Source organism: Caloramator sp. CAR-1 (assembly GCF_030546345.1).
In the GTDB taxonomy this organism is placed as follows: domain Bacteria; phylum Bacillota; class Clostridia; order Clostridiales; family Caloramatoraceae; genus Caloramator; species Caloramator australicus.
Genome location: NZ_JAUONW010000008.1, coordinates 1 through 57,671 on the forward strand (window position 1 = coordinate 1; position 57,671 = coordinate 57,671).

53 protein-coding genes, 1 tRNA gene, 1 other RNA gene, 1 pseudogene, 2 riboswitches and 1 other annotated feature (1 of these 59 running past the window's edge) are annotated in these 57,671 nt (G+C 33.2%); of the genes and pseudogenes, 53 read left to right on the forward strand and 3 right to left on the reverse strand.

Translation table 11 applies throughout. The annotated features are described in order from the left end of the window. The first annotated feature begins 327 nt into the window (after window positions 1–327). Complete coding sequence (locus Q3V94_RS01835; protein ID WP_303524808.1) at window positions 328–1,203, forward strand: YegS/Rv2252/BmrU family lipid kinase; 876 nt, start codon at window positions 328–330, stop codon at window positions 1,201–1,203. Here the strand turns inward: Q3V94_RS01835 and Q3V94_RS01840 are convergent. Together Q3V94_RS01840 and Q3V94_RS01845 are read right to left on the reverse strand one after the other, a co-directional pair. Further along, window positions 1,190–1,801: a DedA family protein gene (locus Q3V94_RS01840; protein WP_303524810.1), complete on the reverse strand. Its 612-nt coding sequence runs from the start codon at window positions 1,799–1,801 to the stop codon at window positions 1,190–1,192. The genes Q3V94_RS01835 and Q3V94_RS01840 overlap by 14 nt on opposite strands. Window position 1,802: 1 nt before the next feature. Further along, on the reverse strand, window positions 1,803–3,614 hold the full coding sequence (locus tag Q3V94_RS01845; protein WP_303524812.1) for a YgiQ family radical SAM protein: 1,812 nt from the start codon (window positions 3,612–3,614) through the stop codon (window positions 1,803–1,805). A gap of 108 nt (window positions 3,615–3,722) precedes the next feature. Between Q3V94_RS01845 and sleB the strand changes: the two genes are divergently transcribed. From sleB to epsC, 3 genes are all read left to right on the forward strand, one after another. Continuing rightward, window positions 3,723–4,385 (forward strand): spore cortex-lytic enzyme, encoded by a 663-nt coding sequence (gene sleB / locus Q3V94_RS01850; RefSeq protein ID WP_303524814.1) that lies wholly within the window; start codon window positions 3,723–3,725, stop codon window positions 4,383–4,385. A gap of 81 nt (window positions 4,386–4,466) precedes the next feature. Continuing rightward, window positions 4,467–4,701: a binding site (T-box leader), on the forward strand. A gap of 81 nt (window positions 4,702–4,782) precedes the next feature. Continuing rightward, window positions 4,783–5,697, forward strand: coding sequence for a cysteine synthase A (cysK, locus tag Q3V94_RS01855; protein ID WP_303524816.1), 915 nt, complete (start codon window positions 4,783–4,785; stop codon window positions 5,695–5,697). 5 nt (window positions 5,698–5,702) lie between these two features. Then, window positions 5,703–6,278, forward strand: a complete 576-nt coding sequence (epsC, locus tag Q3V94_RS01860; RefSeq protein ID WP_008909718.1) for a serine O-acetyltransferase EpsC — start codon at window positions 5,703–5,705, stop codon at window positions 6,276–6,278. Between the two features lie 21 nt (window positions 6,279–6,299). Here the strand turns inward: epsC and Q3V94_RS01865 are convergent, their stop codons facing one another. Beyond that, a complete protein-coding gene (locus Q3V94_RS01865) occupies window positions 6,300–6,560 on the reverse strand; it encodes a YkuS family protein (protein WP_303524819.1) in 261 nt (86 codons plus the stop codon). A 101-nt stretch (window positions 6,561–6,661) separates the two neighbouring features. Here Q3V94_RS01865 and queG point away from each other — a divergent pair, with 101 nt between their 5' ends. From queG to Q3V94_RS02110, 49 genes and pseudogenes are all read left to right on the forward strand, one after another. Continuing rightward, the gene (gene queG / locus Q3V94_RS01870) at window positions 6,662–7,657 is read left to right on the forward strand and encodes a tRNA epoxyqueuosine(34) reductase QueG (RefSeq protein WP_303524821.1); all 996 of its coding nucleotides are present in this window, start codon (window positions 6,662–6,664) and stop codon (window positions 7,655–7,657) included. Beyond that, entirely contained in the window at window positions 7,657–8,007 is a 351-nt protein-coding gene (locus Q3V94_RS01875; RefSeq protein ID WP_274767492.1) for a phage holin family protein, read from the forward strand. Before queG ends, Q3V94_RS01875 begins: the two co-directional genes overlap by 1 nt. A gap of 40 nt (window positions 8,008–8,047) precedes the next feature. Beyond that, window positions 8,048–8,746: a 1-acyl-sn-glycerol-3-phosphate acyltransferase gene (locus tag Q3V94_RS01880; RefSeq protein WP_303524824.1), complete on the forward strand. Its 699-nt coding sequence runs from the start codon at window positions 8,048–8,050 to the stop codon at window positions 8,744–8,746. Continuing rightward, window positions 8,743–9,021 (forward strand): DUF503 domain-containing protein, encoded by a 279-nt coding sequence (locus Q3V94_RS01885; RefSeq protein WP_008909713.1) that lies wholly within the window; start codon window positions 8,743–8,745, stop codon window positions 9,019–9,021. Before Q3V94_RS01880 ends, Q3V94_RS01885 begins: the two co-directional genes overlap by 4 nt. A gap of 39 nt (window positions 9,022–9,060) precedes the next feature. After that, complete coding sequence (locus Q3V94_RS01890) at window positions 9,061–10,254, forward strand: glycine C-acetyltransferase (protein WP_303524827.1); 1,194 nt, start codon at window positions 9,061–9,063, stop codon at window positions 10,252–10,254. 44 nt (window positions 10,255–10,298) lie between these two features. Further along, the gene (nth, locus tag Q3V94_RS01895) at window positions 10,299–10,925 is read left to right on the forward strand and encodes an endonuclease III (RefSeq protein ID WP_303524828.1); all 627 of its coding nucleotides are present in this window, start codon (window positions 10,299–10,301) and stop codon (window positions 10,923–10,925) included. An 85-nt stretch (window positions 10,926–11,010) separates the two neighbouring features. After that, window positions 11,011–12,402 carry a VanW family protein gene (locus Q3V94_RS01900; protein ID WP_303524830.1) on the forward strand — a complete coding sequence of 464 codons (1,392 nt, stop codon included), beginning with the start codon at window positions 11,011–11,013 and terminating at the stop codon, window positions 12,400–12,402. Window positions 12,403–12,425: 23 nt separating this feature from the next. After that, a pseudogene (locus tag Q3V94_RS01905) lies at window positions 12,426–12,557 on the forward strand (zinc ribbon domain-containing protein); the annotation flags it as partial. 166 nt (window positions 12,558–12,723) lie between these two features. Further along, window positions 12,724–12,808: transfer RNA gene (locus tag Q3V94_RS01910), tRNA-Leu, on the forward strand. 57 nt (window positions 12,809–12,865) lie between these two features. After that, window positions 12,866–13,798: a TRM11 family methyltransferase gene (locus tag Q3V94_RS01915; RefSeq protein WP_303524832.1), complete on the forward strand. Its 933-nt coding sequence runs from the start codon at window positions 12,866–12,868 to the stop codon at window positions 13,796–13,798. A gap of 29 nt (window positions 13,799–13,827) precedes the next feature. Further along, window positions 13,828–14,001: riboswitch (cobalamin riboswitch) on the forward strand. Between the two features lie 85 nt (window positions 14,002–14,086). After that, complete coding sequence (locus Q3V94_RS01920) at window positions 14,087–14,677, forward strand: DUF4430 domain-containing protein (RefSeq protein ID WP_303524835.1); 591 nt, start codon at window positions 14,087–14,089, stop codon at window positions 14,675–14,677. 15 nt (window positions 14,678–14,692) lie between these two features. Next, window positions 14,693–16,537 carry a DUF4430 domain-containing protein gene (locus Q3V94_RS01925; RefSeq protein WP_303524836.1) on the forward strand — a complete coding sequence of 615 codons (1,845 nt, stop codon included), beginning with the start codon at window positions 14,693–14,695 and terminating at the stop codon, window positions 16,535–16,537. Window positions 16,538–16,578: 41 nt separating this feature from the next. Then, the gene (locus tag Q3V94_RS01930) at window positions 16,579–17,460 is read left to right on the forward strand and encodes an energy-coupling factor transporter transmembrane component T (RefSeq protein ID WP_303524838.1); all 882 of its coding nucleotides are present in this window, start codon (window positions 16,579–16,581) and stop codon (window positions 17,458–17,460) included. Then, window positions 17,441–19,069 carry an ABC transporter ATP-binding protein gene (locus Q3V94_RS01935; protein ID WP_303524839.1) on the forward strand — a complete coding sequence of 543 codons (1,629 nt, stop codon included), beginning with the start codon at window positions 17,441–17,443 and terminating at the stop codon, window positions 19,067–19,069. The genes Q3V94_RS01930 and Q3V94_RS01935 overlap by 20 nt, the downstream gene beginning before the upstream one ends. 10 nt (window positions 19,070–19,079) lie before the next feature. Continuing rightward, a complete protein-coding gene (locus tag Q3V94_RS01940) occupies window positions 19,080–19,760 on the forward strand; it encodes an ECF transporter S component (RefSeq protein ID WP_303524840.1) in 681 nt (226 codons plus the stop codon). Window positions 19,761–19,772: 12 nt separating this feature from the next. Next, window positions 19,773–20,588 (forward strand): Cof-type HAD-IIB family hydrolase, encoded by an 816-nt coding sequence (locus Q3V94_RS01945; RefSeq protein ID WP_008909703.1) that lies wholly within the window; start codon window positions 19,773–19,775, stop codon window positions 20,586–20,588. 10 nt (window positions 20,589–20,598) lie between these two features. Then, window positions 20,599–21,741, forward strand: coding sequence for a DUF362 domain-containing protein (locus Q3V94_RS01950; RefSeq protein ID WP_303524841.1), 1,143 nt, complete (start codon window positions 20,599–20,601; stop codon window positions 21,739–21,741). A gap of 141 nt (window positions 21,742–21,882) precedes the next feature. After that, the gene (locus Q3V94_RS01955) at window positions 21,883–23,229 is read left to right on the forward strand and encodes a radical SAM protein (protein WP_008909700.1); all 1,347 of its coding nucleotides are present in this window, start codon (window positions 21,883–21,885) and stop codon (window positions 23,227–23,229) included. 104 nt (window positions 23,230–23,333) lie between these two features. Then, window positions 23,334–23,801 (forward strand): tRNA (uridine(34)/cytosine(34)/5-carboxymethylaminomethyluridine(34)-2'-O)-methyltransferase TrmL, encoded by a 468-nt coding sequence (gene trmL / locus Q3V94_RS01960; protein ID WP_008909699.1) that lies wholly within the window; start codon window positions 23,334–23,336, stop codon window positions 23,799–23,801. A gap of 14 nt (window positions 23,802–23,815) precedes the next feature. Continuing rightward, window positions 23,816–24,658, forward strand: coding sequence for a DegV family protein (locus tag Q3V94_RS01965; protein WP_008909698.1), 843 nt, complete (start codon window positions 23,816–23,818; stop codon window positions 24,656–24,658). A gap of 128 nt (window positions 24,659–24,786) precedes the next feature. Next, window positions 24,787–24,883, forward strand: a riboswitch (glycine riboswitch). 93 nt (window positions 24,884–24,976) lie between these two features. Continuing rightward, window positions 24,977–25,354, forward strand: a complete 378-nt coding sequence (locus Q3V94_RS01970) for a GrdX family protein (protein WP_008909697.1) — start codon at window positions 24,977–24,979, stop codon at window positions 25,352–25,354. Window positions 25,355–25,365: 11 nt separating this feature from the next. Then, window positions 25,366–26,298: a thioredoxin-disulfide reductase gene (gene trxB / locus Q3V94_RS01975; RefSeq protein WP_008909696.1), complete on the forward strand. Its 933-nt coding sequence runs from the start codon at window positions 25,366–25,368 to the stop codon at window positions 26,296–26,298. An 11-nt stretch (window positions 26,299–26,309) separates the two neighbouring features. Beyond that, window positions 26,310–26,636 carry a co-chaperone YbbN gene (locus tag Q3V94_RS01980; protein ID WP_008909695.1) on the forward strand — a complete coding sequence of 109 codons (327 nt, stop codon included), beginning with the start codon at window positions 26,310–26,312 and terminating at the stop codon, window positions 26,634–26,636. An 81-nt stretch (window positions 26,637–26,717) separates the two neighbouring features. Continuing rightward, window positions 26,718–28,004, forward strand: a complete 1,287-nt coding sequence (locus tag Q3V94_RS01985) for a glycine/sarcosine/betaine reductase component B subunit (protein WP_303524846.1) — start codon at window positions 26,718–26,720, stop codon at window positions 28,002–28,004. A 31-nt stretch (window positions 28,005–28,035) separates the two neighbouring features. Beyond that, the gene (gene grdA, locus Q3V94_RS01990; protein ID WP_303524848.1) at window positions 28,036–28,509 is read left to right on the forward strand and encodes a glycine/sarcosine/betaine reductase complex selenoprotein A; all 474 of its coding nucleotides are present in this window, start codon (window positions 28,036–28,038) and stop codon (window positions 28,507–28,509) included. Window positions 28,510–28,539: 30 nt separating this feature from the next. Further along, window positions 28,540–29,844: a glycine reductase complex selenoprotein B gene (gene grdB, locus Q3V94_RS01995; protein WP_303524849.1), complete on the forward strand. Its 1,305-nt coding sequence runs from the start codon at window positions 28,540–28,542 to the stop codon at window positions 29,842–29,844. Window positions 29,845–29,909: 65 nt separating this feature from the next. Next, on the forward strand, window positions 29,910–31,442 hold the full coding sequence (gene grdC / locus Q3V94_RS02000) for a glycine/sarcosine/betaine reductase complex component C subunit beta (protein ID WP_303524980.1): 1,533 nt from the start codon (window positions 29,910–29,912) through the stop codon (window positions 31,440–31,442). A gap of 11 nt (window positions 31,443–31,453) precedes the next feature. Further along, window positions 31,454–32,614 carry a glycine/sarcosine/betaine reductase complex component C subunit alpha gene (grdD, locus tag Q3V94_RS02005; protein WP_303524851.1) on the forward strand — a complete coding sequence of 387 codons (1,161 nt, stop codon included), beginning with the start codon at window positions 31,454–31,456 and terminating at the stop codon, window positions 32,612–32,614. A gap of 280 nt (window positions 32,615–32,894) precedes the next feature. Next, on the forward strand, window positions 32,895–33,923 hold the full coding sequence (locus Q3V94_RS02010; RefSeq protein ID WP_008909613.1) for a BMP family protein: 1,029 nt from the start codon (window positions 32,895–32,897) through the stop codon (window positions 33,921–33,923). A 59-nt stretch (window positions 33,924–33,982) separates the two neighbouring features. Further along, window positions 33,983–35,527, forward strand: coding sequence for an ABC transporter ATP-binding protein (locus tag Q3V94_RS02015; RefSeq protein ID WP_303524852.1), 1,545 nt, complete (start codon window positions 33,983–33,985; stop codon window positions 35,525–35,527). A 52-nt stretch (window positions 35,528–35,579) separates the two neighbouring features. After that, the gene (locus Q3V94_RS02020; protein WP_242822588.1) at window positions 35,580–36,611 is read left to right on the forward strand and encodes an ABC transporter permease; all 1,032 of its coding nucleotides are present in this window, start codon (window positions 35,580–35,582) and stop codon (window positions 36,609–36,611) included. Continuing rightward, a complete protein-coding gene (locus Q3V94_RS02025) occupies window positions 36,604–37,539 on the forward strand; it encodes an ABC transporter permease (protein WP_303524853.1) in 936 nt (311 codons plus the stop codon). Before Q3V94_RS02020 ends, Q3V94_RS02025 begins: the two co-directional genes overlap by 8 nt. A 70-nt stretch (window positions 37,540–37,609) precedes the next feature. Next, on the forward strand, window positions 37,610–38,941 hold the full coding sequence (gene rpoN, locus Q3V94_RS02030) for an RNA polymerase factor sigma-54 (protein ID WP_303524855.1): 1,332 nt from the start codon (window positions 37,610–37,612) through the stop codon (window positions 38,939–38,941). Window positions 38,942–39,055: 114 nt separating this feature from the next. Beyond that, on the forward strand, window positions 39,056–40,084 hold the full coding sequence (locus tag Q3V94_RS02035; protein ID WP_008908243.1) for a sugar-binding transcriptional regulator: 1,029 nt from the start codon (window positions 39,056–39,058) through the stop codon (window positions 40,082–40,084). 53 nt (window positions 40,085–40,137) lie between these two features. Beyond that, window positions 40,138–41,145: a type I glyceraldehyde-3-phosphate dehydrogenase gene (gap, locus tag Q3V94_RS02040; protein WP_303524857.1), complete on the forward strand. Its 1,008-nt coding sequence runs from the start codon at window positions 40,138–40,140 to the stop codon at window positions 41,143–41,145. A 51-nt stretch (window positions 41,146–41,196) separates the two neighbouring features. Next, entirely contained in the window at window positions 41,197–42,384 is a 1,188-nt protein-coding gene (gene pgk / locus Q3V94_RS02045) for a phosphoglycerate kinase (RefSeq protein ID WP_008908245.1), read from the forward strand. Between the two features lie 63 nt (window positions 42,385–42,447). Next, the gene (gene tpiA / locus Q3V94_RS02050; RefSeq protein ID WP_008908246.1) at window positions 42,448–43,203 is read left to right on the forward strand and encodes a triose-phosphate isomerase; all 756 of its coding nucleotides are present in this window, start codon (window positions 42,448–42,450) and stop codon (window positions 43,201–43,203) included. 1 nt (window position 43,204) lies between these two features. Then, the gene (gene gpmI, locus Q3V94_RS02055; protein ID WP_008908247.1) at window positions 43,205–44,737 is read left to right on the forward strand and encodes a 2,3-bisphosphoglycerate-independent phosphoglycerate mutase; all 1,533 of its coding nucleotides are present in this window, start codon (window positions 43,205–43,207) and stop codon (window positions 44,735–44,737) included. Between the two features lie 18 nt (window positions 44,738–44,755). Beyond that, entirely contained in the window at window positions 44,756–46,054 is a 1,299-nt protein-coding gene (eno, locus tag Q3V94_RS02060) for a phosphopyruvate hydratase (RefSeq protein ID WP_008908248.1), read from the forward strand. 165 nt (window positions 46,055–46,219) lie between these two features. Continuing rightward, the gene (secG, locus tag Q3V94_RS02065) at window positions 46,220–46,456 is read left to right on the forward strand and encodes a preprotein translocase subunit SecG (RefSeq protein ID WP_008908249.1); all 237 of its coding nucleotides are present in this window, start codon (window positions 46,220–46,222) and stop codon (window positions 46,454–46,456) included. Between the two features lie 22 nt (window positions 46,457–46,478). Next, window positions 46,479–48,500, forward strand: a complete 2,022-nt coding sequence (locus tag Q3V94_RS02070; RefSeq protein ID WP_008908250.1) for a sodium-translocating pyrophosphatase — start codon at window positions 46,479–46,481, stop codon at window positions 48,498–48,500. Window positions 48,501–48,588: 88 nt separating this feature from the next. Further along, window positions 48,589–49,140 (forward strand): HDIG domain-containing metalloprotein, encoded by a 552-nt coding sequence (locus Q3V94_RS02075; RefSeq protein WP_303524861.1) that lies wholly within the window; start codon window positions 48,589–48,591, stop codon window positions 49,138–49,140. Window positions 49,141–49,151: 11 nt separating this feature from the next. Then, on the forward strand, window positions 49,152–51,272 hold the full coding sequence (gene rnr, locus Q3V94_RS02080; protein ID WP_303524862.1) for a ribonuclease R: 2,121 nt from the start codon (window positions 49,152–49,154) through the stop codon (window positions 51,270–51,272). A gap of 105 nt (window positions 51,273–51,377) precedes the next feature. Further along, entirely contained in the window at window positions 51,378–51,845 is a 468-nt protein-coding gene (gene smpB / locus Q3V94_RS02085) for an SsrA-binding protein SmpB (RefSeq protein ID WP_008908253.1), read from the forward strand. 51 nt (window positions 51,846–51,896) lie between these two features. After that, window positions 51,897–52,248, forward strand: a transfer-messenger RNA (tmRNA) gene (gene ssrA / locus Q3V94_RS02090). 69 nt (window positions 52,249–52,317) lie between these two features. Further along, window positions 52,318–52,506, forward strand: coding sequence for a hypothetical protein (locus Q3V94_RS02095; RefSeq protein WP_303524865.1), 189 nt, complete (start codon window positions 52,318–52,320; stop codon window positions 52,504–52,506). Continuing rightward, window positions 52,469–52,813 carry a recombinase zinc beta ribbon domain-containing protein gene (locus Q3V94_RS02100; protein ID WP_303524866.1) on the forward strand — a complete coding sequence of 115 codons (345 nt, stop codon included), beginning with the start codon at window positions 52,469–52,471 and terminating at the stop codon, window positions 52,811–52,813. Before Q3V94_RS02095 ends, Q3V94_RS02100 begins: the two co-directional genes overlap by 38 nt. 54 nt (window positions 52,814–52,867) lie before the next feature. Next, window positions 52,868–53,029 (forward strand): hypothetical protein, encoded by a 162-nt coding sequence (locus Q3V94_RS02105; RefSeq protein ID WP_303524867.1) that lies wholly within the window; start codon window positions 52,868–52,870, stop codon window positions 53,027–53,029. Between the two features lie 221 nt (window positions 53,030–53,250). Then, on the forward strand, window positions 53,251–57,671 hold the 5' portion of the coding sequence (locus Q3V94_RS02110) for a DNRLRE domain-containing protein (RefSeq protein ID WP_303524868.1). 1,279 nt of this gene lie beyond the right edge of the window; the window shows 4,421 of its 5,700 coding nt (coding positions 1–4,421); its start codon is at window positions 53,251–53,253; the stop codon falls past the right edge of the window.

The following is a 57,671-nucleotide window of genomic DNA, read 5'->3' on the forward strand; positions in this document are numbered from 1 at the left end:
GTTTAAGGAAGATGAAAAAGCCTTCAAGGTAAGTAAGAAGAAAATAAAAGAAGCGATAAGAAAGATAAATAAATCTTCACGTGAAGTTATGAATAATATAACGATATTGAACATAGGGAAAGTAACGCCAATTTACAGGATATTAAAATCAATAAAATATGAAAATATAATTTAAGTTTTTTAAATTTAACAAACGCCTTGAAACTAGCTAATTTAAGGGGTTGTCTATAAAAATTAACCTACAATATCTTGACACTATCTAAAAAGGTTCCTGCTGTTGCAGGAACTCTTATTTTATAGTAAAATAAAAAAATTGGGGGGATTACAATGCAAAGAGCCTTCTTAATATACAATCCGTATTCAGGAAATAGATCCTTTAGATTAAAAATTGATCAGGTAGTTCACAAATTGCAATTAGGCGGATATATTGTTACACCATATAGAACCTTATCTATAGAAAATATTTATGAAGGAATAAAATTTACTAATGAACATGATATTATAATAGTTTCTGGAGGAGATGGCACTATAAATCATGTGATAAATGCAATGATACAACATAATATTAATAAGCCATTAGGTATAATTCCATCAGGAACGGCAAATGATTTTGCAAGTCATCTTGGAATAGGAAGAAAAATTACAGATGCCTGCGAAGCTATTGTAAGAGGCAATTTAACTAAGTTTGACCTTGGCAAAATTAATGACAGGTATTTTATAAATGTTGCAGCAGCAGGACTATTAACGGATGTTTCACAAAAAATAGATATTAACTTAAAAAATACATTAGGAAAGGTTGCATATTATTTAAAAGGAATTGAACAGCTTCCTAATTTCAGAGCTATTCCAATAAAGATAACTACAGAAGATAAAATTATTGAAGAAAAAATATTTTTGTTCGTAATATTAAACGGGTCATCTGCAGGAGGTTTTAAATTAGCTCCTGACGCAACTGCAAATGATGGGTATTTAAATTTGATTGCTGTAAAGCAATGTAATTTAGTTGAACTTTTAAATTTATTTATTAAGATGCTCAAAGGAGAACATCTAGATAGCAATAATATTATTTATTTAAGAGGCAAAAATTTTAAAATTGAGTGTTCAGATGATATAGAAACGGATATTGATGGAGAAAGAGGCCCTAATTTTCCTTTAGATGTTAGGGTTTCTGATAAAACAATAAGTATTTTTACTCCTTATTGATATACCGTTTTAAAAGGAAGTATAAAAGAGTAATTAAAATTATACCTAATAAAACATAACTGGTATATTCTTTTATAAGCGATTTTAAAAGGTCAATATTTTCACCTGCAATTCGACCAGCAATAAAAAGCATTGAGTTATGAATAATTGTTGCAATTCCAATAGATATAACAGAATATTTAATGTCTATTTTAAATAGGCCTGAAGCAATTATTACTATAGAATTTATCCCAGGGATAAATTTACTTATAACTATAAAAAAAGGTCCTATTTTTTTATACCATTTTTCAAAATTTTCAAGTTGCCTTAGATTAAAAAATCTTTGAAAGTAAAGGGAATTTTCAATTAAGGCTGAAAAATTATAGCTAAGATATAATAATAAAGAACTACTTAAAAAGGTTGAAAGAATTATTAAAGATAGAACCACGCCTCCTTTGGTTATTTTTAAATAAGATAAATAGCCCAAAAGGGCTATTATAGTGTCTCCAGGATAAGGAGGGAAAAAAACTTGAAAAAAGCTATTAATAATGGCGTAAATATATGCTATTTGAGGATTATTCTTTAAAATTAAAAGAATATCCCATATGTTTATTTTCATGTCATTTTCTCTCCTTTTTCTTTGGCGGAATCAAACACTTTTTGTCATATCCTATAAGATCAGTTCGTTTTGCCTTAATAAGGGCTTTATAAACCAAATCATAATTTTTAGGGTCCCTAAATTGTAAAAGGGCTCTTTGCATTTTCTTTTCTTCAGGATCTTTAGGAACATAAACCTTTTCACCGGTTAAGGGATTAACCCCAGTATAGTAAATTGTTGTTGATAAACTACCGGGTGTAGGGTAAAAATCCTGAACTTGTTCTGGATTATATCCCATGTCCCTAATATATTCTGCAAGCTCTATTGCAGCCTTTAAATCGCTTCCAGGATGGCTTGACATTAAGTAAGGAACCAAGTATTGCTTTAGGCCGAATTTTTTATTATATTCAAAGTATTTCTTTACAAATTTATCATAGACTTTTTTTGAAGGTTTTCCCATAACCTTTAAAACTTTATCGCACACATGTTCAGGAGCAACTTTAAGTTGCCCACTAATATGATTTTTTATCAATTCAGTTAAAAACTTATCACTTTTATCAAGAAGAACATAATCATACCTGATGCCTGATCTAATAAAAACTTTTTTAACCTTGGGTAAGTTTCTTACTTGGCGAAGAATATCAAGATATTCTTCATGGCTAACTTCAAGATTAGGGCAAGGGGTAGGATGCAAGCATTGCCTAGTTTTACATATTCCTCGTTCCAATTGAGCTTTGCAGGAAGGATTCCTAAAGTTAGCCGTTGGCCCTCCTATATCATGAATATAACCTTTGAAGTTTGGCATGTTTGTCAGCTTTTTAGCCTCATCTATGATCGATTCCCTGCTTCTTTTTTGAATTATTCTTCCCTGGTGAAAATGCAGTGCACAAAAAGAACAACCGCCATAGCATCCCCTATGGGATACTACACTAAATTCTACTTCCTTTAAAGCAGGAACACCACCATATTTTTTGTATATAGGATGATATGTTCTTTTATATGGTAAAGAATAAATAAAATCCATTTCTTCTACTGTTAATGGTTTAGCAGGAGGATTTTGAACAAGGTAGACATTACCATGTTTTTGAACTAATGTTTTTCCCTTTATAGGATCCTGTTCTAAGTATTGAATCTTAAAAGCCGCTGCGTATTTTAACTTATCCTTTGCCACTTCTTCATAACTTGGAATTTCAATATAATTTATAAGCTTTGAAATGTCCTTTGTTATATAGCATGTTCCATTAATATCATTAAGGTCAGTAATTTTTTTACCATAGGATATTAGATTAGCTATCTCTATAATTTGCTTTTCCCCCATACCATAAACTAAAAGATCTGCACTGCTATCTAATAAAATTGATCGTCTAACTTTATCATCCCAATAATCATAATGAGCAAAACGTCTAAGACTTGCCTCAATACCCCCGATTATTATAGGAACATCTTTAAAAATTTCTCTTATTTTATTGCAATAAACTATAACTGCTCTATCTGGTCTAAGATTGCCTTTACCACCTGGTGAATATGCATCTTCACTGCGTCTTTTTTTATTTACTGTATAGTGGTTTACCATAGAATCTATATTACCTGATGAAACTAAAAAAGCAATTTTAGGCTTACCGAGTTTAATAAAATCTTCAGCTGTTTTCCAGTTTGGCTGTGATATTATTCCAACTTTAAATCCTAAACTTTCTAAAAGTCTAGTTACTATTGCATGGCCAAAGGAAGGATGATCAACATAAGCATCACCTGTTACGAATATAAAATCAAGCTCATCCCAACCTCTTTTTTTCATATCTTCTTTAGTAATGGGTAAAAAGTCCAAGAGCATCACCTCAATAAATTCTTTACTGAATAATAATATATTATTTTAATTTGAAATAGTCAAATAAAAAGGTATTAAATCTTTAATTTAACAAAAAATATAATGGGAGGTGTTGCTGTGAAAAAAATTGTATTTGTGACATGGTTTATTATTACTGTTATTTTATTTTCTATAATTTATATTAATATAATTAATGCAGCTACATATAGTTGGGGATCAAGAGGTGAAACCGTTATTGAAATACAAAGAAGACTTAAAAATTGGGGTTATTATAAGGGTAACGTTGATGGAATTTATGGATATCTTACTTATACTGCAGTAAAGGAGTTTCAAAGGAAAAACGGTCTTTATCCTGATGGGATTGTGGGACCTAAAACCTTGGCAGCATTAGGAATTAATGTAGGCAGTGCCCAAAGGGGATACAACGGTTCACAAAATCAAGAGTTATTATCAAGACTTATTTCAGGTGAAGCAAGGGGAGAGCCTTATGTAGGCCAGGTTGCTGTTGGGGGAGTTGTAATGAATAGAGTTAGAGATCCAAGATTTCCATCAACAATACCAGGAGTTATTTATCAGCCAGGTGCATTTACTGCAGTAGATGATGGACAGATTAATCTTCCTGCGGTTGATAGCGCCAAAAAAGCTGCAGTAGATGCTCTCAATGGTTGGGATCCATCAGGGGGAGCGCTATTTTATTACAATCCTGAGAAAACAACTAATAAATGGATATGGTCAAGACCTGTAATAAAGGTAATAGGTAAGCATGTTTTTTGTAAGTGATAGTTAACAAATATTTAACATTAGATTGTTGACAAGGTTAATTAAAAATCATATAATAAAATCAGAGTAAATTAATCGGAATTAAACGCTGTGATCAGGGAAAGTAGGCTATATGGAGTGGCCAGAGAGGGGCTCCTTGGCTGGAAGAGTCCTACACAAAAGTATAGCTGAAGTGCACCTGTGAGCGTTAGGCTGAAATTCAGTAGGCTGAGACGGGTCCACCCGTTATAGTGGGACGGCATGATGGTGCCGGATAGAGATGGGATTATTGTCCCAATCAGAGTGGAACCGCGGAGATTAAGCCTTCGCCTCTGAACAAGAGGTGAAGGCTTTTTTATATAGTTTTTTAATTTTCCTGTGCACAGGGAAAAAATAAATATAATTGGAGGGAGAATATATGATTTTTAACAACATTTATGAATTGATTGGAAACACACCAATGATTAAATTAAATAGATTGACTGATGAAGGAATGGCTGAGGTGCTAGTGAAATTAGAGTCCTTTAATCCGGGATCAAGTGTTAAGGACAGAATAGCTTTATCTATGATTGAAAAAGCAGAGGAGATGGAATTAATAAAACCTGGAGACACAATTATTGAACCGACAAGCGGAAACACAGGTATAGGACTTGCAATGGTTGGTGCTGCAAAAGGGTATAAAGTTATTTTAGTTATGCCAGAAACTATGAGTATTGAAAGAAGAAAACTCATGAAGGCCTATGGTGCTGAGCTTGTTTTAACTGATGGTAAAAAGGGTATGAGGGGTGCTGTTGAGGAAGCTGATAGATTAGCAAAGGAAAATGGATATTTTATGCCGCAGCAATTTAAGAATATAGCCAATCCTCAAATTCACATGAAAACAACAGCACAAGAAATACTAAAGCAAACGGAAGGTAAAATAGATATGTTTATTGCCGGTGTTGGAACAGGAGGAACCATAACTGGGGTAGGTAGAATTTTAAAAAGAGAAATTCCTAATATAAAGATTGTTGCTGTAGAACCTAAAGATTCTCCAGTTCTATCTGGAGGTCAACCAGGCCCTCATAAAATTCAAGGTATAGGCGCAGGGTTTATCCCTGACATTCTTGATAAAGATGTAATCGATGAAGTTATAACTGTTACAGCAGAACAAGCTTTTCAAACATCAAGAAAATTAGCAAAAAAAGAAGGGATATTAGTTGGAATATCATCTGGCGCAGCAATTTTTGTTGCATTAAGTAAGGCAATGGACTTAGGAAAGGGAAAAAGGATAGTTACAGTAGCACCTGATACAGGTGAAAGGTATTTATCAACAGACCTTTTTGAGGAGTGATTAGTATGTTTAAAATGATTATTGAAGAGGCAAAAAATATATTAAAGAAGGATCCGGCTGCGAAAAGTCTTTTGGAAGTTATTCTTTTATATCCGGGGTTACACGCATTAATTTATCATAGAATTGCCCATTGGTTTTATGTCAGAAAACACTTTGTGATAGCAAGATGGATATCTCAATTTGCAAGGCATAGAACGGGTATAGAAATACATCCAGGTGCTAAAATAGGCAAAGGTCTTTTTATAGATCACGGGATGGGAGTTGTTATAGGAGAAACGGCCGAGATAGGGAACAATGTAACTATTTTTCACGGTGTAACCCTTGGTGGAACAGGAAAGGAAAAGAACGTTAAACGTCATCCGACCGTTGGAGATAATGTGGTAATTGGAGCAGGAGCTAAGATATTAGGACCGATAAAAATAGGGAATAATGCTAAAATTGGTGCCAATTCAGTTGTTCTAAAGGATGTCCCTCCCTATGGGACAGTGGTTGGAATCCCAGGTAAAGTAGTTAAAATAGATTATGAATCGATAAAGGATAAAGAAAATTTAAATAATGTTATATATGGATTATGGATTTAAAACCCAGGTTTCACCTGGGTTTTAAAATTCTAATTTGGTAACGCGATTATATATGTCTTGTGCTGTCATGCCAGTTGCATCGATAACAGGGGCTTTACTTTCAGCATCTTGAATGCCAAGAAAATCCTTATTTCCTCCTGCTACGATTATTGCATCATAGTTATTATTCCCTTTAATGTTATAAATTTGAGGACCATCAAATATGTCAACTTTATATCCTTGGCTTTCAAAGTATTGTCTTACGTTTTGCAGATTTCTTTCAACGGCTACCTTTCTTCTCATTGTTATCCCTCCATATTATTTTCTATTTATTATTGTGGAATTTTAAAAAACAATTTATACTAATAATAAGTCCTAAAAGTTTAAAACCCTGGGGTGAAATGATGATAAAGGAAAAAATAATAAATTATGCAAAACATATTGGCATTGAATACATTGGGTTTTCAAGTATAAATTTTAAGGATGAGTTTGTTAATAGATTAAGAGAAAAAAGGTTAAATGGACATTTGTCAGGGTTTGAGGAGGAAGATGAATATAAAAGAATAGATGTAAAGAATATTATGGAAAATGCTAAATCCTTTATATCAATAGCTGTTCCCTATAGAACGATGGAGATCGATTATAATAAACCATTTTTTTCAAAATCATCATTGGGATTAGATTATCATAAAGTTTTATATAATAAATTAAATAAAATACAAATATATTTAAAAGAAGAGTTTAATGCTAATTCCTTCTACTTTTGTGATATAGGGCCCTTACATGATAGAGAAATTGCATATATGAGTGGAATAGGGTTTTACGGAAAAAACACAAATATATACACTGAGAAATATGGTTCCTTCGTCTTTTTAGGGGAGTTGGTTACAGACATTTATATTGAACCTGACATTCCAATTAAATCGAAATGTGGTGATTGTGAGATTTGCATGAAGGCCTGTCCAACAGGAGCAATTGAAAGACCTTATTATGTAAATTCTAAAAAATGTTTATCCTATATTACCCAGAAAAAAGATGGACTAACTTATGAAGAAATGGCCAAAATGGGCAATAGAATTTATGGATGTGATACCTGTCAGGATGTTTGCCCCTTAAATAAAAATGTATTTTATTCGAACATAAAGGATTTTATGCCTGAAGAGTGGAATATAAATGTAGTAGCAGAAGACTTTTTAAATATGTCAAATAAAAGGTTTAAAGAAACATATCAAAAAACTTCTGGTGGCTGGAGAGGCAAAAAAATACTACAAAGAAACCTTATTATTGCCTTAGCTAATAGTAGAACTAATGAAGGTCAAGCTAAAATAAAATCTTTAATTAACGATGATTATTTTTCATATTATGTAGAATATTATTTAAAAAGGATGGGGGGATATTAGTGTCAAAGAGAGATGACAAAGGTTTTTTAGCTAAGACATTAATAAACGCAACGGCTATTTATTTAACTGCAAATTTAGTTGAAGGCATACACATAAACAGCTTTGGGACTGCAATTGTTGCAGCAATTGTTTTGGGATTAGCAAATGCTTTAATAAAACCTGTTTTGTTAATTTTATCTTTACCTATTAACGTTGTTACTTTAGGACTTTTTACCTTAGTAATTAACGGTATATTATTAATGCTGGTTTCTATGTTTACAACAGGTTTTATTGTAAGCGGCCTTGGCTCTGCAATAATAGGTTATATCGTTATTAGCATCTTATCCTTCTTAATAAATGTTATATTGTAATTATTAGACTAAAGAAGAATTATTACGAAGGGATGATATAATGTTAAAAGACATTTTAGGCAAGGTTTTATTTGCTTTACCTGAAAGTATTTATAAACCTATTTGTAAAAAAATTGTTGACTATACTCTAAACAAATATGCTCATATTGAAGTTAAAAATTATGAAAATCTCGCTAGTTTAAAATCACCAGTCATTTTTATAGCGAATCATTTAAGCAATTCTGATGGACTTATATTAAATAAAGTATTAAAGGATTTTGATCCTTATTTTGTTGCTGGAGTTAAGCTACAGTCTAAAGCATTAAGTAGAATAGGTATTGAAGCGGTAAACACTATTACAATCCATCCAAATTCAGCTGATATTGAGGCGATTAAAAAAAGTATAAATGTTATTAAAGAAGGACATTCTCTGATGATATTTCCTGAAGGAACACGTTCAAGAACTGGAAAAATGATAGAAGGTAAAAAAGGAATTATTTTAATTTCACGAAGGTGTAATGTTCCAATAGTTCCGATTGGACTTTATGGAACAGAAAAGCTTATGCCTATTAATGACGATGATATGGGGAAGGAAAGATTTTTTAAGGCTGATGTTACTGTAAATATAGGAAAAGCTTTTAGCTTACCAGAAAAAATTGAAGGAATGAATAAAGAAGAATATGATAATTATTGTTTAAATTATTTAATGAAAAAGATAGCTGAACTATTACCAGATGAGTATAGGGGAGTTTATAAATGATAGTTGGAATTGCAAATATTAAATTAAAATTTTTTACACCACATTCTTTAAAGGAAAAAAGACAAATAGTAAAGAGCTTAATATCCAAAATAATGCAGCACAATGCTTCGGTAGCAGAAGTTGGAGAAAATGATAAATGGCAACTATGCGAATTGGGTATTGCAACTGTAGGCAGCGATAAGAAAGTAGTAGATGCAACTTTAAATTCAATTTTTAGACAAATTGAGCAGGATGGAAGGGCAGAAATAATAGACATTAATATAGAAATATTGTAAAATAAATCTAGGATATGAATATAATTTGGAGGTGTAAAAATGGGTAGCAAAACTCTACATGATTTTTTAGTTAAAAATTTGGAGGAATTAAAGGCTCAGGGGGTTTATAGGAAACTTCCTGTTGTTACAGGCCCAACAGGCCCTAAGTGTATTATCAATGGAAAGGAAGTAATAAATTTATCTTCTAACAATTACTTAGGTTTTGCAAATGATCCAAGATTAATAGAAGCTGCAATCAAGGCTACTGAAAAATATGGTGCAGGAGCTGGCGCAGTAAGAACGATTGTAGGAACTTTAGATATTCATGAAGAACTTGAAGAAAAACTTGCAAAATTCAAAAAAACTGAAGGAGTTATAGTATTTCAATCAGGATTTAACTGCAATATGGGAACAGTTAGTGCTCTAATGACAAAAGAGGATGCAATTCTATCCGACGAACTAAATCACGCAAGCATTATAGATGGTTGTAGATTATCAGGAGCTAAAATTCTAAGATATAAACATAACGATATGGATGATTTAAGAAAAACTTTAAAGGAAGCCTATGAAAGTGGCCAGTATAAGAAATTTATGATTGTAACTGACGGAGTATTCTCTATGGATGGAGATATAGCAAGGCTACCTGAAATAGTTGAAATCGCTGAAGAATTTGATGCCTTTGTTTATGTAGATGATGCTCATGCTTCAGGTGTATTAGGAAAGAATGGTAGCGGTTCTATTTCACACTTTGGGTTATATGGAAGGGTTGATGTTCAGGTTGGAACTTTATCAAAGGCGATAGGAGTTGTTGGCGGATACGTTGCAGGATCAAAGGAATTAATTGATTGGTTAAAACATAGAGGAAGACCATTCCTTTTCTCAACTGCAATGACTCCAGGGGCAGCAGCTGCTGCATTAAAAGCAATCGAAATTTTATCAGAAAGCAGTGAGCTTGTTGATAGACTTTGGGATAATGCAAAATACTTTAAAGAAAAGCTTTCTGCATTAGGATTTGACTTAGGAAAGAGCGAGACACCAATTACACCAGTAATAATTGGTGATGAAGCAAAGGCAATGCAATTTAGCGATGAATTATTTAAAGAAGGACTTTTTGCTCAAGGTATTGCTTATCCTACAGTTCCAAGAGGAAAAGCAAGGGTTAGAAATATTGTTACTGCAGCACATACTAAGGATATGCTCGATGAAGCAGTTGCTATTTATGAAAAGGTAGGAAAGAGAATGGGTATAATATAAAAGGGCTTTAAGCCCTTTTTATATTATTATTTAGGGGTGAAAATATGAATAATTCTTTGGATATAATTAAAATATTAGAACAGGAATATGGAAATTTGGGATGTGCTTTGAATTATACAACACCCTACGAACTTCTAATAGCTACAATACTATCGGCACAAACTACTGATGAAACTGTTAATAAAGCTACAGCTGAGCTTTTTAAGGATTATAATAAACCCCATGATATTGCAAAATTAACTCCACAGGAATTAGAAGGTTATATAAAAATATGTGGACTTTATAAGACAAAGGCAAAAAATATTATTGAAGCTAGTAAAATTATAGTTGAACAGTTTAATGGAAATGTTCCCAATAAAATGGAAGATTTAATAAAACTGCCTGGGGTTGGGAGAAAAACTGCTAATGTTGTCCTTTCAAATGCCTTTGGGAAGGATGCAATTGCTGTTGATACACATGTGTTTAGAGTAGCAAACAGATTAGGCCTTGCAAATGCTAAAGATGTTTTGCAGACGGAAAAACAACTAATGGAGAATATCCCAAAGAGTTATTGGTCTAGAGCACACCATTGGCTTATCTGGCATGGAAGAAAAATTTGCACTGCTAGGAACCCTAAATGTGACTTGTGTAAATTAAGAGATTTTTGTAAATATTTCGCAGAAAATAAATAAAAAATATATTTTTAATTTAGAAGGAAAATTATCTTTTTTGTAGAATAAACTAATTTAGCTTAAAAATTTCTTAGGAGGATCTTTTATGAATAAAGGCGCTAAGGCAGCACTTATTGTATTTATCTTGATTTTAATTTCTGTTCCAGCTGTGTCGGCTTTTTTAAAAACAAGTGCTAATAACAATAAAATATTTAAAGGCATTTATATTAACAATGAAAATGTTGGTGAAATGACAAAGGAGGAAGCAATAGGTCTTTTAGATGAAAAATTTAATAAGCCATTACAAGAAAAAACTATTAAATTTACTTATCAAGATAGGATATTCAAAACAACCTTTAAGGATTTAAATGTAAGATATAATATCGAAGAAGCTGTGGATAAGGCTTTATTAATTGGAAAAGAAGGTAATATTTTTAGACAAACTATCGAAAGAATCAAATTGTTAAATTCAAGTGTAAATATTACATTAGATTTAAGTTATGATAAAACTAACGTAGACAAAATTGTTCAAAAGATTTCCCGAGAAATAAATAAGCCCTTTAAAGATGCAACAATTAAGTTAGTAGGTCAGAATTTTGTTATTACAAAAGAAGAAAATGGCATTAAAGTTGATGAAGAAAATTTAAAAAGCCTCATAGTAGATGCTATTCAAAATAAAGAAAACAAAGAAATTCATATTCCAACTTTAAAAGTTCAAGCTAAGATAAAATCTTCAGATTTAGAAAAAATAAAAGAAAAGATATCAGTTTTTTCAACAAAATTCAATCCTTCAGATGTTAATAGAACTGGTAATTTAAAAATAGCTGCTCAAAGTTTGGACGGCACTGTGGTTATGCCTGGCGAAATTTTTTCAATGAATAAGGTTTTAGGCCCAAGGGTAGCTTCAAAAGGATACAAAGAAGCTCCAGTGATAATAAATGGGACATTGGTTCCTGGACTTGCAGGTGGTATATGTCAGGTTACTACAACAGTTTACAATGCAGCATTATTAGCTAATTTCGATATAATTGAGAGACGCCCCCATGGGCTTAAAGTTTCCTATGTTCCTCCAGGGCGCGATGCTACTATTTCAGGCACTTCAATAGATTTTAAGTTTAAGAATACCAGTAATGCACCTATATATATAAAGGCATGGGTATCTAACTCTTATGTAAATGTAATTTTTTATGGGGCTAATGAAAACCCAAATATAAAAGTAGTAATAGAAAGTGAAATAATAGAAAGAATTCCAACAACTACAGAATATATAAAAGATCCAACATTGCCTGAGGGCCAAAAGATAGTTGAAGCAAAGCCAATCGATGGGGTAAAGTCTGTAACTTATAGAAAAATATATAAAGATGGTATTTTAATAAAAAAAGAGTTGTTATCTAAGGATTACTATAAGCCAGCAAAGGGGAAGGTTAGAATTGGAACAAAAAAAGTCATATCCCAAAATACTTTAGAGGAGAAAGTAGAAGATGTAATTGATTTTTAGATGGAATAATGTGCTGTTTAACAAGAAATGAAGAAGTAAAAGACTTAAACGTAAGGGAGTGGGAATGTCCAATATGTAGGACAGTCCACGATAGAGATGTAAATGCAAGTAAAAATATATTAAAAGAAGGAAAGAGGATATTAGGTATAGCATAAGTAAAAACAGTAGGGTAGGGACTACCCGAATTAACGCCTGTGGAGATAGTAGGTTACGAGGTCGATGAAGCAGGAATCCCGCGACTTTAGTCGTGGGAGGTTCAATCACAATGATTAAATATATAGACAATTAAAATAAATGATGATAGAATTTTATTAGAAATATGCGGGCGTGGCGGAACTGGCAGACGCACTAGATTCAGGATCTAGGGCCTTTGAGCGTATGGGTTCAAGTCCCTTCGCCCGCACCACATTATCCACCTTTAAGGTGGATTTGTTTTTATAAATAATTTAGGGTTGGTGAAGATATGTATTTTTACTATGTTAACTTTCCGGATGGAGAAAAGGAACTTTGCAAAATGGAAATTAGACATCTTTTTGGAATAGATTTAAAGGAAAAATATTTTTTTTATGAAGATTATGTAGATGTAAATAGAAGTCCCTATGTTAAATATAGTATTAAAATTGATGCTGAGGATTGTGACATCAAAAACTTAGCTGAAAAAATTAAAACTATGGAGCTAAGTTATGATAATTATAAGGTTCAATATATAAGTTTATTTGAAAGAATGGATTTAAATAAAAAGCATTTTGTCGAAAGCATTATTGGTAGTGCTATTAAAGGCAAAGTAGCTATTCATGATCCCTTAATTAAAGTCGGCGTTATAGATTTTGAGAATAAATGGATAGTAGGACAATTGCTTAGAAATGAAGGTGTTTGGCATATACATGATAAAAAACCAGTTCAATATTGTAATTCTTTAACTTCAAGGGTTTCAAGAGCATTGGTTAATATAGCAGTTGGCAAAAATCTAAATTTAAAAGTAGTTGATCCCTGTTGCGGAATTGGGACAGTGGTTTTAGAGGCATTGTCGATGGGAATAGATATTAAAGGCTATGATATAAATTATAAAGTTGTAAAGGGAGCAAGAGAAAATCTTAATTTCTTTAATTATCCTGTTGCTATAAAAAGAAGTGATATTAAAGATATAAATGAACATTTTGACGCAGCTATAGTTGATCTACCGTATGGTGTCTTATCGGTAACTACTAAAAAAATACAAGAGGATATAATTAAACATACTGCAAGATTAGCAAAAAGAGCAGTATTTGTAACTTTAGAGGATATGAAGGATTCTATTGAAAAATATAATTTTAAGATATTAGATAAGTGTCAACTAAGAAAGGCAAAATTTATAAGATTTATAACGCTAGCAGAATTAAATGAATATTGTTATTAATTGTATCTAGTGATATAATTAATACTATAAAACTTAATAAATATACAGGTGCCCTACAAGGGTTAAAAGGGAAAGCGGTGAAAATCCGCTGCAGCCCCCGCTACTGTAAGTGGGTATGAAACCTGAAAAGTCACCTGATTGGGAAGGCCAGGGAGTAAGATGATCCACGAGCCAGGAAACCTGCCTGTATATTAGGAGCAAAACCTTCGGAGGGAAGGGAAAGCTTATGTTAATAAGCCCTTTCCGGGCTTTTTTGTTTTCCCTCTGATGAAGAAAGGGGGTGAATTTATGAAAAAGCTGTTAAGTATAATTTTAATCCTTTTATTATTTATATCATGTGCTAGTGTAAAAAGTCAAAATATTGATACCTCAAAACAAAATATTAGTTCAACATCAATACAACAAAGCAATGAGAAGTTAAATGTAGCTAACAAAGACCCTAATAACTTACCTGTTAAAGAATTTAACAAAAGCAGCAAAGAAACTCAGGATACAAAAAAAGAATTACAAGCTACTACTAAAAAAGTTCAAAATAAGGAGATCAATATTAGACTGATTATATCAAAAGAAAATGGTAATGAAATAATATTTGATAAAACGGTAAAAACCTTATCATCCAAAAACGCTCTACAAATATTAAAAGAAAATGCAAAGGTGTATGAAGTTGGAGGTTTTATTAAGGAAATCAATGGGATTGCCTCCATTCCTCAAAATGAACTTACACAAGAAGATATTCAAAAAGGTATTTTAGGCTACGACTGGTTCATTTATTTGAATGGCAAAAAAACAAAGGTGGGCGCAAAGGATATCATCTTAAAAGATGGGAATATATTAAATTTTGATTATAAGGGATGGACTATAAAAGATTTAACACCGTAAAAGGGGGATTTTAAAGTGAAAAATTTAGGAAAGAGATTATTAAGCTTATTATTGATTATAGTTTTTATGATATCTTTAAACTTCAATGCGCTTGCAAGTTCTAAAAGTAACTTTAACAATGCCAAGACTGCTCTAAATTCTTCTTTGAAATACCTACTAACAAAAACAAAAACAAAAGGCATACAAGACTGGGATGCAATTGCACTTGCAATGGCAGGATACAAATTAGATAACATCAAATTTAACGGTAAAAGATATATCGATTTAAAAAGCAGCGATATATTAAAAGAGCTCTCATATAATTGGACAACAAGCTATGCAAAACATATTTTAACTATAACTGCCTCAGGATATGATCCTAGAAATTTTAATGGAATAGATTTAGTTGAAATTTTAAAATCCTCACAACTTTCTAATGGCAAATTTAAGGATATGATCAATGGAACAAACGAAAATTTTTTAAATGGTCATATATGGAGCATTATTGCTTTAGAAACTATAAAGGAGAGCTACAATAGGAGCGCTGCAATTTCATATTTGGAAAAAAATCAAAATAAGGACGGAGGATTTCCATTAGTCATTTCAGGAAAAAGCGATTTAGATATTACTGCAATGGCTATCACAGCATTGACAATGGCAGGCAGAAATAAAAATTCAGCATCTGTTAATAAGGCTTTAAACTATTTAAAAAATAACTTAAAGAAATTGCCTAAAGAGCAACAAACTGCAGAAACGATTGCGTGGATCCTTCAGGCGGCTGTATCATCAGGGGATGATTTGTCAAAATATATCATTAACAATAGAAACATAATAAATGAATTGCTGTTATACAAGGATAAGACTGGTGGTTTTAAACATATTAAAAGTGGGAAAGTCGATGATATAGCTACAAATCAAGTTGTAAGAAGTTTATTAAGCTATGTAAATAAGAAAAATGCATATAAAAATATTATTTGTATGAGGGGTAATTACTATAAGGCTATAAATAGAGAAGAAAGTTCTAGCTTTAATATTCTATATTCTTCTTATTTTAAGGATGTTAAACAACTTGATTTAATTGTAAAATCTAACTATTACGATGAAGCAAATATTTTATTAAATGGTGAAAAGAATTTACTTATTGCTAAAAGCAACAACGGCATAATTAAATTTTCTAAGAATTTTAATTTAAATAATTTAAACTATAGGTTAATATTAAAGAAGGACGGTAAAGTGTTAAAAGTTGTTTTAGGAAATTTTGAACCGGTAGAAAAAAGTTTCACAACAAAAGTTAGAGTTGAGGCACCCGATAAAACCATACTTGATGCTAAAGTAAGAACTGGTAATAAAATAGTTTATGACCTTCAAGGGAAAAGCTATGTCACAGAAAAGCCATCTGCCTATGCTGCTTTAGTTAGGGCATTAATAGAAAACAATATTAGTTTTAGTGTAAATTATGATTATGGGGCACCATTTATAAATGAAATAGCAGAAATAAAAAGTGGATCCTTTGGCGGATGGGATGGCTGGATGTATATGGTAAATTATGCTGAACCAAATTCAGGAATGGCGGATTATGAAATAAAAGATAATGATAATATATTAGTTTATTATGGAGATTGGGGAATAAAACCACTAAGTATAGAAATTCTTGGCGATATAAAATTAAACTCACAAGTCCAAGTCAAAGTGACATCGAATGGTAGTGCTGTAAAGGATGCTATAGTTTGCTTTGGAGAAAATAGGATTAACACAAATGAGGAGGGAATAGCAACTATAGTTTTAGATCAAGCAGGGATATATAAAGTTTATGCAGAAAAAAATATCGACGGTAAGCCGATGTATATTAGAAGTGAAAGCAAATATATTGAAATTAAATGATGGGTGGTTTTTCCACCCATCTTATTTAAAAGGTGATAACTATGTTGAATTTTTCAAGGGATAAATTCATTCAAAGATTTAATACATTAACAAATATAATTTTAATTTTGACTTATATTATAGCATTTCTTATGATAAATAATATTTTAATTTTGGCGATTATTTTAATTTCACTAATTTTACTTGCTAAAGTTAACGAGATACATAAAGAAGTTTTTGCTTTTTTTAGGTTTTCAGTTTTTATTGCACTTATAATTATTATTTTTAATTTATTGATAAACAAGAATGGAGAGACACAGATATTTATTATCGGGGACTTTTACATAACTTTAGAATCTTTTTATTATTCCTTGTTTATGGCATCAAGACTTATTGCAATAATGATGACATTTGCTTTTGGAAATTTAATAATAAATCCAGATGATGCCTTTAGTATCATATCAAAAATATTTGGTAAATCTTCACTGGTCATGAGCCTAGTGTATAGACTGAGCTTTAGTTTAATAAATCAAATAAATAATATTAAAGAAATTGAGTTTATTAGGGGAAATACATTTGAAGGAAATCTTTATAAACGAATAAAATCCTATGGTGAAGTAGTAAATATTTTGTTTTTATCTTCCCTTGAGGACTCGATAGAATTGGCAGAGGCGATGTATTCAAGAGGATATGGTTCAACAAAAAGAAGTAGTTTTAAAAATCAAAATTTCAATTTTAGAGATTATGTTATAATTTTAATGTGCACTATTTCAATTGGATTCTTAATAGGGCAGTTAATATTAGGTTTAAATTCTTTTAAATTTTTTCCCCAAATCGATAGTCCTTTAAAAAAAATTACAGTATATGAAATAATAATTTTATTTGTTTTTTATTCAATAGTATTTGTAAATTGGTGGTGGATTAATGGAAATGATAAAAATTAAGGATCTTACTTATTATTATCCCGAAACTTCAAGACCGGCCCTTGAAAATATAAATTTGACTATAAATGAAGGGGATTTTGTATTGATTGTAGGGCCTTCAGGATGTGGTAAGTCAACGATATTAAGAACAATAAATGGGCTTATTCCAAATTTTTATGGGGGGAAGATTAAGGGGCAAGTCCTTGTAAAAAATAAGAATATAAAAGATATATCAAAAAAAGAGCTATTTGAAACTGTTGGATTCATTTTTCAAGATCCAGAGAAACAAAGCGTTTATAACACGATAGAAAGAGAAATAGCTTTTGGAATGGAAAATTTGAATATGGACATAACACGCATGAAAAAAAATATAGCAGAGGTTAGTAACCTATTTAATTTGGACTTTATAAAGGAAAAATCAATAAATAATATTTCAGGTGGGGAAAGGCAAAAGGTAGAAATAGCTTCAGTAGTAGCCATGGATCCAGAGGTGATTTTATTAGACGAACCAACATCTCAACTTGATCCAATTTCTGCTGATGAAATTTTAAATGCTATAAACAAATTAAATAAGGATATGGGTAAGACAATAATTTTAGTTGAACAAAGGCTGGATAAAAGCTTTGATATGGCTGACAAAATATTGATTATGCAAGATGGAAGAATAATTAATGAGATTGGCAAAGATGAAATTAATATTTATATAGAGAAAATTAATTTTTTGCCTAAAGTGTCGATTATTTTTAAAGAAGCTGGTTTTAAAGCTGTTCCGTTAAATATAAAAGAAGCCAAAAAAATAATAGCTAATAAAAATGTCCCTAATAAAAGAGACAGTAATATAAAAAGTTTTAAAGATGAAATTTTAAAGGTAGAGGATTTATATTTTGAGTATAGTCCAAATAGACCTATCCTAAAAAATATAAATTTTAATCTACATAAAGGTGAAGTATTAGGTATAATGGGGCATAATGGAGCAGGGAAAACAACTTTATCAAAAATATTAGTTGGGTTAATAAAGAAATTTAAAGGTAAAATCATTTTAAATGGTAAGGAAATAGAAAGATTAAATGATGTTGAAAGAGTAAAAAGCATCGGATACTTGGCCCAAAATCCAACACTTTATTTTGGCAGAGATACAGTGTTTGATGAAGCTTCTTATAGTTTGAGAAATATTGGTGACTTTGATAGGGAAAAAGTAATAGAATTATTGAAAAAATTTGATTTATATGGAATAATGGATAAAAATCCTCGGGATTTAAGCGGAGGGCAGAAGCAAAGGCTTGCTATAGCATGCACTGTTGTAACAAAACCGGATATTTTAATCTTAGATGAACCAACCAGAGGAATAGATATTTATCATAAAATAGAAATAGGAAATTTTATAAAGGAATATGCCTCTTTAGGTAAATCAGTTATAATAATAACCCATGACAGTGATTTTGTTGGTGATTTTTGCGATTCAACTATGATAATGCACCAAGGTGAAATTGTTGCTCATGGGAAAACCTTAGATATACTTTGCGATGCTATATATTATTCTCCACAGATTTCAAGAATTTTTAAAGATAAAATAAAAGTCGTTAATTCAAAGGAAGGCATAGAAATACTAAAAAGGATAACTAATTATTGATGGTGATAATATGAAAAAGTTAATAAATGGACTATTTTTTGTTATTTTTATAGCTTTAATTATAATTTTGACTTATTTTAATATCGGTTTAAATTCTATGATAACAATATCGGCTGTTTTAATTATTATTTACTTTTTCTTATTGTTTGAATTTAAGGGCATAGATTCAAAAAAATTAGCAGTAATATCAACTATGGCTGCAATGGGAGGTGTTTTTAGAATTCCCTTTGCGGGTGTTCCTAATGTTCAACCTACTACTTTTATTGTGGCAGTGTCGGGCTATACTTTAGGTTCCGTTGAGGGATTTATTGTAGGTGTATTATCTGCTTTTATATCAAACTTTTTTTTAGGGCATGGTCCATGGACTTTATGGCAAATGCTTGGATGGGGGTTGTGCGGAGTATTTTTTGGAGTTTTAAGAAAACTTATAAGTAACTACAACATAGTAATATTTACGATTTTTTGTGGCTTGTGGGGGTTTATTTATGGAATAATATTGGATATGTGGTTTGTTGTGGGGTTTATTCGCCCATTAACCATTAATGCGGTTTTACTTGGTGTAGCAAGCAGCTTAGTATTTGATTCTATGCATGCTATTGGCAACATAATATTTAGCATATTATTTTCAAATAAATTTGTTAAAATATTAGATAGATTCATTAAAAGATTCGAGGTGGAATATATTGACTGAGGAGGCAATAAAATGAGATATAAGATGATTGCAATGGATATGGATGGGACATTGTTAAATAGTAATAAGGAGATAACAGAACGCACTAAGATGGCTTTAAAAAAGGCTGACCAAAAAGGTATTAAGCTTGTAGTATGCACAGGAAGAATTTTTACTTCGGCTTTATTTTATGCAAAGCTAATTGGGACTAAAGCTCCTATTATTGCTTCAAATGGTGCCTATATTAGAGAAAAGGATGAAGATAGAATTATATATAAAAAATGCTTACAAAAGGAAAAGGCAAAGGAAATAATTAAGCTTGCAGAAAATGAAGGATTTATTCCTCATGTCTTTACTGAAGATACCATTTACTCTACAAAATTAATTTATTCATCAAAAAATTATACCTTATGGAATCAGCAAATTCCGGAGAATGAAAGGGTTAAAGTTGAAATAGTTAAAGATTTATATGATGTAATCCAAGAAAATGACATTCTTAAAATCGTTGTTATGTCAGATGAATTGGATAAACTTTTTAAACTTAAAGAACATATAAAAAACAACATGGATGTTTCTGTTTTTTCTTCTTTTGATAATAATTTTGAAATTATGGCGGAGAACACATCAAAGGGTAATGCTGTTAAAATACTAGCTGATTATTATAATTTAAAAAGCGATGAAGTAATCTGTATTGGTGATAATGAAAACGATATATCAATGGTAGAATACGCAGGGCTTGGGATTGCTATGGGTAATGCAACCGAAGAATTAAAGAATATTGCAGATTTGATAATAGATTCTAATGACAATGATGGTATAGCAAAATTTATTGAAAATTATATATTATAAGGGGGTCATTATGGAAAAGGTATTTTTATCAAAGTGTGAAAATTATAATAGAGAAGAGGTTTATAGTGCAATTGATAAAATTTTTGATATGGCTGGTGGGATAGGCAAAGTTGTAAATAAAAATGATAAAGTTTTTTTAAAGATTAATCTTGTTATGAAAAAACATCCAGATGATGCCGCAACAACCCATCCTATGGTAGTTGAAGCTGTGGCAAAAAAATTAGTGGATTATGGCTGCGATGTTATAATCGGGGATAGTCCAGGAGGACCATATAACGAAAAGGTTTTGAAATCCCTTTATAAAGTTTGTGGCATTGAAGAGGCAGCTAAAAATTCCGGTTCAAAATTAAATTATGACTGCCGAACAGAAGATTTTTTAACTCCTGAAAATTGTATGATAAAAAAATTAAACATGATTAAACCACCCTTTGAATGCGATAAAATTATAACCATTTCGAAGTTAAAAACTCATGGGATGGCATTATATACAGGTGCTGTAAAAGTTTTATTTGGGATGATACCCGGAATTTATAAAGCAGAATATCATTTAAAAATGCCAGATATAAAAGACTTTTCAAATTTGCTTGTAGATATTTGTGAGACAGTAAAGCCTCATTTTTCTATAATCGATGGTATTGTTGGAATGGAGGGGGATGGACCAACTGCAGGAGTGCCTAAAAAAACTGGTCTTATATTGGCATCCTTTAATCCATATTATTTAGATGTTGCTGGTTCTTATGTTATGGGAATAAATCCTGAAGATGTTCCGACAGTTCAAAGGGCTATTGAAAGGAATTTATGCACAGGGAGGATAGATGACATAGAATTTGAAGGTGAAAATATAAATAATTTTATATTAAAATATAAGCTCCCAAATACAAAAAGCGTTAACTTTTTTAGAGGAAGAGTTCCTAAAAGAGTTGAGGAATTCTTAACCTATTATCTTTCACCAAGACCAGTTTTTCAATATGATGTTTGTATAGGATGCAACAGATGCCATGATGTGTGCCCACCAAAGTCCATTAAAATGGTGAATAACAAACCACATGTTGATTATAAAACCTGTATAAGATGTTTTTGTTGCCATGAGTTATGCCCTCAGAAGGCAGTAAAAATCCATAGAAATAAGATAATTAGTAGATTTTTAAAATAGCACAATTAGTTGTGCTATTTTTTATGTTAATTTAACTGCTAAAAAAATACAATTTTAACAAATAGGTGTATAATTAAATATGGAATTTTTTTTAATCATTTGTAATAAGTATTTAATAGTAAGGGAAAAGGGGGTTTTACAATGAATTTGGCTAAGACAAGATTAGGAGAGGCAGCAATAAAGGAAGTTGTAAAGTATGTTTTGAAAGAACCTGAGAAGAATCTTCCTAAGCTAATCAATTGGGCAGAAAAGATAGTAATAAGGGAACAGGATAAAAAATATATAGCATCCATAAAAAAATATCTTGATGACAAAGATAGCAATTGGTATAAGTATACTTACAAGCTCTTAACAGAGACGCATCCTAATGTTAGAGAAAAAATCGGTATAAATTACTTTTTAAATGCAACTTTCTTTGGCATTCCTATGCAGCTTGAAAATGAGAAGAAATATGATTGTAACATTCCATGGGCTATTTTGATGGATCCAACGTCAGCATGTAATCTTAATTGTATAGGATGCTGGGCTGGAATGTATAAAACATGGAACTTAGACTTTGAAACTCTTGATAGAATTGTAACTGAAGGAAAACAGCTTGGAATCTATATGTATATTTTCTCAGGTGGAGAACCTTTAATTAGAAAGAATGATATAATAAAATTATGTGAAAAGCACGATGATTGTGCATTTTTATCCTTTACAAATGGAACATTAATAGATGAAGAATTTGCTAAGGAAATGCAAAGGGTAGGAAACTTTGCAGTAGCCTTTAGTATAGAGGGTTTTGAAGAAGAAACTGATATGAGACGTGGAAAGGGAACTTTTAAAGCAGTTATGAAGGCAATGGATATATTAAAAGAAGCAGGTTGTGTTTTTGGCTTCTCTACTACTTATCACAGATACAATACGGAAGCTGTTGCATCACAAGAATATATAGATCTTATGATTGAAAAGGGTTGTAGATTCGGCTGGTATTTTACTTATGTCCCTGTTGGAAAAGACAGTGATGTTAACTTTATGGCAACTCCTGAGCAAAGAAAATATATGTATAAAAGAATTAATGAAATAAGAGCAAAGGATCCTATTTTTGTTCTGGATTTTTGGAATGACGGCGAATTTTCACGAGGGTGTATAGCAGGTGGAAGAAGGTATTTCCATATCAATGCAAATGGAGATTGTGAACCGTGTGCTTTTATCCATTATTCAAATATGAATATAAAAGAACACTCACTTTTGGAAGTGTTACAATCTCCTTTATTTAAGGCATATAGAAAGAGACAGCCATTTAATGAAAATCAATTAAGGCCCTGTCCGTTAATTGATAATCCAGAAGCCTTAAAGGAAATGGTTCATGAAACTAATGCATATTCAACACAATTAAACGATGATGAAACAGTAGATGAGTTATCGGAAAAGCTAATGTATTATGCAAATGAATGGGCAAGGGTTGCAGAGGAAATTTGGAATGAAAAGCATATTATTAAATAATTATTTGGCATCCGCTATGGATGCCTTTTATTTATGATAACTCTGCTTGAATAAATTTTAAATGATTGTTAAAATAAGATTAAAAGAATTCAGGAGGGATAATATTGAATTTAAATATAGTTTTATATCAGCCTGAGATTCCTCAGAATACAGGCAATATTGGAAGAACTTGTGTTTTAACAAATTCTTCACTTCATTTAATAAAACCATTAGGATTTCTGCTTACAGATAAATACTTAAAAAGAGCCGGAATGGATTATTGGAAAGATTTAGATGTGCATTATTATGAAAGTTTTGAAGAATTCTATGAAAAACATAAAGGTAAAAGAATGTTTTTATCGACAACCCGAGGGAAAAAATTATATACTGATGTTCAATATAATGTAGGAGATTTTATTATTTTTGGAAGGGAATCCTCAGGTGTTCCTGATTACATAAGGGATCTTTTAAAGGAAAACCTTATAAGGATCCCAATGGTTGAGACTACCGATAGATCCTTGAACTTGTCAAATTCAGCAGCTATTATCATGTTCGAAGCGTTAAGGCAAATTGGCTTTCCAAATATGAAATAAACAAGGAGGTTTCTATGGAAAATATAGTAATTGTAACAGATAGCACAGCAGACCTTTCTAAGGATATAATTGAAAAACATGGAGTTGTAGTTGCCCCTTTAACTGTAACTTACAAAGGTATGTCTTATAAAGATGGAGTGGATTTATCCATCGATGAGTTAATAAGCTTTTTAGATGAATCTGATGAATTGCCTAAAACATCCCAAGTTAACCCAAAGGAATTTTACGATGTATATAAAAAATTAATTGATGAAGGAAAAGAAATCATTTCAATTCATTTGTCCTCTGGTGTTAGTGGAACTTTTCAATCAGCAAATATAGCAAAAGAAATGTTAAATACGGATAAGATTCACATTATCGATTCAAAGGTTGTAAGTTTTGGAACAGGACTTTTAGTTCTTTTAGCTATTGAATTATTAAAACAAGGCAAAGCTATAAAAGAAGTTGTGGATACTTTGAAGGAATATAGCAAAAAAGTAAGAGTAGCCTTTGCTGTTGATGATCTTGAATATATTAAAAAAGGTGGGAGATTATCTGGTGCTCAGGCAACAATTGCAAAAATATTAAATATTAAACCTATAATCCATATGGAGGATGGTAAATTATATGTATATGATAAAGTTAGGGGACTAAAGAGGGCTATAGAAAGACTTACAGAATATTTAGAAGAAATGGATGTTGATACTTCTAAGCCTATAGCTGTTGGAACGGTTTCATATTTTGAAGAAAGAGAACAATTAGGAACGATGGTAAAAGAAAGATACAATATTGAAAAGATACTTAATTTTATAGCAGGGACTGTTATAGCTACTTACTCAGGACCGGGTGTTGTTGGAATATGCTTTTTCAGTAAATAGTAATTTTTCTTGTAATATTTACAAAAATTTGCAGGAAATTATTTAAATTTATTAATAATATTGAAAAAAACAATAGCAATTTATGTTAATATGTAATATAATATAATTGAAAGTTAAATAATGTCTGGATGAAGCAAGTAGGAGAGACCCTGATGGGCGCCGAAGGGGTAAGTTAGGTTAGCCGAACCTAATGATACTCTCAGGCAAAAGAACTATTTGCTGACAGAACTCTGGGCAAGCAGAGGATGTAATGGCAAACATTGCATCCTCTTTTTATTTAATATTTAAAGTTTTTAACTTTATGAGGTGTAATTTTAAATGGAAAAGGTAATAATAGTAACGAATAATGATATGGCTTTAGAAAAATTTAAGGACAAACATCAAGTAGAATTTGTAGATGGTAAGCTTTTAGATGTTTTATATAAAGTTAGGGACTATATTCATAAACATCATAAATTATTAACCCATCCTCTAATGGGTAGTATAAAGCCTAATCAGACACCCTATAAAAGTGTAGCTTTAAGTTTAAAAAAATCGGATGAGTTAGATGTTGACTCGTTAATGTATATAGAGAAAAGTATAGAAACAGCAGAAAATTTAATAAAGAATAAACCGCCAAGGGAATGGCCGGAAAATGTTCTTTATGATTTTAAGGTTATCGATTTTGATTTAATATATAATGCATTAAACAGATAAGGGGTGGTAAAATGTCAAATCATGTTTATGACATAGTTATAATTGGAGGAGGACCAGCTGGACTTGCAGCAGGTCTTTATGGGTCAAGATCAAAACTTGATGTATTGATTATCGAAAAGGGTGTATTTGGAGGTCAAGCTGCTACAACTGCAGAACTTGAAAATTATCCAGGATCAATTGAAAATTGCACAGGCCCAGCTTTAACAGAAAGAATGAAACATCAAGCAGAGGAATTTGGAACAAAATTTGTTTATGATGAAGTTGTAGATGTAGATTTTTCAGGAAATATTAAAGTAGTTAAGGGAAAAGAAGGGGAATATCACGGTAAAACTGTAATTATTGCAACAGGTGCAGCTCCAAGACTTGCAGGATTTAAGGGGGAAATTGAATTAAGAGGAAGAGGAGTATCCTACTGTGCAACATGTGATGCAGATTTCTTTGAAGGATTAGACGTTGCAGTTATTGGTGGTGGTGATTCAGCTATAACAGAAGCTTTATATTTAACAAAGTTTGCTGAAAGCGTAACAATTATACATAGAAGAGATACATTTAGAGCAGCTAAATACTTAGTTGAAAAGGCTATGAACCATCCAAAGATTAAGTTTATATTAAATAGTGTTGTTGAAGAAGCTAAAGGCGATGAAATACTTGAAGGTTTAGTTGTTAAAAATCTTCAAACTGGTGAGGTTTCAGAGGTTCCTGTAAATGGTGTATTTGTATTTGTTGGTCTAGATCCAATAACTAAGGTTTTCGAAGGAAAGATAGCCCTTGATGAAAAGGGATACATTCCAACTGATGAAGAAATGAGAACCAATGTAGAAGGTGTATTCGCTGCCGGTGACGTTAGGGTGAAGATGTTAAGACAGGTTATTACTGCAGCTGCTGACGGTGCTATTGCTGCTGTTGCTGCAGAAGAATATATTAATGAAAAATTTAACAAATAGGAGGGATAGTAATGTTAGAAGTAAATAAGGATAATTTTGAAGCTGAGGTTTTAAATTATACTGAAAAGCCGGTATTTGTTGATTTCTGGGGAGATAAATGTGAAAAGTGTAAGCAACTTATGCCAGATGTTCATAAATTCGAAGAGATGTATGGAGATAAGATCAAATTCTGCAGCTTAAATACAAGTGAAAATAGAAGACTTGCTATTGCTCAAAAGGTTTTAGGTCTTCCAACAATGATTATGTATGTAAATGGAGAAAAGGCAGAGGTTTTAACTCCAGATAAGATTCATTCAGCAGCAGATATAGAAGAAATGATTAAAAGATTTTATAAGTAGGCTTACAACCTAGCCTAAGGCTAGGTTGACATAAAGTTTCAGAATCTTGTAAGTGTTCAAAATTTAAAGGAGGTGAAGGCTTTGCGCCTCGAATTAGGAAAAATTTATATTAAGGACGTTCAATTTGGTCCAGAAACTAAAGTTGAAAATGGTATTCTCTTCATCAACAAGGAGGAACTTTTAAAGGAAGTAGGTGGAGATGAAAGATTAAAATCCATCGACGTTGACATTGTTCATCCCGGTGAAGAAGCAAGAATAATCCCAGTTAAGGATGTTATCGAACCAAGAGTTAAAGTGGAAGGACCAGGAGGAATTTTCCCAGGATTTATCTCAAAGGTAGATACAGTTGGCTCAGGAAAAACTCATGTTTTAAAGGGAGCTGCTGTAGTTACAACTGGAAAGATTGTTGGTTTCCAAGAAGGTATTATCGATATGTCAGGAGAAGGAGCAAAATATACTCCATTCTCAAAAACTCATAATGTTGTAATGATATGCGAACCAGTTGATAATCTTCCACAACATGAGCATGAAGAAGCTGTAAGAATGGTTGGATTAAAAGCTGCTACTTATTTAGGAAAGGCAGGCAAGAACGTAACACCTGATGAAGTTAAGGTTTATGAAACATTACCACTTTTACAGCAAGTAGCACAATATCCAAATCTTCCAAAGGTTATTTATGTTTACATGCTCCAAAGCCAAGGCTTATTGCATGATACCTATGTATACGGTGTTGATGCTAAAAAGATTATTCCAACATTCATTTATCCAACAGAAGTATTTGATGGTGCTATAATCAGTGGTAACTGCGTATCAGCATGTGATAAGAACCCAACTTATGTTCATATGAATCATCCAATTATTGAAGATTTATATGAAAGACATGGTAAGGATATCAACTTCTTAGGTTGTGTTATAACAAATGAAAACGTATATCTTGCTGATAAGGAAAGATCATCAAACTATACTGCAAAGCTTGTAGAATTCTTAGGTGCAGATGCAGTTATTATTTCAGAAGAAGGATTTGGTAATCCGGATGCTGACCTTGTTATGAACTGCTATAAGATAGAAGAAAAGGGCATAAAGACTGTTCTTGTAACTGATGAGTATGCAGGAAGAGACGGTTCATCACAATCCCTCGCAGACTCAACTCCAAAGGGAGATGCAGTTGTTACTGCAGGTAATGCAAATGAAGTTATTGTGTTACCTCCAATGAAGAAGGTAATAGGCCATCCAGAAGCTGCAGATGTTATAGCAGGTGGCTTTGCAGGTTCATTAAGACCAGATGGATCAATAGAAGCAGAAATTCAAGTTATAACAGGTGCAACATCAGAAGTAGGATTTGGATATTTATCTGCAAAGACATTCTAATTGAAAAACAATTTCAAAAGGAGGTATTTATATGATTTTAAAGGATAGAAAGGTTATAGCAATTGGCGATAGAGATGGAATCCCAGGCCCAGCAATAGAAGAATGTGCAAAGAGTGCAGGAGCAGAAGTTGTATTTACATCAACTGAATGTTTTGTTTGAACGGCTGCAGGTGCAATGGATCTGGAGATCCAACAAAGAGTTAAAGATTTAACTGAACAATATGGTGCTGAAAATATAGTTGTTCTTTTAGGAACTGCTGAAGCTGAATCTGCAGGACTTTCAGCGGAAACAGTAACTGCTGGTGACCCAACTTATGCAGGACCATTAGCAGGAGTTTCATTAGGACTTAGGGTATATCATATCCTCGAACCTGTAATAAAAGAAGAGTGCGATGCTGCTGTTTATGAAGAACAATGTGGCATGATGGAAATGGTTCTTGATGTTGAGGCTATAAGCAGAGAAGTTAGCGGTATAAGGGAGCAGTTCAGCCAATTTAAGGACTGATTAAGCCGCCGAGAGGAGGGAAAATTTTAAATGTTTAAAGTTGTTCATTATCTAAACCAATTCTTTGCCAACATTGGTGGGGAAGAAAAGGCGCATATAGCCCCAGAAGTTAGAGAAGGATTTGTAGGACCAGGTATGGCATTAAATAATGCCTTTAAAGGAGAAGCTCAGATTGTAGCTACAGTTATATGTGGTGACTCATATTTTGCAGAAAATACTGATGCTGCTTTAAAGCAAATACTTGAAATGGTAAAAAAATATAGCCCAGATATATTTATTGCAGGACCAGCATTTAACGCTGGAAGATATGGAACAGCTTGTGCAACTATTGCAAAGGCTGTTAAGGATGAACTTGGAATACCAGTTGTAACTGGTATGTATATTGAAAATCCAGGTGTTGACTTATACAAAAAAGATCTTTATATAATTTCTACTAAAGACAGTGCAGTTGGCATGAGGGATGCTGTTCCCAAGATGGCTGCACTTGCCTTAAAGCTTGCAAAGGGTGAAGAAATAGGAACACCAGCACAGGAAGGCTATATAGAAAGAGGAATTAGAAAGAACTATTTCGCTGAGGAGAGAGGTTCAAAGAGAGCAGTTGATATGCTCATTAAAAAGATTAAGGGTGAACCATTTGAAACTGAATTTAAGATGCCTGTATTTGATAGAGTTGCACCAAATCCACCTATAGCTGATATAACTAAAGCAAAGATTGCACTTGTTACATCAGGTGGTATAGTTCCAAAGGGTAATCCAGATAGAATTGAAAGTTCAAGTGCAAGCAAATTTGGAAAATATGATATTGAAGGAGTTTATGATTTAACTCCTGAAACATACGAAACAGCCCATGGGGGATATGACCCAGTATATGCAAATCAAGATGCAGACAGAGTATTACCTGTTGATGTTCTTAGAGATTTAGAAAAAGAAGGCAAGATTGGATCGCTACACAGATACTATTATTCAACAGTTGGTAACGGAACTGCAGTTAAGAATGCTGCTAAATTTGGTCAAGAAATTGCAAGACAACTTATTGCTGACGGCGTTCAGGCTGTAATTCTAACTTCTACTTGAGGTACCTGCACACGTTGCGGAGCAACGATGGTAAAAGAAATTGAAAGAGCAGGACTTCCAGTAGTTCATATGTGCACAATTGTTCCAATTTCAAAGACAGTTGGAGCAAACAGAATAGTTCCAACAGTTGCTATTCCTCACCCACTTGGAAATCCATCATTATCGCATGAAGAGGAAAAGGCACTAAGAAGAAAGCTTGTTGAAAAGGCTCTTAAAGCATTACAAACTGAAATTCATGAACAAACAGTTTTTGAAGACTAATATTAAGGGTCGGGATTTTAAGGGGTTATCCCTAAACCCCGACCTATAATTTTAATGGAGGTGTTATTATGTTTCCAGTATTAAAAGGTGCAAGTTATATTTTAGTGCATACTCCAGATATGGTTATGCACAATGGAACAACTCAAACATTAGAAAGAGAAATTAACCCAGCTTCGGATTATTTAAAAAAGGCTGTTGAACATTTAAGACCATTTGAAGACGTAGTTGCATATCCGGTAACACAGACATACATAGGCAATTATGATCCTGAAGAATTGGCAAAATTATCAAGACCATGGTTTAATCATAAACTAGAAGGGGCTACTAGATTTGGAAAATTTGGAGAAATTATGCCTCAAGATGAGTTTTATGGTCTTATTAAAATTAGCGATGCCTTTGACCTTGTAAAATTAGAAAAGGAATTTACAAAGCAAGTTAAAGCTAAATTTGAAGCCCACAAGTTATTAAAGGACTATGCAGCAAAACTTGGTGAAGGTGTTGATGCATCAGAAATTGAAAAGATGGTGGATTCAGGAATAGCAGAAGGACTTTACATGAATGGTAAATTAGTAGGATGCGTAAAAAGAGCCCATGAATTTGATAAAAATTTATCAGCACATGTTATTACAGAAAATTTAGCTGTTAAGGCATCAGGAGTTTTAGCAGTTTTACATTTAATAGATAAATTGGGAATTAACAAGGATGAAATAGATTACATAATAGAATGTTCAGAAGAAGCTTGCGGTGATATGAATCAAAGAGGCGGAGGAAACTTCGCAAAGGCTATCGGTGAAGTGGTAGGTCTTAAGAATGCAACAGGATGCGATATCAGAGGTTTCTGTGCAGGTCCAACTCATGCCCTTGTAAACGCTGCTGGATTAGTTCAATCAGGGGTATTTAAGAATATCGTTGTTGTAGGCGGTGGCGCTACTGCAAAACTCGGTATGAACGGTAAGGACCATGTTAAAAAGGGATTCCCAATTGTTGAGGATGTTTTAGGTGGCTTTGCAGTTTTAGTATCAGAAAACGATGGTGTTCATCCAATTATAAGAACTGATGCAATAGGGAAGCATAACATAGGCTCTGGTGCAACACCACAAGCTGTTATGGAAGCAATTGTTGCAAAACCACTTGAGAAATTAGGATTAAAGTTTACTGATATAGATAAATATTCAACAGAAATGCAAAACCCAGATGCTACAGAAACAGCAGGGGCAGGAGATGTTCCAGCTTCTAACTATAAGATGATTGCAGCTCTTGCTGTTATGAAGGGTCAAATAGAAAAGGCTAAGATGGCAGAATTTGCAAAGAATTGCGGTTATGTTGGTTTTGCTCCAACACAAGGACACGTTCCATCAGGAGTTCCGATAATTGGTTTTGGTGTTGAAAAGATACTTAATGGAACTATGAATAGATTTATGCTTGTTGGTAAGGGAAGCTTGTTCCTTGCAAGAATGACAAATCTATTTGATGGTATATCCTTTGTTGTTGAAAAGAATCCAGGAAAGCAAGAAGATACAACAATTTCAAAGGAAGAAGTAAAGAACATGGTGGCAGAAGCTATGAAGGAATTTGCCTCATATCTACTTCAAAAGTAAGAGGTGATACTATGGCTAATGAAAATGTAAAGAGGCTAATCGGTGAAGTATTTAACGAAATAGCCGATGCGATAAAAAGTGGAACTTTTGGCAAAAAAGTTAGGATAGGTTTAACTACATTTGGTAGCGAACATGGGGTAGAGGAGCTTGTTAAAGCTGCTGAACTTGCAACAAGAAAATACTCAGATTTTGAAGTGGTTTTAATTGGACCAAAGGTTGAAACTAATTTAACTGTTTATGAAGTTGCAAATGATGAAGAAGGACACAAGCTAATGGAAGAGCTGTTAGATAAAGGGGAAATACATGGCTGTGTAACACAACATTATAATTTCCCAATTGGTGTTTCAACTGTAGGTAGAGTTATTACCCCAGGAAAAGGCAGAGAATTGATACTTTCTACTACAACAGGAACCTCATCAACAAATAGAGTTGAGGGTATGGTTAAAAATGCAATATATGGAGTAATTACAGCAAAAGCATGTGGTATTAAAAATCCAACAGTTGGAATATTAAATGTAGATGGTGCAAGACAGGTTGAAAAGGCTCTTAAGGAGCTTAAGGAAAATGGTTATGATATAAATTTTGCAGAGTCCATAAGATCCGATGGTGGAGTTGTAATGAGGGGAAATGACCTTCTCGCAGGTTCAACGGATGTTATGGTAATGGACTCTTTGACAGGTAATCTTTTAGTAAAAATATTCTCATCCTTTACAACAGGTGGAGATTATGAAGCCTTAGGATATGGATATGGGCCAGGAATAGGTGAAGGATATGAAAGATTAATTTGCATTATTTCAAGGGCTTCAGGTGCACCAGTTGTTTGTGAAGCGTTAAGATTTTGTGCAACTTGTGCTCAAAACAACATAATTAATATAGCAAAAGAAGAATTTGAAAAGGCAAACAAAGCAGGACTTAAAGAAATTTTATCGAAGATTACCAAGTCAAATCAGCCGGCTGAAGTTAAGGAAGTTACAGCACCACCTAAAAAGGTTGTTACAGCTCAAATTGCTGGTGTTGATATATTAGAACTTGAAAATGCAGTAAAAGAGCTTTGGGCAAATGGAATTTATTCAGAAAGCGGCATGGGATGCACAGGCCCAATAATACTAGTTGCAGATGAAGATGAAGAAAAGGCAATAAATGTTTTAAAATCTAAGGGATATATAGCATAAAATTGATAATTTATTGGCACCTTAAAATTAAGGTGCCAATTTTATATAATTTTATAAATAAAAAATTTTTTTGAATTATTATATTTTATTTTAAATAATAATATATTTCAAAAAAATTCTTCTTGATTATTTTATAAAAATGTCGTATATTTATATATGCATCCTATATAACAATTTTGTGCATTTTGAACATTTTGTAAATAGTAGAAAAATTTGCAGGATTTTAGAATTCTGCAAAGAATATATTTAATATGAAAACTAAAATAAAGGGGGAACAAAAATGAAAAGACTTATTGCTTTAATTGCAACATTAACTCTTGTTGCAGGTCTTTTTGCAGGTTGTGCAAAGAAGGAAGCACAACAACCTACAGACCAAACTCAAATTAAAATTGGTCTTGCTACTGATGAAGGAGGAAAGGGAGATAAATCCTTCAACGATGCAGCTATTGCAGGACTTGAAAAAATCAAAGCAGAATACGGAATTGAACCACAAATTATTGAATCAAAATCAGCAGACGATTATGAACCAAATCTCACAACTTTAGCGGCTGACAATGATTTAGTATTTGGCGTTGGCTTTAAGATGGCAGATGCTATTAAGGCAGTAGCACAAAACAATCCTGATAAGAAATTTGCAATTATTGACTCAGTTGTAGATCTTCCAAACGTTGCTTCATATGTATTCAAAGAAGAAGAAGGTTCCTTCTTAATGGGTGTTATAGCTGGTAAGATGACTAAAACAAACATAATAGGATTCCTTGGTGGGATTAAGTTTGAACTTATTGAAAAATTTGAAGCTGGATTTAGAGCAGGTGTTAAGGCTGTAAATCCAAACGCTAAGGTTCTTGTTCAATATGCAAACAGCTTCAGCGATGTCGCATTAGGGTATGAAATTGCAAAGAAAATGTATAACGATGGTGCAGACGTTATTTACCATGCAGCTGGTGGTGTAGGAATAGGACTTTTCAATGCTGCAAAGGAAATGAAAAAGTGGGCAATTGGTGTTGACTCAGACCAAGCAGTTCTAATTCCAGATAAAGCTGATGTTATATTAGCATCAATGATTAAGAGAGTTGACACTGCAACATATACTGCTTCAAAGGCAGCAATAGAAGGAACATTCGCATCAGGAACAGTAGTTCTTGGCTTAAAGGAAGATGGTGTTGGAATATCACCTACTATTAATCCAGCTGTTCCACAGGAAGTAATTGATCTTGCAAATAAATATAAGCAAGCTATTATTGATGGTAAATTCACAGTTCCAACTAAGCCTGCTGAAGTTGATACATTCCAAGCACCACAAATATGATTGCATGCTAGATGCGTAAGCATCTAGCTTTTTTAAACGCTTAGGAAGGAGGATTATAAGTGGAAAAAGTTATTGAAATGAGAGGTATCACCAAAATATTCCCAGGAGTTATTGCAAACGATAATGTAGATTTCGAACTTAGAAAAGGAGAAATTCACGTTCTACTTGGTGAAAATGGTGCTGGAAAAACAACGTTGATGAATATTTTATATGGTCTTTATCAACCAGATAAAGGAGAAATTTATGTTAATGGAAAGAAGGTTAATATAAAGGGACCATCAGATGCTATAGCTATGGGAATAGGCATGGTTCATCAACACTTCATGCTTGTTCATAATTTTACAGTTGCTGAAAATATAATATTAGGTAGTGAGCCTAAAACAGCCTTTGGTTTTAAAATAGATTACAAAAAGGCAATAAAGGATGTAAAAGAGCTTGCTGATAAATATGGATTTAATGTGGATCCAAATAGCATTATAGAAGACATTACTGTTGGACAGCAGCAAAAAGTTGAAATATTAAAGGCTTTATATAGAGGAGCAGAGATATTAATATTGGATGAGCCTACCGCAGTTTTAACTCCTCAGGAAATAGAAGAATTAGGACAGATTCTAAAGAATCTTGTAAAGGAAGGAAAATCAATTATTTTAATTACTCATAAATTGAAAGAAGTTATGAATATGAGTGATAGAGTAACAATAGTTCGTAGGGGTAAGGTAGTAGATACAGTAAATACAAAGGATGTTGACATGGATACTCTTGCAGAGATGATGGTTGGTAGAAAGGTGAATTTGGTAGTTGAAAAGAAACCAGCAAAGGTAGGAGATGTTGTATTAAAAATTGAAAATCTTCAGGCTTTGGATCATAGAAAGCTGCCTAAATTAAAGGGTATTGATTTAGAAGTAAGGTCAGGCGAAATACTTGGTATTGCAGGTGTCGATGGTAACGGACAAACTGAGCTTGTTGAGGTTATAACAGGACTTAGAAGGGCAACTGGTGGAAGAGTAATCTTAAAGGGCAATGATTTAACAAACAGAGCACCAAAGGAAATCATAGAGGCTGGTATTAGTAATATTCCAGAGGATAGACATAAACATGGTTTGGTTTTAAAATTCTCGTTAACTGAAAATGCCGTTTTGGGCCAGCATGATAAGGAGCCTTTCTCAAAGGGAATTATAATGAATTATGACGTTATTAGAGAACATGCTAAAAAGTTAATAAACGATTTTGATGTTAGAACTCCAAATGAAGAGGTTCATGCAGGGGCACTATCAGGTGGTAATCAGCAAAAATTTATTGCTGCAAGAGAAATTACAAAGGACCCAGAACTTTTAATAGCGACACAACCAACAAGAGGACTAGATGTTGGAGCAATTGAATATATTCATAAGAGATTAGTAGAAGAAAGAGATAAGGGCAAGGCAGTCCTATTAGTTTCCCTTGAACTTGATGAAGTCATGGCCCTTTCAGATAGAATTGCAGTTATGTATGATGGAAAGATAGTAGGAATCTTAGATGCTGATAAGACAAATGAAATGGAATTGGGTATCCTCATGGCAGGAGGAACTTTAAATAAGAAGGAGGGAGAACATGATAAACAATAAAACAAAAAATGTAGCTTTTAATGCTTTGGTTAAAAAGGCAATAGACGTTTTAATGTTCCCTCTCATAGCAATTCTTTTAGGATTGTTTGTTGCAGTATTTTTTGTAATGTGGGCAAAAAATTTAGGATTTATTGATGGAACAGCAACATTATTTTCAGCTATTTGGGAAGGAACATTCGGTAAAAGGGCAAATTTTATAGAAACATTAGTTGCAATGACTCCACTTATTTTTACAGGACTTGCACACTCTGTAGCCTTTAGAACAGGTTTATTTAATATCGGAGTTGAGGGACAATTTATAATGGGGATGCTTGCAGCAGCACTTATTGGTTTAATTCCTGGAATTCCAGCACCAATACATGTTACATTAGTCTTATTAGGTGGTTTAATTTTTGGGGCAGTGTGGGCTGCAATTCCTGGATATTTAAAGGCAAAGGTTGGAACTAACGAAGTTGTTAATACTATAATGATGAATTTTATCGCAATGAATGTTTCAAACTATTTCGTTAAGGGGCCTATTCATAGGGAAGGCTCAGCCTCATCAAAAATGATTTTAGAATCAGCACAATTATATAGATTTTTAAGTCCCTCAGAAAGAGTAAATGTTGGATTGTTTATTGGTATTGCTTTGATATTCGTTATATATTGGCTGCTTTGGAAAACAACAATTGGCTATGAATTAAGAGCAGTTGGACTTAATATGCATGCTGCAGAATATGGCGGTATTAATTCAAAGAAAAATATCATTTTGGCAATGGTAATTTCAGGGGCAATAGCAGGTCTTGGTGGCGCTGCTCACGTTGCGGGAACTATTCATAAAGCCCATCAGCTTGTTGGATTTACTAATTATGGTTTTGACGGAATAGCTGTTGCCTTACTTGCAAAAAGCCATCCTATTGGAGTTTTATTCTCATCACTATTGTTTGGTGGCTTGAACTCAAGTGCTAGAATACTTCAAAAGTTTAGAATACCAAAGCAAATTGTATATATAATCCAGGGTATAATTATTATATTTGTAGCTGCTGATTATATATACAAATGGTTGAAAGAAAAGAAGAAAAAGGAGGCAATCAAGAATGCATAGCATAACGATCTCCCTATTCGTCTCATTAATTGCAGCTACATTAAGATTGGCAACTCCTATAATATTTGCAGCCTTAGGTGGCGTAATATCAGAAAGATCGGGCGTTGTAAATATAGGACTTGAAGGTATAATGATAGCTGGAGCATTTTTTGGAGTTTTAGGATCATTCCTTACAAACAATGCTTGGGTCGGAGTGTTATTTGCCATTATAGCAGGAATGGGAATAGCACTAATTCATGCTGTATTGAGTATAAACTTAAGAGCAGATCAAACAATCTCTGGTGTTTCAATCAATATATTTTCTGCAGCTTTAATGAGCTTTTTACTCTTTAAGATATTTGCAAGAGATGGTCAAACTGATGGCGTGACACAGCTTAGCTATCCTAAGGAATTTTTTAAGGGAATTCCGTTAATAGGTAATCTCTTAGCAGAGCTTAACTGGTTTGTTTTTATTGCCTTCGGTTTAGCATTACTTCTTCATTTAATGCTCTATTATACACCTCTTGGACTAAGAATTAGAACAGTTGGTGAGCATCCAAAGGCATCAGATACTTTAGGTATTAATGTTTATAAAATGAGATATTTATGCGTTCTTTTATCAGGAGCCTTTGCAGGATTAGGCGGAGCTGCGCTATCCCTCGGGGCTACAAACCTGTTTAGAGAGGGTATGGTAAGTGGTAAAGGTTTTATAGCACTAGCGGCTATGATATTTGGAAACTGGAAGCCTTTTGGAGCTCTTGCAGCAAGCTTGTTATTTGGCTTTGCTGAAGCCTTTAGAATCGTTGCACAGGGATTTGGATGGAAGGTTCCAGATGAGGTTTATTATTCCTTCCCATATCTTTTAACTATGCTTATGCTTGCTGGATTTGTTGGAAAAACTACTCCACCAGCAGCAGATGGAATTCCATATACAAAGGGCGAAAGATAAACAGGCTACAATGCCTGTTTATTTTTTTGTATAATACAATTAGATTATTTTTTTACAGTGGGGGAAGAATATGTTGCAATTTGACTTGAATTTAAAAATGGAAAACAAACTCATTTTAACACAAGATATGAATTTATCCTTAAAAATTTTACAAATGAATGTGTTGGATTTGGAAAAATATGTTTATGAAGAGATTGAGGTAAATCCTCTTTTAGACATAGATGAGGAAGAGGATAAAAAATTTATTCAATTAATGTCCTATGATGAAAGCATTTCTTATAGGGAGAATAGCGATGAAAATATTCAAAAAGAATTTATAGAAAATAAGGAGCTAACTCTTAGGGATATTTTACTTGAACAATTAAGACTTTTAAAACTTGATAATAAAAAATATAGAATTGGGAAATATATAATTGATAATTTAGATGAGGCTGGATATCTTATGCTCTCTATAGATGATTTAGCAAAGGAACTTAGGGTTAGGACAGAGGAAGTAAAAGAATTGATTAGAACTATTCAGACCTTTGAACCATACGGTGTTTGTGCTAGGGATTTAAAGGAATGCTTAAAGATACAATTGATCAATTCAGGATGTGCAGATGATATAATAATAAAACTTATAGAAGAACATTTAGAGGACGTTGGAAAGCTAAACTATACAAAACTTTCTAAGTGTTTAGGGCTAGAAAAAGAAAAAATAATTTACTATATTAATGTGATTAAAAAACTAAATCCTAAACCTGGGCTAGTTTATAGGGAAAGTTCTTCACAATATATCTTTCCAGATGCAGTTATCCTTTTTGATAAGATTAAAGACGAAATTAAAGTAGAAATAATGGATAAAAGAATACCTAATCTTAAAATAAATAAAATGTATGTAGATATATTAGCAAATGGAGATACCCTTGAAAGGGAATTTGTTAAAGATAAGATCAAGAAAGCCTTTGCACTAATAAAAGCCATAGAAAATCGGAAAAATACCATTGAAAAAATATTTTCGTATATTGCAAAGGAGCAAAAAGAGTATTTATTTAAAAATGGACCTAAAAAAACTATATATCTTAGTGATATAGCGAAGGTAACTAACTTACATGAATCTACCATAAGTAGAACCGTTAATAATAAATATGTCCAAACACCAAAGGGAATAATGCTGGCAAAGGACCTTTTATCAAGAGGGATTTCACAAGAAGATGATAGGATATCTGTTGAATATATAAAGAGATTAATAAAAGAAATAATAACAAATGAGGACAAAAGAAGACCCTATTCAGATGTTCAAATATCAGACCTTTTATTGGAAAAGGGTATTAAGATTTCAAGAAGGACAGTAACAAAGTATAGGGAGGAAATGAATATTTTACCTTCAAATTTAAGAAAATTAGATAAAAATGTTAAATAGGCTATTGAAAAAAATAAATAAAAGTGATATATTTGATTTAGAAAGAGGGACAAAATTAACAACATAGGGACAAATTAAGTCCCATATTTAAAGCACCTGAGGAGTGATTTTTTCTTGAAAAAAGTCCTTTCAATACAACAAAAGATTATTCCAGAAATGATAGACCTATTAAAGAAAAGGTATGAAATATTAAAAACTATATATTACAATCAACCTGTTGGTAGAAGAGCATTATCTCAGGAACTTAATTTAGGTGAAAGAATTGTAAGAACAGAAGTTGAGTTTTTAAAAAATCAAGGATTAGTAGAGGTTAATCCAATAGGGATGATTTTGACTAAAGATGGTGAGAAAATCCTTGAAGAGCTAAAGGAAATTATCTATGTTTTAAATGATTATAAACATTTAGAAGAAAAAGTTCAAAAATTGCTAAAAATAAAAAGGATAATTATAGTTCCGGGAGATAGTGAAAAGGATAGAACCGTTTTAAAGGAAATGGGTAGGGTATGTGCAAATTATATAAAGGAGCTAATACATGAAGGCTCAATCATATCGTTGACGGGAGGGACTTCAGTAGCCCAAGTTGTTGAAAATTTTCCAAAGATTAATACAAAGGATGTGTTAGTCCTTCCAGCAAGAGGTGGTATTGGAAGAGATGTTGAGATCCAAGCAAATACTTTAACGGCAAATTTAGCAAAAAAAATAAATGCAAATTATAGACTTTTACATGTCCCTGATAATATTAGTTCAGAAACTTTAGAAACCATCGCAAATGAGCCAGAAGTTAAAGAAATATTAGATGTCTTATCAAAATCTGACTTGTTAATCTTTGGTATAGGCAGAGCCGATGAAATGTCAAAAAGAAGAGGAATGCCACCTGAGCAGATAAATGAGCTGATAGACAAAGGTGCAGTTGCAGAAGCCTTTGGGTATTATTTCAATAAAAACGGTGAGGCAATATTTAGAACACCTTCTATTGGAATAAATTTTTACGATGTGAAAAATATTAAGAATGTAGTGGCGATTGCCGGTGGAAAAAATAAGGCTGAGGCGATTATAGCAACAAGAGTAAACAATCCTAATATGGCCCTTGTAACAGATGAAGCCGCAGCCAACGAGATTATTAACATATTGCATAGCAAGTAAAAGTTTAATCTTTTACTTAAAATAAAAAATTTTACATATTTAGGAGGGATATTATGTCAATTAAAGTTGCTATTAATGGTTTTGGAAGAATAGGAAGAAATGTTTTTAAAATTGCACAAACAAGACTAAATAAGGACGTAGAAATAGTAGCGATAAACGATTTAACAGATGCTCCAACCCTTGCTCATCTTTTGAAATATGACTCACTCTACGGAAAATTTGAAGGCACTGTTGAAACTAAGGAAAATGCAATAGTTGTAAATGGTAAGGAAATTAGAATTTATGCTGAAAAGGATCCAAAGAATTTACCATGGAAGGATCTTGGAGTAGACATCGTAATCGAATCAACTGGTTTATTCACAAAGAAGGAAAAGGCAATGGCTCATATTGAAGCAGGTGCTAAGAAGGTTGTTATAACAGCTCCAGCTACAGATGAAGATATAACAATAGTAATGGGAGTAAACGAAAAGGATTATGATCCTGCAAATCACCATATTATTTCAAATGCATCCTGCACAACAAACTGCTTAGCTCCATTTGCTAAAGTTTTACATGAAAAATTTGGTATAATCAAAGGTTTAATGACAACTGTTCACTCATATACAAATGACCAAAGAATATTAGATTTACCACATAAGGATTTAAGAAGAGCAAGAGCAGCTGCTCAATCAATAATACCAACAACAACTGGTGCCGCAAAGGCAGTTGGTAAAGTTCTTCCTGAATTAAAGGGAAAACTCAATGGTTTTGCACTAAGAGTTCCAACTCCAACTGTTTCTGTAACAGACCTAGTTTGCGAAGTTCAAAAGCCAACAACAGTTGAAGAAGTAAACGCAGCATTAAAGGCAGCAGCTGAAGGAGAACTTAAAGGCATTTTAGGTTACTCAGATGAACCACTTGTTTCAATGGATTACAAGGGAGATGAAAGATCATCAATAGTAGATGGACTTTCAACAATGGTTATAGATAACATGGTAAAAGTTGTTGCATGGTATGATAATGAATGGGGTTATTCAAATAGAGTTGTGGACCTAGTAAATTATATAGCTGAAAGAATGTAATATAAATGTCCGGTCAAGGCCGGACATTACTTTCAGAATGGAGGGGAATATATGAATAAAAAAACTGTGAGAGATATAGATGTTAAGGGCAAAAAGGTTATAGTAAGATGTGACTTTAACGTTCCACAGGATAAAGATGGTAATATAACTGACGATAGAAGAATTGTTGCTGCACTTCCAACTATCAAATATTTAATTGAAAACGGAGCAAAGGTTATCCTTATGTCGCACCTTGGGAGACCCAAGGAAGGATATGATCTTAAGTATAGCCTAAAGCCAGTAGCAGAAAGATTATCACAACTTCTTAACAAGGAAGTTAAGCTTGCAGAGGATCCTGACGTTGTTGGAGAAAATGCAATTAGACTTACCTCTGAAATGAAAGAGGGAGATGTTGTTCTATTAGAAAACGTTAGATTTGTAAAGACAGAAACTAAGAATGACTTAGATTTTGCTAAAAAACTTGCATCCCTTGCTGATATATTTGTAAACGATGCCTTTGGAACTGCCCATAGAGCTCATTCATCTACAGCAGGAATAGCTCAATTTATTCCAGCTGTTGCAGGATTTCTAATTGAAAAGGAAATTACAATAATGGGTAAGGCCCTTGAAAATCCTGAAAGACCCTTTGTAGCAATATTAGGAGGCGCAAAGGTTTCAGATAAAATAGGAGTTATTAATAATCTGTTAGAAAAAGTTGATAAGCTCATTATAGGCGGTGGCATGGCTTATACATTCCTAAAAGCTCAAGGGCTTAACATTGGAAACTCATTGTTAGAGGAAGATAAGATAGAATATGCAAAGGAAATGCTTGAAAAAGCACAAACAAAGGGAGTTAAAATCTATCTTCCTGTAGATCATGTAGTTGCAAAGGAATTTAAGGCAGATGCAGAGCATATGACAGTAGATGTTGAAATTCCAGAAGGATACATGGGACTTGATATTGGACCAAAAACAATAAAGCTTTATGAAGAAGCTTTAAGTGATGCAAAAACTGTTATATGGAATGGACCAATGGGTGTATTTGAAATGCCAGCATTTGCAGTTGGAACTAAAGCTGTTGCAGAAGCGCTTTCAAAACTTGATGCTACGACTATAATTGGAGGAGGAGATTCTGCAGCAGCAGTAGAGCAACTAGGATATTCAGAAAAGATGACCCACATATCAACAGGAGGAGGAGCATCTTTAGAATTCCTTGAAGGCTTAGAACTTCCAGGAATTGCAGCATTAAATGATAAATAGGAAGATACTAAGTATCTTCCTTCCTTATCTTAACTTAGGCAACAATTTTGAGGAGGAAAAATAATGAGAAGACCAATAATTGCAGGTAATTGGAAAATGAATAAAACTGCAAGGGAAGCTGCACAGCTTATTATAGAACTGAGGGATAAGGTAAAGGATGCAAAATGTGAAGTGGTTGTTTGTCCGCCCTTTACATCCTTAGCCCAGGTTATAACTTTGGTTGAAGATACAAACATTAAAGTCGGAGCACAGAACATGTATTTTGAAGAAAACGGAGCCTTTACAGGAGAAGTATCACCTATAATGCTAAAGGAATTAGGGGTAGAATATGTAATCTTAGGACATAGCGAAAGAAGAATGATATTTAAAGAAGACGATGAGCTTATAAATAAAAAAGTAAAGGCTGCTTTTGTCCATGGTTTAACGCCTATACTTTGCGTTGGAGAAACCTTAAAGGAAAGAGAAGAAAATAGAACATATGAAGTTATAAAAGAACAATTGAAAGAGGACTTAGACGGTTTAGATAAAGCTAAAGTTGCTAAAATGGTTATAGCTTATGAGCCTGTATGGGCTATAGGAACAGGTAAAACTGCCACAGCTGAGGATGCAAATGACGTTATAAAGTTTATTAGAAATTACATCCGTGAAAATTTTGGAAATGATGCAGCAGAAGAAATTAGAATACAATATGGAGGAAGCGTTAAACCATCCACAATAAAAGAACAGATGGCACAAAGCGATATAGACGGTGCCTTAGTTGGTGGTGCAAGTTTAAACGCTACAGAATTTGCAGCAATTGTAAACTATAAGGAGGATTAAGATGGTTAAAAGGCCAAGAATATTAATTATACTTGATGGCTGGGGAATTAACGAAAAAAAAGAGTGGAATGCAATAGATAACGCAGATCCTAAAAATTTTAAATTTTACTGGGAAAAATATCCCCATACAAAATTGAGTGCATCAGGCCTTGATGTAGGGCTTCCAAAAGGACAAATGGGGAATTCTGAAGTAGGACATTTAAACATTGGTGCAGGAAGAATAATATATCAAGAATTTACAAGAATAAATAAGGAAATAGAAGAAGGAAATTTCTTTAAAAATGAAGCCTTTTTAAAGGCTATAGAAAATTGCAAAATTCATAATTCATCAATGCACCTTTTTGGACTTTTATCCGATGGTGGAGTTCATAGCCATATAGAACATTTAGAGGCACTATTAAAACTTTGCAAAGACAATGGCCTTAATAATGTTTATGTTCATGCCTTCCTTGATGGAAGAGATGTTCCGCCTCAATGTGCGTTAGATTATGTAGATAGATTAGAAAATTATATGAAACAACTAGGTGTAGGTAAAATAGCAACCATATCAGGTAGATATTATGCTATGGATAGGGATAAAAGATGGGAGAGGACGCAGCTTGCTTATAATGCAATAGTTAAAGGTGAAGGTGAAATTGCAAGATCTGCAAGGGAAGCTGTTGAAAAGTCCTATGAAGAAAATAAAACGGATGAATTTGTGATTCCAACAGTTATCGTTGAAGAAGATAAACCGGTGGCTACATTAAAGGAAAACGATTCAGTTATATTCTTTAATTTCAGGCCAGATAGAGCAAGACAGATAACAAGGTCTATTGTAGATGTTGATTTTGATGGATTTGAGAGAAAATATTTTAAAGTGTTTTTCGTTTGCATGACTCAATATGATAAAACTATAGAAAATGTTGAAATTGCCTATAAGCCTGAAAAATATAAAAACACCTTCGGAGAATACTTAAGTAATTTAGGATTAAAACAATTAAGAATTGCAGAAACAGAAAAATATGCCCATGTTACATTCTTCTTTAATGGAGGAGTTGAAGCACCCAATAAGGATGAAGACAGAATATTGATTCCTTCACCAAAGGTTGCGACCTACGACTTAAAGCCTGAAATGAGTGCATACGAAGTAACTGATAAAGTAATAGAAATGATAGACAGCGATAAATATGATTTTATTATATTAAACTATGCAAACCCAGATATGGTTGGTCATACTGGAGTTTATGATGCAGCAGTTTCTGCAATAAAAGCTGTTGATGAATGCCTTGGAAAGGTTGTAAACAGGGTATTAAGCAAGGGTGGGGCAGCGTATATAACTGCTGACCATGGTAATGCTGAGCTTATGGTCGATTATGAAACAGGAGAACCTTATACAGCACATACTACAAATTATGTTCCTTTTATAGTAGTAGGAGAGGGTAATATAAAGTTAAAAGATGGTGGTAAATTAGCTGATATTGCTCCTACAATAATAGATCTTATGGGCTTACCAATTCCTGCAGAAATGACAGGAAATAGTTTAATAGAAAAATAATAAGAAAGGGGAATGAAAATGAAAAACTATGTAGAAATAATCGATATTTATGCGAGAGAAGTTTTAGACTCAAGAGGAAATCCAACTGTTGAAGTTGAAGTTGTTCTTGAAGACGGCACTGTTGGAAGAGCAATAGTTCCATCAGGAGCATCAACAGGTGCATTTGAAGCTGTAGAATTAAGAGATGGAGATAAGGCAAGATACAATGGAAAAGGTGTATTAAAGGCTGTTGACAATGTAAACAATGTAATAGCACCAGAACTTATAGGAATGAACGTATTTGATCAGACTCTTATCGATAAAACATTAATTGAACTTGATGCAACAGAAAATAAAGGAAAGCTAGGGGCTAATGCTATTTTAGGTGTATCACTTGCAGTAGCAAGAGCAGCAGCAGAAAGCCTTGGATTACCGTTATATCAATACATAGGCGGAGTTAACGCAAAAGTATTACCAGTTCCTATGATGAACATTTTAAACGGTGGAAAGCATGCTGACAACAATGTAGATATACAAGAATTTATGATAATGCCTGTAGGGGCACCAAACTTTGCAGAAGCTTTAAGATGGTGTGCAGAAGTATATCATTCACTAAAGAAGACTTTATCAAAAAAGGGTTACAACACAGCAATAGGAGATGAGGGTGGATTTGCACCAAATCTTAAGTCAAATGAAGAGGCAATTCAAGTTATAATTGAAGCAATTGAGGCGGCTGGATATAAACCAGGTGAACAAATTGCAATAGCTATTGATGCTGCTGCAACAGAACTTTATAAGGAAGATGGAAAGTATCACCTTGAAGGAGAAGGAAGAGTATTAACTGCAGAAGAAATGGTAGCCTTCTGGGAAGACTTAGTAAACAAATATCCAATTGTTTCCCTTGAAGATGGTCTTTCTGAAGAAGATTGGGATGGATGGAAGATATTAACAGATAGATTAGGTAAGAAGATTCAGTTAGTTGGAGACGACTTATTCGTCACAAATACCAAGAGACTTGAAAGAGGAATTAAGATGGGCGTTGCTAACTCAATCCTTATAAAGCTTAACCAAATAGGAACACTAACAGAAACATTAGAAGCAATCAAGATGGCAGAAAGAGCTGGATATACTGCGGTTGTATCCCACAGATCTGGTGAAAGTGAAGATACTACAATTTCTGATCTTGTTGTTGCAGTTAATGCAGGACAAATAAAGACAGGCGCTCCTGCAAGAACAGATAGAGTTGCAAAATACAACCAATTATTAAGAATCGAAGACGAACTTGGAGAAGTTGCTGAATATCTTGGTTCAAAGGCCTTCTACAATGTAAAAAGATAATAACCAACATTATTGTACCCCTAAATAAGCTAAAGGGCTCTGCCCTTTAGCTTAAAATTTATGATAGCACATAAAATAATTATGATATATGATTATGATTGTATTTATTTTTTTTATATGTTAAAATATGAAATATGAATTGATTCTAATAAGGAGGTGCTTTAGGTGAAAACATTTGTTATTATTGTCCATGTAATTGTAAGTTTAATAATAATAACTACAGTTTTAGGTCAACCTGCAAAAACCTATGGATTATCAACTGCAATATCAGGCGGTGCTGAAACTTTCTTTGGCAAAAACAAAGGAAGAACAATTGAAGGTAAGTTAAGAAAACTTACTGTATTTGCCATGATTCTTTTTGTTATTACATCCATGCTTTTAGTATACTTAACAGGCAAATAATATTCACAAAGGGGGTACAATAATGAATATTGTTTTAGCACCAATTGCAGGTGTTATTGCGCTGTTATTTGCTCTTTATTTATCAAATAAGATTTCAAAGGCAGATGCTGGAACTGACAGAATGAAGGAGATTGCTAGCTACATACATGAAGGTGCTATGGCATTCTTAATGAGGGAATATAAGTCATTATCAATATTTATTATAGTTGTATTTTTGGTGCTTGGATTTTTTATAAACTGGTTAACAGCTTTATGTTTTATTTTTGGTGCACTATTTTCTATTTTAGCTGGATTTTTTGGAATGCAGGTTGCTACAAAGGCCAATGTAAGAACTGCTAATGCAGCAAGAACAGGCCAAAACAAAGCGCTTGAAATTGCCTTCTCTGGCGGCGCAGTCATGGGGATGAGCGTTGTTGGTCTTGGCCTTTTAGGAGTAGGAGCACTTTACATGATTTTTAAAGATGCAAACATAGTTACAGGCTTTGGTCTTGGTGCCAGCTCAATAGCTCTTTTTGCTCGTGTTGGTGGAGGTATCTATACTAAGGCAGCCGATGTTGGTGCAGACCTTGTTGGTAAAGTTGAAGCTGGAATTCCTGAGGATGACCCAAGAAATCCAGCAGTTATTGCGGACAACGTAGGTGACAACGTTGGAGACGTTGCGGGTATGGGTGCAGACCTTTTTGAATCATATGTAGGATCTATTATTTCTGCACTTTCATTAGGTGCTATAGTTTTTAATGATAACAAGGGGATAATATTCCCATTAATTTTAGCAGCTGTAGGTATTATTTCTTCAATTATCGGTTCATTGTTTGTTAAAGGCGATGAAAATTCCAATCCACAAAAGGCCCTTAAGAATGGAACTTATGTTAGCAGTATTTTAGTGATTATAGCTTCAGCTATATTAAGTAAAACTGTATTTGGAGATTATAAAGCGTTTTTTGCAATAACAGCTGGTTTAATAGTTGGAGTTTTAATTGGTCAATTTACAGAAATGTATACATCCGCAGACTATAGTCACGTTAAAAAGATTGCAAAACAATCTGAAACTGGGCCTGCAACAACAATAATTTCAGGTTTAGCTGTAGGTATGTATTCTGCTGTTTTACCTGTTGTATTTATTGCTTTTGCAACTATCCTTGCCTTTTTTATAATGGGAGGATATGGTTCAAGCCAAAATGTTTTAGCTGGACTTTATGGAATTTCACTTGCTGCTTTAGGTATGCTTTCAACAACAGGTATGACGGTTGCAGTTGATGCCTATGGACCAATAGCTGACAATGCAGGCGGAATTGCTGAAATGTCAGAACTTCCAAAGGAAGTTAGAAAAATTACTGATACTCTTGATTCCGTAGGAAATACGACAGCAGCAATAGGAAAAGGCTTTGCGATAGGTTCTGCTGCTTTAACAGCACTTGCTCTGTTTGCTTCCTATTCACAGGCCGTTCAATTAAAGGCAATTGACCTTTTAAATCCAATGACATTAGTTGGACTTTTAATTGGTGGAGTTTTACCATATTTCTTTGGTGCATTGGCTATGGAGGCTGTTGGTAAAGCAGCAAATCACATGATTGAAGAAGTTAGAAGACAGTTTAAGTCCATACCAGGGCTTATGGAAGGTAAGGCAAAACCTGATTATAAAACTTGTGTTGATATTTCAACTGCAGCTGCTTTAAAGGAAATGGTTCTTCCAGGAGTTTTAGCAGTTGTTGTTCCACTTTTAGTAGGATTACTTCTTGGTGCAGAGGCGTTAGGAGGACTTCTTGCTGGTGCCCTTGTATCAGGTGTTTTAGTTGCAATCCTAATGGCTAATGCCGGTGGAGCATGGGACAATGCAAAGAAATATATTGAAACAGGTGAACATGGAGGAAAGGGTAGCTTTGCCCACAAAGCAGCTGTTGTTGGAGATACTGTAGGCGATCCATTTAAGGATACTGCAGGACCAGCGATGAATATCTTAATTAAGCTTATGACAATTGTTTCACTTGTATTTGCACCATTGTTTGCAAAATTCGGTGGAATATTATTAAACTTAATAAAATAATTAAAGACCTGCGAAAGCAGGTCTTTAATTTAAACTTTTATATGTATAAAAAAGTTAAATTGTCAAAAAATACTTAGGAGGGGTTATAATGGATAGAAGTTTGGCTCTATTGCAGGTTAGAGAAAGGGTCAAAAATGAAAATCTTATAAAACACATGCTTGCCGTTGAAGCTGTAATGAAATCCCTTGCAAGGAAATTAGGGGAAGATGAGTTAAAGTGGGGAATATGCGGATTAGTTCATGATATTGACTATGAAGAAACATATGAGACTCCAGAAAAACATAGTATAATAGGAGCAGAAATTTTACAAAATTTAGGATATCCTGATGATTTTGTTTATGCCGTTAAGGTTCATAATGAGGTTCACGGACTGCCAAGAGTAAGCCTTCTTGATAAAGCTCTATGGGCATCTGACCCTGTTACAGGGCTTATTATAGCATCAGCTCTTGTATTGCCGGATAAAAAATTAGAAAGCTTAACAGTTGATTCAGTCATTAAAAAAATGAAGAAAAAAGATTTCGCAAAGGGAGCCAACAGAGAACAAATAAAATCGATAGAGGAGATAGGCATTTCTTTAGAAGAGTTTTTAAGCTTATCTATTGATGCTATGAAGGAAATTGCAAATGAATTGGGGTTATAAGGAGTGATTGCATGAGCAAAATTAAAGAATCTATTTTAGAATTTTTAAGAAGGGAAAGCTATAGGCCAATGTCGGCAGAAGAGCTTGCAAAGGCATTTCAAATCGACAGAAAACAAATTGGAGAATTCTTCTCTATTATCGATGAGATGGAGGAAGAGGGACTAATCTTTAAAACAAGTAAAGAAAAATATGGCCTTCCTGAAAAGATGAACTTAGTGATAGGTAAACTACAGGGACACCAAAAGGGATTTGGCTTTGTAATTCCTGATGATGAAAAGTTAATGGATGTTTTTATCCCAGCTGAAAACATCAATGGAGCTATGCACAATGATAGAGTAGTTGCAAGGATAATTAAAGCTGCAACACCGACCAAAACAGCTGAAGGTGAAATTATTAAAATTTTAAAAAGAGCTAATACAAGGGTTGTCGGAACCTTTGAGAAAAACAGTTATTTTGGCTTTGTTATTCCAGATGATAAAAGGATATATCAAGATATATTTATTTCAAAATCAAACTTTAATGGTGCTAAAGATGGTGATAAGGTTATAGCTGAGGTTACAAAATGGCCTGAAAAAAGAAGAAATCCTGAGGGAAGGATTATAGAAGTATTAGGTAACAAAAATAAACCTGGAATTGACATCTTGTCGATTATTAAAAAATACAATCTTCCAGAGGAATTTCCTAAAGAAATTGAAGAATATGCAAATGCCATTCCAGACGAAATACCTGAAAAGGAAATAAAAAGAAGAAGAGATTTAAGAGACTTAAAGATTGTTACAATAGATGGGGAAGATGCAAAGGACTTGGACGATGCAGTATCAATTGAAAGACTTCCTGACGGTAAATTTAAACTTGGAGTTCATATTGCAGATGTTACATATTATGTTAAAGAAAAGTCACCTTTAGATAAGGAAGCATTAAAAAGAGGAACAAGTGTTTATCTTGTAGATAGAGTTATTCCTATGCTTCCTAAAAAGTTGTCTAATGGTGTTTGTAGTTTGAATCCTAGGGTTGATAGATTAACTTTATCTTGCGTCATGACAATTGATCAAAATGGTAAAGTTGTTGATTATGAAATATTCGAAAGCGTTATAAAGACATGTGAAAGAATGACTTATACAGATGTTACAAAAATACTGCGGGATAATGATCCGGATTTAATAAAAAGATATGATTATTTATATGAAGATTTTAAAGCAATGGAGGAGCTATGTAACATTCTAAATAGAAAAAGAATGCAAAGGGGAGCTTTGGATTTTGACTTTGAAGAATGTAAGATTATCCTTGATGAAAAAGGTAAACCAGTTGAGGTTAAACCCTATGAAAGGGATATAGCAAACAGGATAATTGAAGAGTTTATGATAGTTTGCAATGAAACTATTGCAGAACATATGTTTTGGGCAAATATTCCTTTTGTCTACAGAATTCACGAGGATCCTGATTACGAAAAGATAATGCATTTTAACGAATTTGTTCACAATTTAGGCTATAAGGTAAAGTTTGCAAAGGATATTCATCCTAAAATGCTGCAGGAAGTTTTAGAGAGTGCAAAGGGTAAAAAGGAACAGCCTATAGTTGATATGCTTCTTTTGCGCTCATTAAAGCAGGCCCGATACTCACCTGAATGCTCAGGACATTTTGGTTTGGCGTCAAAGTATTACTGCCATTTTACCTCACCAATTAGAAGATATCCGGATCTCATAATTCATAGAATAATAAAGGAATATTTAAAGGGGAAAATCGATGAAAAAAGGATAGAAAAATTAAAAGCAATTGTTGAAAAGGCAGCAAAGCAGTCAAGTGATATGGAAAGATTGGCGGATGAAGCTGAAAGGGAAACAGAAGATTTAAAGAAGGCAGAATATATGGCAGAAAGAATAGGGGAAATTTATACAGGTATAATTTCCTCCGTGACACACTTTGGTATGTTTGTAGAACTGTCTAATACAATTGAAGGTTTAGTTCATATTAATAGCATGACGGATGATTACTATTTATTTGACGAAAACCTTTACGCATTGATTGGAGAAGAAACAAGAAAGATTTATAGGCTGGGAGATGAAGTTAAAGTAAAAGTTCATAGGGTTGATATAGAAAGTAGAAATATAGATTTTGTTTTAGTCGAGGAGTAGGGCACTTTAAAGTGCCTCTATTTTTTTATTGCATTTACAAATTTAGCTGTTATAATATAAGATGAATAAAGGGGTAAGCATTAGCGTTCTATGTGAGGTGTTGATATGAAGAAAAACGAAAAAAAGGTTTTAGCTGAAAATAGAAAGGCAAGGCATGATTATTTTATAGAGGAGACTTATGAGGCGGGGATTGAGCTTTTTGGAACTGAAGTTAAGTCCGTTAAATTAGGTAAAGCAAATTTAAAGGACAGCTATGCAGAAGTTGTTGATGGTGAGATTTTTGTTTATAATATGCATATTAGTCCTTATGAGAAGGGAAATATCTTCAATAGGGATCCTCTTCGCCCTAAAAAACTTTTAATGCATAAGTCAGAGATTAGAAGATTAGCAGGTTTGGTTTCCCAAAAGGGATATACTTTAATACCTTTATCATTATACGTTGTAAGGGGACTTGTTAAGGTTGAATTAGCCCTCGCAAAGGGTAAAAAGCTTTATGACAAGAGGGAAGACATAGCAAAACGTGATGCAAGAAGAGAAGTTGAGAAGGAATTTAAGATTAAAAATTTATACTAAGTCCATTGAAAATCATATTAAAACTTGCTATAATATAATATGACCTCCTATGGGGGCGTCTTGGCTTTCGACGGGGGTAGGAGGAATTCGGGAAGCGAGTCGTGGTGCTCGGAACCACGTTAAAAACCGGGAATTAAAAATAAACGCAAACGATAATTTAGCTTTAGCTGCCTAATTAAAGGCGGTCGTCCTACCCAAGAGGCCCACGGCTTGGGATAGGGCGTGGACTAGTGGGGAACGGGCCTATCTAAGCTTTGCGATAGGTCGGCATCTATGAAGCTACTGAAATCCGAATCCTGTCAGTGGGAGTCGGATGGAGGGAATGTCAAAACACTGACTGCACTCGGAGATGCCTGGGTTTCACTGCCTTCGGACAGGGGTTCAACTCCCCTCGCCTCCACCATATTTGAACGATGATTTTAATACAATAGCCTTGAAGCATTAAGCTTTGAGGCTGTTTTTGCTTTTTTGAATGGTAGCCTTATCACATATAACTTTTATTTCTCTAAATTCAAGTCCTGCCAAGATGGGAGCCTTTCAATATAAAGGTGATGCACTTCTTCAAAAAACTTATACAGTTGATTTTTTGACCAAAAAAGAGCAGTTAACAACGGTAAGTTCCAATGTATTATGTAGAAGAAAGCCACCCTGCAATTATTGATAAAGAAATGCATACCGCAGTACAGCTTGAAATAGAGAGAAGAAGAGCTTTTGCAGAAAAATATAACATTAGTATGCTTGATTATGTCACAGTAGATAATCTGTTTGCAGGAAGAGTTATCTGCGGACATTGTGGTAGCCCTTTTGGCAGGAAGGTTTGGAATTCTACAGATGAAAGGTTAAGAAGGGTTGTTTGGAGATGTAATAAAAAATATGAAGTAAAGGGGAAAAAGAGCTGTGAGAGCAAGCACATAAAAGATAAGGTTTTGTATCAAGCCTTTGTAAATACGTTTAATGCTATGGTGTAAAATAAGGAATATTTTATAGAAAAGTGGAAGAAAGAACTTAAAAGTGAGAATGTATTGGTAAGATATAAGGCAAAACAGTTTATGGGGATTTTAGCTGATGCAGAGAAGGTAGAAGAATTTGATGTGATTATGTTTTTTAGGATTACTGAGAAAGATGGGAAGAAGATAATAGTGAGTTTGCTTGATGGGACGGAGATTGAGGTTGTAGTTGAATAAATGATTAAAGATGAGCCAGTTGGAGTAAGAAGGAGTTGCCTTGACTGGCTTTTTTCAATAGCACAGAAGGTTTTCTTAATAAATTCCAGTATAAGTTTATTGCACCTATTTTACCAAATGTATTGCATTGATTCATACTAAATATTTTTATAATATAGAACTAAGAGTTATGTAAACTTATTAGATAGGGATGGTAAATAAAATATTGAAAGGAGAAAAATATGTTAAAATCTTTCAAAAAATTCACAAGATTAATATCTTTTACGCTGATTTTATTAATCATTTTCAATTTAATTAGTGTATCTGCAGTTGAAGCAGCAGCTCCATTAAAGCAGACACCAAAAGAAAATGCTCTCAAAGCTGATATTGGAGAACTGCCAAATAAAGCCCCAAAAACTAAAATGGAATTAATAAGTAAGAGAACGAAATATTCTACTCGTTATCTTAATCCTGACGGTAGTTTTACAGAAGAAATTTATCTTGAACCTCAATTTTACAAAGATCCTGTTGATAAACAGTGGAAAGAGATAGACAATAATCTAAAGATAAGCAATAAAAAAGTTGGTAAATTTGAAAATAAGGCCAATGATTTTAATGTTCTCTTTTCAGAGAAAGCAGGACCAGAAGAAATTATATCTATAGAAAAAGATGGTAAATGCATCAGCCTTGTACCTATAGATGCACAATTAGCAAATGGTGTTAGTAAAAATAATGGAATCAGCTATAAAAACATATATAAAGAAACTGATATTCAGTATTTTGTTAAAGGAAACAAGGTTAAAGAAGATATTATTATTAACAGTTATACAGGCAAAAACACTTTCACATTTGAGATAAAACTTAAGGGATTAAAGGTTGAAGAAAAAGATGGAATTATATATTTTACAGATAATAAAGATGAAAGATTATGGTATTTTGAAAAACCATTTATGGTTGATTCAAATGACAAATATTCAGACAAAGTAAATCTTGTATTAAGAAAAGAAAATGGGAAAGCATATGTAGTTGTAGTTGCAGACAAAACCTTTCTTGAAGATACAAATACTAAGTATCCCGTTACAATTGACCCTACGATAAATGATTGGGATGTTATGAGGGATACTTTTATCGCAAGTAATTTTAAAGATTCATCATATTCAAGTCTTAATAAAATGTACACTGGGGTAGATCAATCTTATTATGGAACAATGCGTTCACTTGTACAGTTTTATCTGCCAAGTCTTCCAAGTGACAGTAAAATATTAAGTGCCAATTTTAATGCTTATCAAACACAAGTAGATCAAACAACAGTTTCAATTGATTTATATCGTATTACAAGCAACTGGACAGGTTCTGTTACATGGAATACACAGCCTGCAATTGCAGCCAATAAAGAAGCTACAGTAACAAATAATACCTCAAATCAGTATTGGCAGTGGGATATAACTCAGCTTGTTAAAGATTGGTATAACGGCATACAGCCAAATTATGGACTTATGCTTAAACAACAAAATGAGGATACAGCTCCTTTTAGAGCATTTAATACTGTAAATATAGGAAACAACACACCAAAACTTACAATTAACTATTGGGTTGATCCAATAGGTCTTGAAGATTTCTGGGGTTATACTAAGGATAGTGTTAATCCTGCAAATGGGAATCTTGTGCTTCAACAAAGTGATTTTTCTGTCTTAGGAAGGGGTATCCCATTAGGGATAACAAGAACTTACAATAGCAGAAAAGCTGATGTTTCTGGTATGTTTGGCTATGGATGGACAAGTAATGTAGAAACAAAGATTGTTGATGCAGGCAAAGGCCCAATAACCTTTATGGATGGTGATGGAACCCGTCATATATTTGGAGAAGAGGTTGGCGGAGGATATAAGGCACATGGAGGAATATATTTAAATCTTGTAAAAAATGGTGATGGAACTTATACCATTACACAAGCAGATGGTACGAAAATAAATTTTAATACAAGCGGAAAATTAAGTTCCATAATAGATACAAACAATAATAAGACGGAGTTATTCTATACAAATGGAAAGTTGACATTAATTAAAGATGCATCCTTAAGAGAGGTAATTATTAACTATGGAGCTAATGGATATGTTTCCAGTATTAATATTCCAGGCTCTCGTACAATAAGTTATGAATATGACGCCAACGGTAATCTTATAAAGATAATTGACCCTGAATTAAAAGAGATATCTATGGGGTATGATGCTAATCATAATTTAATTTCGATAATAGACCAAAGAAATATTGCAACAACAATAACTTATGAAGCTGGCAGTGTAAAGAACATCAGTCATCCTATAACAATAAATGGATTGCAAACCACAAGCACAACAAGTTATTCCTATGATTTTAATAATAGCGTAACAACTCTGATAGATGGTGAAGGCAAAAGAATAGACTATTTATACAATCCTAATAAAAATATTGTTCAGATAACAGAAAATCCATTAGATGCTCAAAATAATGCAGTAACAACATTTTTCTATGATAATAACAATAATTTAACACAAATAATTGAACCAAATATTAATAAAGTAAATGATACAAATGCATATGTTATAACCTATGATGCTAACGGCAATGTAACTGGTGTTCAGCTTCCAGAAGGACAAAATTCAACAACAGTTTATGACCAAAGAAACAATCCTGTAGTTCAAACAGATTTTAATGGATATCAAAGCATAAATGCCTACGATAATAATAACAATCAACTTGAAGCTACAGATGCAAATATCCAGACAAGAGCATCAAGATATTTTTCAAATGGTAATATTGATTATGATACAAGGATGATTTCATCTTCTGATAATCTAATATCAAACGGAAATTTTGAAAATGGAACTACTTGGCCGGATAAATGGACATCATCTATAGAAAATGGTAAAACAGCACTAATCACATGGTCAAGTACAGCGAAATATGGTAATAAAGGCTTAAGTATTTCAAATCCTACAGGCTGGGTGACAGTTTCTTCCGATAAATTACCTTATGAAACAGGACAAAAATATGTAATAAGCGGTTATATAAAAACTGTAAATACAACAAATTCTGCCTATATTAAGGTGGATTTTTATGATGCCAATAATGTTTGGAAAGGCCACACTTACGGATACTATCTAAAAGGAACTCATGACTGGACAAGGGTTTTTGCAGTTATAGATAGTGCACCGGCAGGAACTACTCAAATTGCAGCTTCTGTAGGGATGAATGCAGGAGCAGGCACTGCGTACTTTGATGGTATTCAGTTAGAAAAGGGAACAATAGTAAGTGATTATAGTCTTGTAGAAAATGCAGGATTTGAGAAATATGATGGTCAAAATATGCCTTTTAATTGGCAGACAAGTGGTAATTTAACAGTAAATGATAAAGTTTATCTAAAATCTAACCAGACTGATGATAACGTATATGTAGGAAATGCTTCATTCAAGATGACAGGAGAAACAGGTAAAAATAAATATATCAAGCAGCGTATAAACCTTTCAGGTGATCAGAATACAAAGTTTACCCTATCAGGATGGTCAAAGCAGGAAGGTGCAAATCCAAGCGGTGGAGACTATGCACTTCAAGTGATTGCAAACTATACTGATGGTAGTCAAGGAGTTTTTGCAAATGACTTTAGCAAAACAACAGAAGGCTGGCAGCATGTAGCTGCAGAGATAAAGCCTGCAAAAGCATTTAACTCAATTGATGTATATTATTATTACTACAATCAGGCAGGAACAGCTTATTTTGATGCAATGCGTCTTGAAACAGGTAATTCAATTACAGGATATCAATATGATACAAATCAAAACTATATAACAAAAGTTACAAACCCTATTGGAAATATAGTTCAATACCAATACGATGCTGTTGGAAATAAAACAGGCATTACAGATGGCAAAGGAAAAATGACATTCTTTACCTATGATAAGAGAAATCTTTTAACCAAGGTAAAAGATGCAAAATTAAATGAAACCATATATGGTTATGATAATGCCGGAAATCGTACAACTGTTACCGATGCAAGAAATAAGTTAACAACTTATAATTACAATGAATTTAACAAGGTTTCAAAAATTATAAATCCATTGAATCAAATTATAGAATTTGGATACGATAAAAATGGAAATACAACAAAAATAATATTCCCTAAGGGAGATACAGTATCCTATAGCTATAATGCTCTTAACCGATTAAGTGAAATATATTATAATGGAATTAAGAAATGGGATTATGGATACGATGCTAATGGAAATATAAATTCTGTTACAGAAACAGCTACAGGTAAAAATATATCCTATACTTTTGATAAAAATAACAGAGTTACAAAGCAGCAGGAAGGTGTCTCAAATAGTATTGATTATGGATATGACAATAACAGCAACTTAACATCCCTGCAAATAACATCAGGTACAGCATCTTCATCTTATGGATATTCATACAATTCATTAAATCAAATTGTGAATTTAACAAGAAATGGCGGAAGTATTGAGAAATTTATTTATGATGAGCAGGGGAATGTAATATCAATAAAGCGTTCAAATGGAACATATACTTCCTTTGAATATGACGATGCAAACCGCCTGAAGGCACTGAAAAATTTTAACTCAACAGGAGAACTTCTTGACAAATACGAATACACCTATGATGAAAATGGTAA

Excerpts from the sequence above, each read along its gene's own strand:
- Q3V94_RS01835 (WP_303524808.1), top strand. The coding sequence starts at position 328 with ATGCAAAGAGCCTTCTTAATATACAATCCGTATTCAGGAAATAGATCC.
- Q3V94_RS01840 (WP_303524810.1), bottom strand. The coding sequence starts at position 1,801 with ATGAAAATAAACATATGGGATATTCTTTTAATTTTAAAGAATAATCCT.
- cysK (WP_303524816.1), top strand. The coding sequence starts at position 4,783 with ATGATTTTTAACAACATTTATGAATTGATTGGAAACACACCAATGATT.
- epsC (WP_008909718.1), top strand. The coding sequence starts at position 5,703 with ATGTTTAAAATGATTATTGAAGAGGCAAAAAATATATTAAAGAAGGAT.
- Q3V94_RS01865 (WP_303524819.1), bottom strand. The coding sequence starts at position 6,560 with ATGAGAAGAAAGGTAGCCGTTGAAAGAAATCTGCAAAACGTAAGACAA.
- queG (WP_303524821.1), top strand. The coding sequence starts at position 6,662 with ATGATAAAGGAAAAAATAATAAATTATGCAAAACATATTGGCATTGAA.
- Q3V94_RS01880 (WP_303524824.1), top strand. The coding sequence starts at position 8,048 with ATGTTAAAAGACATTTTAGGCAAGGTTTTATTTGCTTTACCTGAAAGT.
- Q3V94_RS01885 (WP_008909713.1), top strand. The coding sequence starts at position 8,743 with ATGATAGTTGGAATTGCAAATATTAAATTAAAATTTTTTACACCACAT.
- Q3V94_RS01890 (WP_303524827.1), top strand. The coding sequence starts at position 9,061 with ATGGGTAGCAAAACTCTACATGATTTTTTAGTTAAAAATTTGGAGGAA.
- nth (WP_303524828.1), top strand. The coding sequence starts at position 10,299 with ATGAATAATTCTTTGGATATAATTAAAATATTAGAACAGGAATATGGA.
- Q3V94_RS01900 (WP_303524830.1), top strand. The coding sequence starts at position 11,011 with ATGAATAAAGGCGCTAAGGCAGCACTTATTGTATTTATCTTGATTTTA.
- Q3V94_RS01915 (WP_303524832.1), top strand. The coding sequence starts at position 12,866 with ATGTATTTTTACTATGTTAACTTTCCGGATGGAGAAAAGGAACTTTGC.
- Q3V94_RS01920 (WP_303524835.1), top strand. The coding sequence starts at position 14,087 with ATGAAAAAGCTGTTAAGTATAATTTTAATCCTTTTATTATTTATATCA.
- Q3V94_RS01930 (WP_303524838.1), top strand. The coding sequence starts at position 16,579 with ATGTTGAATTTTTCAAGGGATAAATTCATTCAAAGATTTAATACATTA.
- Q3V94_RS01935 (WP_303524839.1), top strand. The coding sequence starts at position 17,441 with ATGGAAATGATAAAAATTAAGGATCTTACTTATTATTATCCCGAAACT.
- Q3V94_RS01940 (WP_303524840.1), top strand. The coding sequence starts at position 19,080 with ATGAAAAAGTTAATAAATGGACTATTTTTTGTTATTTTTATAGCTTTA.
- Q3V94_RS01945 (WP_008909703.1), top strand. The coding sequence starts at position 19,773 with ATGAGATATAAGATGATTGCAATGGATATGGATGGGACATTGTTAAAT.
- Q3V94_RS01950 (WP_303524841.1), top strand. The coding sequence starts at position 20,599 with ATGGAAAAGGTATTTTTATCAAAGTGTGAAAATTATAATAGAGAAGAG.
- Q3V94_RS01955 (WP_008909700.1), top strand. The coding sequence starts at position 21,883 with ATGAATTTGGCTAAGACAAGATTAGGAGAGGCAGCAATAAAGGAAGTT.
- Q3V94_RS01965 (WP_008909698.1), top strand. The coding sequence starts at position 23,816 with ATGGAAAATATAGTAATTGTAACAGATAGCACAGCAGACCTTTCTAAG.
- Q3V94_RS01970 (WP_008909697.1), top strand. The coding sequence starts at position 24,977 with ATGGAAAAGGTAATAATAGTAACGAATAATGATATGGCTTTAGAAAAA.
- trxB (WP_008909696.1), top strand. The coding sequence starts at position 25,366 with ATGTCAAATCATGTTTATGACATAGTTATAATTGGAGGAGGACCAGCT.
- Q3V94_RS01980 (WP_008909695.1), top strand. The coding sequence starts at position 26,310 with ATGTTAGAAGTAAATAAGGATAATTTTGAAGCTGAGGTTTTAAATTAT.
- grdD (WP_303524851.1), top strand. The coding sequence starts at position 31,454 with ATGGCTAATGAAAATGTAAAGAGGCTAATCGGTGAAGTATTTAACGAA.
- Q3V94_RS02010 (WP_008909613.1), top strand. The coding sequence starts at position 32,895 with ATGAAAAGACTTATTGCTTTAATTGCAACATTAACTCTTGTTGCAGGT.
- Q3V94_RS02020 (WP_242822588.1), top strand. The coding sequence starts at position 35,580 with ATGTTCCCTCTCATAGCAATTCTTTTAGGATTGTTTGTTGCAGTATTT.
- Q3V94_RS02025 (WP_303524853.1), top strand. The coding sequence starts at position 36,604 with ATGCATAGCATAACGATCTCCCTATTCGTCTCATTAATTGCAGCTACA.
- rpoN (WP_303524855.1), top strand. The coding sequence starts at position 37,610 with ATGTTGCAATTTGACTTGAATTTAAAAATGGAAAACAAACTCATTTTA.
- gap (WP_303524857.1), top strand. The coding sequence starts at position 40,138 with ATGTCAATTAAAGTTGCTATTAATGGTTTTGGAAGAATAGGAAGAAAT.
- pgk (WP_008908245.1), top strand. The coding sequence starts at position 41,197 with ATGAATAAAAAAACTGTGAGAGATATAGATGTTAAGGGCAAAAAGGTT.
- tpiA (WP_008908246.1), top strand. The coding sequence starts at position 42,448 with ATGAGAAGACCAATAATTGCAGGTAATTGGAAAATGAATAAAACTGCA.
- gpmI (WP_008908247.1), top strand. The coding sequence starts at position 43,205 with ATGGTTAAAAGGCCAAGAATATTAATTATACTTGATGGCTGGGGAATT.
- eno (WP_008908248.1), top strand. The coding sequence starts at position 44,756 with ATGAAAAACTATGTAGAAATAATCGATATTTATGCGAGAGAAGTTTTA.
- Q3V94_RS02070 (WP_008908250.1), top strand. The coding sequence starts at position 46,479 with ATGAATATTGTTTTAGCACCAATTGCAGGTGTTATTGCGCTGTTATTT.
- Q3V94_RS02075 (WP_303524861.1), top strand. The coding sequence starts at position 48,589 with ATGGATAGAAGTTTGGCTCTATTGCAGGTTAGAGAAAGGGTCAAAAAT.
- rnr (WP_303524862.1), top strand. The coding sequence starts at position 49,152 with ATGAGCAAAATTAAAGAATCTATTTTAGAATTTTTAAGAAGGGAAAGC.
- smpB (WP_008908253.1), top strand. The coding sequence starts at position 51,378 with ATGAAGAAAAACGAAAAAAAGGTTTTAGCTGAAAATAGAAAGGCAAGG.
- Q3V94_RS02095 (WP_303524865.1), top strand. The coding sequence starts at position 52,318 with ATGGTAGCCTTATCACATATAACTTTTATTTCTCTAAATTCAAGTCCT.
- Q3V94_RS02100 (WP_303524866.1), top strand. The coding sequence starts at position 52,469 with ATGTATTATGTAGAAGAAAGCCACCCTGCAATTATTGATAAAGAAATG.